The following is a 57,671-nucleotide window of genomic DNA, read 5'->3' on the forward strand; positions in this document are numbered from 1 at the left end:
CTCCTCTTCCGGGCGTGGATCTCCCGTCCGTGCGTCACGGCTGAAGCATGGGAGAAAGGGGTCAAGGATCATCTGACCGCCGTGACGGAGATCCTGAAGGTCGGCGTACTGGTCAAGAAGGAGTACGTCCGAGGCATCAGCCACTTAGACGCCGTGCGGGTCGCGAAGATGCACCAGGAGCACCTTGGCCTGGCCTAGTGCCCGGGGAGCGAGCGATCCGGCGATTGTGTCAGCGATGGTCAGGAGAGACAGACGACGGCGAGATGAACGGGCCGGCCGCAGGGGAGGCTCCCATGCCCGTCCAGGCCGCTGTCCGTGCGCCGTGTCCGGACCTGTTCCAGTCCTGCGCCGGCGGCAGCTGCGACTCTCTCCAGATCGTCGCCGCGCGCGGCTGTCGCCAGAAGCCGGACCGTGAAGTCCCGGCCGTCGTCCTCCACCCACAACTCGGCCCCGCGCAGCAGATCCTGGTCCAGTACGGCGGTCCACGGGGCCAGCGTCCGCAGCAGCTCGGCCGCCGCCGACGTCGATGTCCAACGGGCCCCCGGCACGGCGCTGCGCACCGGTGCGTCCACGGCGGCCACCAGGACCAGCTCCTCCCCCAGGTCCACAGTGAGCACACCGTCGTCACGGCCGTCAGACTGTCCGGCCGCCTCGCTGCCCGTCGTCGCTGCCAGCCGCGCCATGCTCACCGAGGCGGCCGGCCCGCTGGCGCACACCTCCGCCTGCACGTCCCGGCCACTCATGCACAGCCGGACCGGCTCCAGCGGGCCGCAGCCGTCCAGCAGGCGGGCAACCGCTTCGACACAGCGGGCCAGGGAGAGCGACATGGCCGCCATTCTCGCCTCCACGACCCGGACGAGGTGGGCCGTCCGGCCAAAAGGGTGCTCCATCCGCATGGCCGCCCGGTGTCGGACAAGCGCCGGAGACGCGGGCGGCCCCGTGTGGCTAGCAAGGGCGGGCCAGGAGAACCGGTCCTGGCGGGATCCCCCCGCCTCGCACCGGGCGAGCACCCGGCTGCCGCCCTCAGCTGCCCGCAGCGGCAACCGGCCAGCTGCCCACGACCGGTCTGAGCCACGACACCCGTCGCACGCGTCGCTCTCGAACACAGGGACCAAGTACGAGGAGCCGTCCAAGGCGCTTCCGCCGGAACCCACCGGCCGCCGCCAGCACCCCGCGAGGGTGAGGGCCGCTCACGGCGCGCCGGGGGCGGCGGATAGCGTGCGGGCATGGCGAACACGGGGAAGCCAAGGGTCCTGTACCGGCAGGGCAGCGGGTTCTGGCGGATGACGGCGAAGTGGGTCCTGGTCTTCGGACCCCTGTACCTGCTGGACGGCGGGCTGATCCGGTCGTGGGGTGACGCCGTGGCATGGCCCCTGATCGGGATCGTGCTGTACGTGCCGTTCGGGATCGGCGTCGCCTGGTACCCGAACAAGGACCGGCGCGTGAAGCTGACGCCGGTGGAACTGCGCGTGGGGCGTAAGCGGCTGCCGATGGAGAGCGTGAACCTGCTGCACGTGGCGCGGCTGTGGCTGGAGGGACGGTCCACTGCGGACGACCAGCCGGTGCTCCAATGGCCACGGGCCGTCCGGGTGGTGTGGGTGCCGCTGTGGGACGGCCTGGCGTTCGGCGCGGAGTTCCGCGACCCGGCCGCTTTCGCCAGGGTCTTCGGCGACTTCGCCGTCCAGGCGTACGGCGGGCCCGACGCCGTCCGCGCACGGGCCGCGACGGAGACCTACCCGCAACCGCGCCCCATGCGGGCGCGCTCCGCCGGCGACGCGGGCTCCCGGACGGATCTCCTGGACCTCTTCGACTGACGGAGCCCCCCGTCGACCGCGTGGGACCACTGGCCGAGCGCGCCGGCGGAACCTGGCCGGCCGATTCGCCGAGCGACCCCTTCAGGGCAGGTCCGCGGTCCCGCTGCCCGCACCACCGCGCTCGACGGTGGCGGCCGCCGTCAGGAGCCCTCCGCATTGAGCCGGTCGGGCGTCGCCGGGTGCCAGCGGGCGGCGGGCGGGCCTGCCGTTCGATGCGCGCCAGACAGGTCCGCCACCCGGCGCCGTACCGGACGCTCGCCGTGGTGGTGGATGACGGGCAGGTCGGCCAGGGCGCCCCGGCCGGCCGACTGTCAGTGCCGTGACGCACGATGAAGGGCATGATCCATACTCTTCCCCTGGCCCTGCCGAGCCCGTTGGTGGACCACCACGCTCTCGACCTGACCGCGCTGTACTCAACGGGCTGGGGTCTGACGCTCTTCGACCTCGCCGGAGCCGCGAATGGCGAGGTGTACGCCCTTTACGGCGTTGGCCGTTACACCCACGGCGTCGCCGACGAGGAGCAGGACCCGCGGGTTGCGAACTTCGGGTACCGGATCATCACCCGGTACTCCGCTGAGGGCGAGGTCCTGGCGAGCGCGCAGTTCCGTACTGGCGGCGCGCGCGAGGGGGGCTCGGACGTCGCTGACGGAGGCGACATCAGCCTGTGCGTACTGCCCGACGGGGTCCTCGCCGTCACCGCGACGCCGGACATGACCACGCTCGTCGCGCCGGACCTCAGACGCGTTCTGGCCGTCTACGACTCCAAGGACGGCCGGCCCTTCCGGGACTTCACGCCGCAGGAGGGCGACCCTTTCGCCGGGTCCATCAGCGTCACCCCCTCGGGCCGACTGCTGTGCACCCTCGCTGAGTACGGGGTCTGGAGGTTCGGAAGCGTCATCACCAACCTCGTGGGCATCGCCGAGGGAGCTCTGACCGCCGAGTCCAAGCCGGCCATCCGCGCGCTCGCCTCGCTCGACCCCGAGCCGGCACACCAGAGCGCCGTCGACCTGCGCCCGCACGCCACCTATAAGGGAGCTCCCATAGGGATGGCGAACCGCCCACGCCCGGCCCTGACTGAGCTCGTCGCCGCCGAGGACCGCCTCTCCAAATGGGAGCAGTCCCGCCTCGGCCGACCGGTGCCGCTCTCCGACGACCTCTTCGTCGTCCCCTTCTACGCCAGGACGTTCCGAGGTGGCAGCCGCGGCCAGCCCTTCGTCTTCGCCCTCGTCAACGACCAGGGGGAGATGACCGGACGGCTCCACGGCCTGCATGAGTGGCGCGATTCGCCCTTCACCGGCTTCTGCTTCAACCTCGCGGCCGACCCGCACCGGGGCCACGCCTTCCACCTCAACCGCTACGGCCTCTACGCCTGGGACCGGGCAGGAGCGCTCCGCGCCAAGCTGGACACCGGCACCAAGACCTTCAAGCCGCTGACCCACTTCACCCTCGGAGCCTGTGCCCCAAACGGCGACCTGCTGCTGGCCCACACCAAGCAGCACCTGATCCTGCGCGTCCCTGCCCCCGACGACCTCACCGACCTCGCGGCAACCGTTGAGGCGGCACTGCGGGCGTACGGCCGACAGCGCACGGCCCTGAAGAAGCAGTGGGGCCCGGTCAACTGGCACTGGCAGCACTCCGCGCCGCTCCACCGCATCTGATCACCCGGCCGCCACCGAGCCGCCGTTGCGGCCGGGGTACGAGCCTGTCCGCCTTGGCACGGAGGGGTGAGTGCCCGTCGTGGCGGGATCGGACCTGGCGCTGGGCGAACTGACCGAACAGGCGCCCGGGCGGCGTGAGCTCATCGAGACGAACGCCCGTGTCGTCGCGAAGCCGCCGGCCCCTCGCGGGGCAGCAGGGGCCGGCGGGCGGCCTGCCGGGATGCGACCGGCTGGCCCCCATGGCGCGCTACCGCCGGGCGGAACGTGCGCGGACCAGCTGCCTTACGGGTTCCAGGTCGGCCACGGAAACGTCGCACCGCGACTGTCCGCACCCGCGCGGCGCGGGGGCGGGTCAGGAGACATGCCAGTCCCAGAGCTGGCGGGCGCTGTCGAGGGTGGGGCACCAGGTGACCTTGCGGCCGTCGCGGCAGATCTCGCCGGCACCCGGCGCGCAGCGGCACACCACGCGGAACTGACCGGCGCGCGCGGACACAACCGCCTGCACGATCCGTCCCACGTGTACTCCGTGGGCGAGATCGAGCCGGACGGCCGCGGCGATCTGCTCCGCGGTGACCACCTCCAGCCGGTCGACGGAGTCCAGCGTGCGGCAGATGCTGCCGTCGGCCTGAGCGGATGACTTCACTGCCACCCACCGTCCAAGCCGGACCACGGCACCGACCACTGCGGCACGCTCCTGCTCGGGGTATCGCTGCATCACCAGGTCACCCCGCCGGACGTGGGGAGCATCGGCCAACCGCCGGAGCGCGCTCACCACGACCTGTGCGCTCACGCGGTCCTCGAGCCGCGCGGACTCCACGGTCCACACACCCGGACCGGGGCCGGGCTTCATCAGCTCCCACTCGCCCGCCCGGCCCTCCACCCGCACGATGTCACCGGCCCTGTACGCCTCGTCCGCCGGCCGAGTTTCGGGGGCGGCCCGGGCCCCGGACTGGGTAATCGTCACCACCTATCCAGCTCCCTTCCAGCAGTGATTCCGCACTGCGGCCCCCGGTTCAGTCCTGGGTCTTCGCTGCCTCGGCGATGACCTCGTGATGCACGCGCAGTGCCGCGGTCGCGTACTCCATGGGCGAGGGGTTGGTGCCCTGTACGTTCGTCATCGCCGCCAGGAAGCGGGCGTAGAGGGCCTGGTCGGCGTCGTCGACGACGTCCTCGATCAGCTTGAATGCGCTCGTCGCGAAGCGCTTGAGGGCCATCGGCCGCGTCTTGCGGCCGGCCGTGCCCTGCTTGTCGCGCTCGACCACGCACTCGGCGTGGGTCTCGTTCACGTCGGTCACGCGCAGAATCCGCTCGCGGGCGACCATGTCGGGGGCCATGTCCTGCCACAGCTGTCCGGCCCGGACCGGGCCGACGGTGGAAGGGACGGGGGAGGGGCTGGTGCTCACGGGAACTCCTGAACGGGGACGAAGGGTTGGGTTGGTGCCAGGCGACGGGCGCGCCCGGCGACGAGCGTAAGAGGGGGCGCGTCAGGCCGTGGTCCCGGGGGCGGGAGCCTTGAGGATGCGGAGGTTCTCCGCCTGGACCTCGGCGCAGAACCGGGCGGTGAGCACCCACAGCGGCATGGACAGCCCGTCGAGCTGGTCATGGAGCAGCCGGGCGGCTTCGTGGATGCCGTGCTGTGCGCGGACGACGTCCATCAGGTCCACACCGCGCGTCTTGCGCTCAAGGGACCGGCCGGCGCCGAGGATATGGTCGTGGGCCTCGCGGCTGACCGTCTCCAGTCGCAGCGGATGCGCCGGAGTGAACCGGGACGGCGGGGGCGGGGCCGGGTCGAACGCGGTCGGGCGGGCCGCGCTGTATCGCGTCGCCCACAACTCCACCATGTAGACCGTGGCGGCCTGCCAGGCGGCCTCGTCGTGCTCGCCGGTGCGCGCCTGGAACGTCGCGATCGCCAGGTCGAGGAGGACCTCACCACGATCCAGCCGCGCAGTGCCGTGGCCGAGGCGGAAGTCCTCCAGAGCCTTGGCGGCGTCGATCACGTGCACCTGGGCGGCGGGGGCGTGGTCGGTGAGACTGCGGCGCATCAGGATGTCGCCGGACTCCACGACGATCCGCGATCCCGGCGCGGCGGGCTCTCCCGGCTCGGGGGACTGGAAGGGCATGGCTGTCGTACTCCTCAGCTGTCGTGTCGGACGGGGGCGAGCTGCCGACGGGGCAAGGGGGCTGACTCGTCCGGGGGGACACCGCGAACGCGGCCGCGCCGACCGCCTGGCCAACCAGCCATCACACTACATATTGAAACTAGATTTCACAACAACTACAGTACACACTGAAACGCAAACACGACGCTTGCGCCGTCGCACCGAGTGCGTTAGATTCGCGTTAGATTTTGGACTTTGAGGGTGGAGGTGGAGATGGGGGGCAGCGACCCTGTGGCAGCGGTGCTCGAGCGAATTCGGTTCGACGGCCCGGTGCCACAACTGCCGGATCCGGCGGAGCGTGCCACGCTTCGCGAAGCATTCGGCTGGACCGTGACGCAGATGGGCCAAGCCGCCGGCGTGCGCCGCGAGACCGTGTGGACCTGGGAATCGGATCCTCCTCGCACGCCGCGCGGCGAGAAAGGGCAGCGCTACGCCAGGATTCTCGCCTACTTCGCAGCCGAACTGTCTCGCGCTGATGCGGAGGGCAGCTCCGCCACCCCCGAACCCGAACCCGAGACTGAACCGGTGCCCGTTGCGGTCGCTGCGGAGGAGGCCCCTCTCGAGCTCGACTTCGACATCGAGGACCCGCCCGAACTCGACTGGCAGAACGCCGAGTCCAGCCCGGCTCACATGGAGACGGCGGAACCCGAGTTCGACACTCCCGGCTCCTGGGTCGACCTGCCCGAGGGAGTCACCCGGCTATGCGTCCGCTGCGGGCACCCGACGTCGAGTGTCGTCGGTGGCCGGCCCCGCCACGTGTACCTCCAGGCCATGGCCGCCATGGGGATGCCCCGCTGCGGCGCCCGGCCCACCGCCGGGTCCGCGCCTGCCTCCGTCCCGCAGACCGATGCGGCCTCGGCGGCGGTCACACCGGCCTCCGCAGCCCCGGCTGCCGCTTCGGCCACTGCGCTTGCCGCTGCCGCACCCTCCGCCCGGCCGTCGGCCGCGCCGCACCGCCCGGGCGCCGCGCCGGCTTCTCGCCGTGTGAACCGCACGGCGAAGAAGCGGGGCGCGAAGCCGGTGCCGCCGCAGTACGCCGACGGGCCGCTGGCCGTCCTCGACGTCACCGACGGCGCCCTGACCGCGCACCTCGTCGACGGCCGCACCGTGCCGTGCCCGGCCAAGACCCTCCAGGCCCTGGCTACGTGGGCGCTGGACAAGCGGAAGATCCGCCTGGGCGCGGCCAAGGTCCACGACAACGGCTTCGACCAGGACCCGCTCCTCGTCCTCACCGAGGGCGCTGTCGCACATTTCGGCCTGCCCGCCGACCTCGCGGACCAGGAAGAACTCCGCCTGCCGGCCGACCACAAGGCCGTCAAGGGCCTCATCAAGGCCGGGTGGGAGCTCACCAAGTCGGGGTTCGGGCCCTGGCCGAGGGTCTTCAAGCGCGTCGACGGCAAGCGCCACTGCGTTCAGCTCTTCCTCACGCCCTGGGGGGCGTTGGAGGACCGCGTCTGGGGGCAGGCAGGCGACCTGCCTGCGGGCGACCTCGCCCGGATGCTCGGCACCTACGCCCGCCTGGTCATCACCCCCCGCGGCACCGTCGCCGTCACCGGCGAGGAGCTCATGACCTCGCTGCGCCCGCCCACCAAGGCCGAGTGGAGCGAGAAGGAGAACAAGTACGTCTCGGTGAAGGTGCCCCACACCCTTCACACCGTCGTCGACCCCGCTCCGTGCGAGGCCCCCGACGAGCACCCCGTCGTCGCCGCTGACTACCCGGAGGAAGGCTCCCGGCCCGCCAGCGAGGCCCTCGACGAGGAGGCGTGCATCTGGGTCCGCCCCGCCGACCTGATCACCGACGCCGAGCGGGCGTGCACCCACGTCGTCGCGCTGGACGTGCAGGTGGCGTTCCTGGCGGCGTGCCGGCGCCTCCACGTCGGCACGGGCCAGGCCATCCACTACCCCCGCAACCCCGCCTTCGACCCCGAGCTTCCCGGCTCCTGGTACGTGGACCTGTCCCACGTCGAGACCGACCCGCGCATGCCCAGCCCCTTCACCTCCAGCGGCGTACGCCCCGAAGGTCCCGGCTGGTACGCCACCCCCACCGTCGCCTACGCCGTCGAGCTCGGCGCCGACGTCCGCCCGATGGAGGCCTGGGTCCGTAAGATCCACAGCCCCTACCTCCAGCCCTGGTACGAGACGCTGCGCGACGCCTACCTGACCGTGATGGCCGACCTCGGCGTCACCAAGGACCTCGACGACGAAGCCTTCCTCGCGGCGATGGCCAGCTACAAGGACGGCGATCCGCTGCTGGTCACCCTGGCGAACGCCATCAAGGCCACCGCCAAGTCCGGAATCGGCAAGCTGCGCCAGCGCCCGAACATGGGAATCGGCCACGCCTTCGGCGACCCGTGGCCGGCCCTGAAGCGGGTCACGTGGCGGCCCGACATCCGCGCCATGATCCTGTCGAAGGCGCGGACCAACATGCACCGCAAGATGCACAACCTCGCCACCACGGCGGGCCGTTACCCGCTCGCCGTCAACACCGACTGCGTCGTCTACGCCACCGACAGCCTGTCGCCGCTGCCCCTCCTCCTCGGTCCCGACAAGCAGCCGGTCCGCGGAGGTTTCCGCCTCGGCGTCAACCCCGGCTCCGTCAAGCACCAGGGCTCCCAGACCATCGACTGGGCGCTGGACCTGCTCGCCGACGGAGTGAACATCGCCAACGAGATCAAGGACGACTCGCTCGTCCGCGTGGCCTGAGCCCCAAGGAAGCTGACTGAACGTGGGACTGATCGAAGACCGACTGGAAGAGGCCGCCGAGACCGCCTATTCCCAGCCGATCCCCAAGACCCTGGGCGCCCGGATCCGTTTCCTGCTCAAGCAGGAGAAGGGCGTCAGCCGCGCCGAGGCCGCCCGCGCGGTCGCCGAGAAGATCGGCAAGTCCCAGCGCACCGTCGAGCGCTACCGCGACGACAAGATCAAGACTGCGAAGCCCGAGACCGCCGCTCTCATCGAGGCCGAGGTCAAGAAGCTCTGGCAGCCGATCGTCAAGGCGAAGAAGTTTCAGGCCGCCGTCACCACCGGCGGCATCAAGGTCGACGTCCGCGGCAGGTTCGGATTCACCTCCCCCAAGGGAAGCACCAATGACCCGCGCTACCGGCGTCTCACCCGCCGCCTGGACGCCGCCACCGCGGCCGCCCTCTTCGAGGCCAAGGCGGCCGGCGCCTCCGAAGAAGACCTCGCCCAGCTGATCGCCGACGGACTGCGCGACGACTACTTCACCGACGGCGGCACCCGCGCCGGCTCGCTTCAGAAGGTCGAGCTAACCGCCATCGACCACATCCGCTTCAGCATCACCTGACCGCCGACTGTCCCCGGCTGAGAGGACCGGCCACCACCGTGACCGCGACCATCACCACCCCGCCGCCCAGGATCAGGCTGCGCCCGCACCAGTCCCAGGCCGTCCACGCAGCGCACACCGCGCTGCGCCACACCGCCCGGACCTCCATCGTGATGGCCTGCGGCACCGGCAAGACGTACGTCGCCGCGCGCACCGCCGCCCGCGTCGCTCCCCAGGGCACCCGCCTGGTGCTCCTGCCCACGTTGGAACTCCTCGCCCAGACCATCGACGACTGGCGCACGGCCGGCATGACCGGCCCCATCCTCGCCCTGTGCTCCAAGCGCCCCAACACCACAGGCGAAGCCGTCGCGTTCACCACCGACCCGGCGGCCCTGACCGCCACCGTCCACCAGAACCCCGGCCTGACGGTCTTCGCCACCTACCACTCCCTGCACCGCGTCCAGGACGCCCACCACCGCTTCGCCCTCCCGCCCTGGTCGCTGATCGCCATCGACGAAGCCCACCGAACCAGCGGTCACCTGGGCAAGCGCTGGGCAGCCGTCCACGACGACGAACTGATCCCCGCCCACAAGCGCCTCTACCTCACCGCCACCCCCCGCATCTGGTCGGCCGGTGAGCCCGGAGACGACGAAGACGACTCGCTCGTCGCGTCCATGGACAACCCCAACCTGTACGGCGACACCTGCTTCCGCCTCCCGCTCGCCGAGGCCATCGACATGGACCTCCTGGCCGACTACCGCGTCGTCGTCATGGAAGTGCACGAGGCGACCATCCGCACCCGGCTCGGGATCTCCGACAAGGCCACCGAAGCCGAACTGCGCCAAGCCGCCCTCCAGATCGCCGTCCTGCGTGCCATGGCCGAGCTCGACCTGCGCCGCGTCGTGAGCTTCCACCACCGGGTCGCCGATGCCCACGCCTTCGCCGGCACCCTCCGCGAGACCGCCACGCGCCTCTACGCCCTCGACGAGACCGGCACCAGCTGTCCCGACCCGGGCGAGCTGTGGGCGACCGGCCTCGACGGCAACCAGGACCCCGCCTACCGCCGCGAGCTCCTCGACCGGTTCGACGGCCGCCCCGGCGAGTTCCTCGAGCCCGCCCACCGCACCCTGATCGCCAACGCCCGCCTTCTCGGCGAGGGCGTCAACATCCCCTCGATCGACACCGTCGTCTTCGCCGACCCCAAGGAGTCGATCGTCGACACGGTCCAGGCCGTCGGCAGGGCGCTGCGCCAGAAGCCCGGCCAGGGCAAGAAAGCCACCCTCATCGTCCCCGTCTACGTCGCCCCCGGCGAAGACGCCGACGACCTCATGGGCTCCAACCTGTACCGGCCGCTCTGGCGGGTCCTCCAAGCCCTGCGCGCCCACGACGACCGCATCGCCGACCGGCTCGCCGTCCCCCAGCAGCCCGCCCACCCGGTCCCGGACGACGAGGACGAGGAGACGGGCGTGCCCGTGGACGTCGCCTTCGACCGCCCCTTCCCTGCCGACACCATCGCGCAGGCGTTCCGGCTGCGGGTCCTTCACCCCCGCGAGGCGTCCTTCCGCCGCGGCCTGGAAGCCGCCACCACCTACCACCAGACCTACGGGCATCTCGACGTCCCCCGGCTCTACGACGATGAGACCGGATTCGCGCTCGGCCGCTGGATCAACCGCGCGCGCAAGGCGTACGCGGCCGGCACCCTCAAGCCCGCTCAGATCAAGGCCCTCGAACACCTGGGCATCATCTGGAACCTCCAGACCCAGGCCGCCGAACGCGGACTGCTCCACGCCCGCAACTGGGCCGCCCGCCACGGACACCTCGCGGCCCCCACCGGCGAGATGGCCGGCGACTTCGCCCTCGGCCGTTGGCTCACCAACCGACGGGCCGCCGCCCGCGCCCGTGCGGACAACGGACTCGAACCCGACCCCACCGACCTCGCACTCGCCGAGATCGATCCGTACTGGAACCCCGCCTGGTCGATCACCTGGCAGCGCCTCTACTACACCGCCCGCGCCTACGCCGACGCCAGCATCACCCTCGACGACCTCCCTGCCGACTTCGTAACCGACGATGACGAGCCCCTCGGCGAATGGGTCCGCGCCCAGAGCACCGACTACAGCACGCTCCACCCCGAGCAGCTCCGGCTCGTGCGCGAACTGGGCATCACCCTGATCGAGCCCGCCGACAACGAACCGCCGCAGCCAACCGGGCGCGCCGCCCGCCAGCAGCGGCAGCTCGAGCAGGGCCTGGCGGCCGTCGCCGCCTTCCGCGACCGCGAAGGCCACCTGAACATCCGCCAACGCGACACGGTCACCCTCAACGGTGAGGAGTACATGGTCGGCCAGTGGCTCAAGAACCTTCGCAAACGCTGGGACAAACTGCCCCCCGACCACCTCCAGGCCGTCACCGCCGCCGGCATCACCCGCCACCCCCAGCCGCCCACCACGATCACCCCCACCCCCGGCACCTGAACCGAAACGCCGGCGAACTCCCGGACACGAAAGGTACGCACCCACACCGTGCTCAGCACACCGGAGAACTACCGCAGCGCGGCGAACGACGCCTCCCCGACCGCGACCGTCATCGCTGCCGAGGGCGGCCTCATCCGCTACCTCCGCCAGCACGCCGAGCTCATCGTGAAGGGTGCCTACGACATCCCCGCAGATTGGAGGTACCGCAGCCAGTACCACCTCCTGCTGGCCCTGGGCCGCCGCTTCGCTCCCACACCCCGCCCTGAGGGCCTGATCGGCATGCCCGACCGGCTCTGCTACAGCAACTCCGCCCAGTATGCGAAGGAACACCAGGAAGAAAGCCTGGTATACGCCGAAGGGTTCGCCCTCACCCACGCCGGACTCGACTTCTACCTGCCCCACGCCTGGACCGTCCGTCCGGACGGCACCGTGCTGGACCCGACCTGGGACGACGAACCTGGCCGGGCATACGTCGGCATCGCGGTCACCGATCCCCGGCTCTGGCCCTTCGACGGCGGAGGGATTCTCCAGGACTTCGACCGCATGCTGCCCGTGCTCCGTGACGGCTTCCCGCGCAATGCGCTCGCCGACCTCGGACGCCCACTCGTCGACGGGCTGGCGCAGGGGCAGGCCCCAACGCCCAAGAGGTGACCGCCGCGATCCCCCGATCCCCATGCGGTGCGCCGACGAGCACAGGACATCGCACCGATGAAACCCGCCAACGTCTGACGCGGCAGAAGGAGCTGTGGATGTTGATCATCAGTGAGCGCGTGCGGTCCGCGGACCCCCGCGAGGACGAGCGCGTCGTGCACCGGGCCGTCGGCCGCGCCGAGAACGATTTCCAGCGTCTGTCCTGCAGCGAGGGGCCGGAGGACGGTATCCACGTCCCGGGGCAGAGGCTCAGGGTGCGCGGTGACCACACTCTCGGAGACGGACAGCGGTGGTGCACCAAGTGTTTCCCCGAGAAGGTGCAAGGGATCTGATCCCACCAGCCCGGCGATGCCGTCTCTGCCAGAGCACTCACCATGCGGGCGCGGACGTATGTCGGTGCTCCCCAAGGACCCGGCCGCCGGCGCGACCACGCCTCGGCGCGACCCGCCGCCGGCACCGGGGCACAGCGCTGTCCGACCCCGGTGACAGGATGGCGCCAGAAGCGTCGCGTCCGCCCAGCGGCCGCGGCACCCCGAGCACCACGGAGCACCGTTTTCATGAACCGCAGTGAGCTGACCGCCGCCCTCGCAGAGCGCGCCGAGGTGACCCGCAAGGACGCCGACGCCGTGCTGACCGCCCTCGCCGAGATCATCGGTGAGGTCGTCGCCAAGGGCGACGAGAAGGTCACCATCCCTGGCTTCCTGACCTTCGAGCGCACCCACCGTGCCGCTCGCACCGCCCGCAACCCGCAGACCGGCGACCCCATCGAGATTCCGGCCGGCTACAGCGTGAAGGTCTCCGCGGGCTCGAAGCTCAAGGAAGCCGCGAAGGGCAAGTAGCCCCGTCCTCCGCCCCGCCGGGTGGCACAACGGCACGCCTCACCCGCGCCGAAGCCGGATAGGCATCCCGCCCACGGGGTAGTACGGACGGCGAGTGCCCTCCGACGACGGAGAGCACCACCCACAGACCAACCGGGCGAACACCCGGCAACTTTCGAAGGACACACGCATGGCCAGCGGCACCGTGAAGTGGTTCAACGCCGAGAAGGGCTTCGGCTTCATCTCCCAGGACGGCGGCGGACCGGACGTCTTCGCGCACTACTCCAACATCTCCGGCAACGGCTACCGCGAACTGGTCGAAGGCGAGCAGGTCACCTTCGACGTGACCCAGGGCCAGAAGGGCCCCCAGGCCGAGAACATCGTGCGCCGCGGCTGACCCCGGAAAATGAGCGCCGCCCCGCGACGGCCACTGTAGAGTGGTCTCACCGACGCGGGGTGGAGCAGCTCGGTAGCTCGCTGGGCTCATAACCCAGAGGTCGCAGGTTCAAATCCTGTCCCCGCTACTGACCGAAGGGCCCGGATATCTGTCCGGGCCCTTCGCCGTATCCGAACCCCGCACCATCTCGGCCCAGCCGGACCTGCCTCACTCCAGCGAGACGACGTTGTCCGGGGAGACACAGACGCGGCCCGATCCGATGGCGGCAGCCGTTGCCAGAGCACGGCTGACCAGCCCGGCATGACCACCGATGGCGATCCGCACGTCGTCCAGCGTGCTCATCCTCGCCTCGATCACGCCGCGGCGGCCGGCCACCTCTACCTCGAACAGGCCCGCACCGCGCTCGCACACCCGGTACGTGTTCGGCCCGAGCGTGCATTCCCACCGACCCGGAGCGGTCTCGGCCAGGTCAACGAGGGTACGGATCTGCTCCAGCGGACTGGGCCCGGCCGGATGGTTCTCGTCCGCGTGCTCCTCGAACGCTCTACGGGCGAGCAGCGCGAAGGCGTGCCGGCTCACTTCACCGCACTCCGGGCACGTCAAGGCGAACCGGTCGGGCCCGGCATCACCTGTATCGGTGATCGTCGGCCGCAGCCCGTTGACCATCGGCTCCAGCACCTTGCGCTCACGACGCCCCACCTGCCGGCCCTCCCTCCTCGTACGCCGCTCATCTCCGGCGCATTCTCCGCCACGGGCAAAGCCCGGCTCACGGCGACGGACACCGTGTCGGCATGAGCACCCCCACATCGGGCCTACGGTGCATCGGTATGACGCAGCACATCAGGATCGCGAGCCGTGCCTCGGCCATGGCGACAGCACAGGTCAACTGGCTGATGGCAGAGATCACCCGCACGAGCCCCGGCACCGTGCCGGAGTTCGTCCCCATCACGACAGCTGGCGACAGCTGGGCCGGGCCCCTGGCCGAAGTCGGCGGCAAGGGCGCCTTCACCAGCGCGGTCGCCCGGGCCGTTCTCGACGGCCGCGCGGACCTCGCGCTGCACTGCGCGAAGGACATGCCCGGCGACGAGTCAGAACCCGACGGCACCGTGTGCTTGTACCCGCGACGCGACGACGTCCACGATGTCCTGGTCCACCCTGCCGGAACCAAGCTCGACGACCTGCCCGTCGGCACCCGCATCGGCACCTCCGCGCCCCGGCGGATCGCCCAGCTCGCCGCCTCCCACCCGCACCTCACCGTCGTCGCCGTACGCGGCAACGCCGACACCCGCCTCGGCCTGACCCGCTCCGGCGACGTCGACGCGGTGATCCTCGCCCTCGCCGGACTACGCCGCCTGGGCCGGGAGGCCGAAGCCACCGAGATCATCGACACCGACCGGATGATGCCCGCCCTCGGCGCCGGCCAGCTCGCCCTGCAGATCCGCGCCGACGACCAAGACCTCCTCGACGTCCTCACCCCGCTCACCGATCCCGCCGCCACCCGAGCCGCCCTCGCGGAGCGGACGCTGCTGCGCGCCCTCGCCGGGCACTGCCACGCCCCGATCGCCGGTCACGCCACTGCCCCTGCGGCGGGAGAGCTTCACCTGGCCGCCCGGGTCTACACCCCGGACGGCTCGGCCATGCTGGCCGCCGCACGGACCGGACCCGACCCGCAGACCCTGGGTCGAGCAGTCGCCCAGGACCTCATCGCCCAGGGCGCCAACGACCTCCTCGCCTCCTCCCGGCGCCGCTGACCGGGTTCTTCCCGGCCTCGGCGGGAGGCCACAGGCCGGGCGGGCCGTACCGGGTGCGGGCCGCATTCGTCCTCGGCCCGTGCGGGCGCCCGGTCGGCTCCCAGGGCGGTGTCTACCTCGCGATCCGCGATCACCGCGCACCTCACCGGCTCGTCGGGCGACCGAAGCCCGCGGCCTTCGTGCTGCGCAGCCCGTGTCAGCCCGCTCCCTCCCGCCCGCGTCGGCTACCAGAGCCCCATGGCCCCGCACCGTCGGCCACGAGAACGTCAGCCGTTCGTCCCTCCGCAGAAAGACGTCCGGGTAGCATCGTGCGGACGCATATCACCGTGAGGCGTGCCTTGCCCGGACCCACCTCCGGGCTCTGGTGAATCCAGCTGCCGCTGGGAGGTGACGCAGTGGTGATGCATGGCGTTTCTCTCGTCTTTGACCGCCTTTGCGCACTCGGCGTTTGTCGTGGTGGGGCGGCATGACGCGGAGCGTGCAGGAGCTGTCTTGTCATCGAACGTCACCAACCGCCAGCAGATCGCCCGGGCGCTCAACAAGGCGACCGGCTGCGGATACCAGCGGGCTCTGGAACGCGTCGTCGACGCCGCCGAGCGCAAGCTGCTGCCCCCGGTACTGGACGCGGCCGGCCGTGCGGAGGCCGTCCGGATTCTCACTGACCCGGCTGTGGCCGCCCGAGTCCCCAGCCGCATGCTCGCGCGGGACTACCTGCTGGCCCTGGTTGCGGAGCTCCGTCTCCTGGGATGGGGAGCCGGCGACCATGAGCCCGAGGTGGACTGCTTCGGCCTCACGGTCTACGCGGGGCCTGTCGCGGGTCTGAGCTTGTCCGTGGGACGTGCAGATGACGATGCCGACGGCGATGAACACGATCCGGATGACCCGGGCCATTCGGACCTGACCAAGCCGCTGTACCTGACGTCGATGTGCCCGTCGGGCAACGCGACCGTCGAGGACTTCGAGGACGGCCTCGCGGACTGCTCCACCGAAGCCGTCCGCGTCACCGCGCGCCGCATGGACTCCAAGCTCGGAAAGACCCGGCTCCACCGGGTCCGGGGCACAGAAGAGCACTCCACCGCGTCGTGTCCGATCTGCGCAGACCGGTACCCCGAGCACCATCTGCTGAAGAACTCGCCCAGCGCCACCCCCGTGTGCCCCGCCTGCATCTTCGACGGCGACCAGGCCTACCGCACCGATCTGCCGTACCTCGCGGTCCAACTCGACCGGCTTCTCCACGACGACCTGGCCGCTCCGGCGGGATGGGACGCGGTCGCGGCCGTCCTCGCCCTGACCTGCGGCCCCAACCTGGGCACGCGGCTCGACCGCGAACTGAAGGAGCGCGGCGGCTGGCCGATCGTCATGGAACGCTGGGGTGAGCCGCTGGAGCGCTCCTGGATCTGGCTCCCGCCGCCCGCTCACCGGCACGTGGCGTTCAAGCACCTGGGCGCCGGCGCGACCCTGGCCGCGCTCGTCGACGCCGTCGACCGCCACGACCCCACCGCCCGCGCTGCGGCGAAGGCCCTGTGCCGGGAATCCGGAGTGCGCTGGCGCGACGCCCTGTGGCCCGCCGCCATCGCCTACGCCGTGGCTTTCACGACCCAGAGCCTCGAGCGCGACCGCCACCGCACCCCCTTCCACGTCGTCCACTCCCTCAGCGACGGACTCGGGCAGACCATGAAGCCCTTCGCCGTCACCGGGGACGCCTCGAACGTCGAGTACGGGCTCGAAGCGCTGCTCAAGTACCAGCTGTTCCCGATGCTCCTCGGGTACAGCCTGGATGAAGAACCCGACGACCCCCGCCGCCGGTACGGAGCGCAGCCTGACGACGACCGCCCCGCCCGGAGCCGAGCCGACGCCCGCCTCACCCACGGGATCGACCGGGCGAACCAGGTCGCTGTCGTCCTGGGCAAGATCCCCTTCACGCCGGCTGGCGTCCCGGTCTGGGACGGCGCAGCAGTGGCCGGAGCCGATGCCCAGGGCCTGGGAAGCACCGCGCCCGCGAACGACCTGTGCCGTGCGATCCGGGACGAGGCCCGCCAGCAGGCGGCTGAAGCCCTCTACGACCTCGACGGGTGCGACGCGGTCGACGCCGACCAGGCGTGGGCCCGCAGCGGCTGGTGGATTCCCTCGGACCACGCCCCCCACGCGGTGCGCCAGGCGCAGCAGTTCCTCCCCGTGAAGACCAGGGTCCACGCACTGTGGTTCGGGCCCGCTGCGCAGCTGCCCGAACCCGTGCAGATCTGCGTCGACATCGTCAGCGTGAACGCGCACAGCACCGGCCCCCGCGACGTGCCGTGGCTGCAGGTGTCGGACGGCCGCTCCGTGTTCGGGCTGACGCTGTCGGACGTCGCGCTGATCCGCCGGGCTGAACCCGGGGAGGAACTCACCGAGGTCTGGCCCTCCGACCATCCATCGAACCGCGGGGATGACGCCCCGGCGACCGAGACGAGCCCCGCCACGTCGGACGAGTCGCTGCCCACGCTCGATGAACTGTCCCTGCTGACCAACCAGTTCCTGCATCTGGCCGGACACCGGCTCGGCGAGGGCTGGAAGAGCGTCGACGAGAAGGCCTACGCCGCCCACCAGCGCCTGGAGAAGGCTCTCGAAGCCGAATACACGGGCTTCGCGGCCACGAGGGTCAAGGTGTGGATCAACCTGTTCGACACCGCGCACCCCTGCCCGAGCGGACAGGCCCAGGCCCTGCCGGCATACGCGCTGACCGGCAAGCCCTACGAGGTGGAATTCGACGTCCACGCCCATGACCCGTCCTGCGGCTGCGGCCAGGAGTACGGCTTCGGCGACTTCTCCGACCGCGTCTGCCAGCTCCTCATCGTCCTGTGCCTGTACGGCGGACTGATCGAGGCCCACCCCATGATCGAGACCGCCACCGCGACAGACGATCCGGACGAGCACGAAGCCGTCCTACGCGACATCACCTGGGAGGTCGACGGACCCGACAGCTACGACTTCCGGGAGATCCAGCGCCGGGTGATCCGGGACATCACCGACCCGGAATCGAGCCTGAACACCGACACCAACCCGACCTACATCCCGCCGTACATGGCCGCGGACGGCTGGTACCTGCCCGAAGGCGGGACCTCGATGATGTTCCACGGCCGCCGACACGAAGACGACACGGACTGACCACTACGGGCCGCCGCGCACTGACGCCTCACGATCGGGATGGCCGGTCGTGGGGCGTCGGCGGGCAACCGCAGTCCGCCGCGCTGCTCTTCCCCCGTCTTCGGCCCACCGGTCTCGGCAGTGGGAACATCTGAACGGCCCTGGAGTGCAGAGGTCTGCCCTTTCTTGCCGGTCCTGGCGCGGCCAACGGTGAACTCCCTCCGAAGAGCAGACCCGGCATGCCCGAGCCTGCTACATGTGGACGGCGGTCGGGCCGCTGGGGACCGGACACCGCATCGAGTGAAGAGGCCTTGGTTCTGCATGCTGTCCGACAGCAATCCGTCCGCCGTTGACCAACTCTGCGATCATCTGCGCACGCTCGGGCCTCACGGGCTCGAGCAGCTTCTGGCCGAACGCCGGGATGCGCTCACCGAGCCGCGCCCGCGGACGCTGAGCGAGATCGCCGAGCGGCTGCTGCGGCCCGGCAGCGTCCAACGGGCCGCCACGCAGCTGCTCTCCTTGCCGTGCGTGGAGGTTGCCGAGGCGCTTGCCGCCCTTCCCGCGCCCTGCCCCCGGCCCCTGCTCGCGTCCATGCTCGGGCTGCCACAGGAGCCCGGCAAGCCGAATGACGACGGTGAGGCCGCCCTTGAGCGGGCCCTCGGCCGGCTGTCCGCCCTGGGACTCGTGTGGGCTCGTGATGCGGTTCCCGGCGAGCCGAGCAACCTGATCATGGCTGAAGCGCTCCGCGAGCTGTGGAAGGAGCCCTTGGGCCTGCGCAACCGGCTTGTCGGCTTCGAGACCGTCGTGGAGAACTTGCACGGCGAAGGCCTGGCCACGGCCCTCGACACGCTGGCTCTCACCGACGCAGGTTCCGAAAGCGAGCAGCGCACCATGCTCCTCGCCCACCATCGTGACGGTCAGCGGATGCGTGACCTCCTCACCCATGCTCCCGCGCCCGCCCAGGAGCTTCTGAAGCATCTGCGCCAGTACAACTCCACCACATACAGCTCGATCTCCATGTCTTCCGCCGGCCAGGAAGGCCAGAACTGGGCAGCCGAGCGAGCCCTGCTCTCGTCGAAGGACCGGCCCGTTTCCCCCGGTGCCTCCGGCTTCTTCATGGAGCGGGAGACCCAGCTGCCAGCCGAGGTGCTGATCGCGCTGCGCGGACCGGAGCCCGCCGCGCCCTTCCACCCCCGGCCGCCGCAGACCCTGCTCACGGCCGTCACCAGCCAGCAGATCACCGAGGCTGCCTCGGCCGCCGCCGTCACCTTCCTTGCCCAAGCCGCAACGGTCCTGCACGCGTGCGTCCAACAGCCGCCGGCCTTGCTGAAGGACGGCGGCATCGGCACCCGCGAACTGACCCGGATCACCAAGGCCTCCGGCTGTACGCCGGCCGCGGTCCGCCTCGTCCTCGAATGCGCCCACGCGGCCGGTCTCCTCGCGCACGACGGTCAGCAGCGGATCCTGGCGACGACCGCGTACGACGCCTGGACAGCGCGCGACCCGGCCGGGCAGTACGCGACACTCGCCCTGGCCTGGCGCATGATGCGCTTCACCCCGACCCGGACCACACCGATCGCGACCCGCTACGGCACCGACGACGACGCGCCGGGCGGCCCGACGCCCGCTCTGGCCTCCCGGGTCGAATGCGAGGGATGCCGGGCGACACGTACCGCCCTCCTGGACAGCGCGGCCGCGCTCGGGCCGCAGCAAGCCCTCGACACCGCGGACGATCTCCTCGGCGCCTTCGCCGACCTGCTCGCCTGGTACCGGCCCCGCGCCCGGTTCTGCGCCTGCACGGAGAAGTACTCGTACTCGGGGAAGCGCGATCGAGACCACGAGAAGGCCGCCCTCGCGCCGCTGGTGCGCGAAGCCGAACTCCTCGGCGTCCTGGCACAGGGTGCACTCAGCCCACTGGGCGCGGCACTGCGCCACCACGACACGGACCCAGCCCTGAACGAGACCGAGCTCGCCGCATGCGCCCAGCAGGTGCTGCCACCGCCGGCCGAGACAGCGCGTTTCCACACCGACCCGGACGTGACCGCCACCGTCGACGGCGTGTGCTCGCCCCGACTGGCCGCCCGCCTGGACCAGCTGGCCGACCGCGCCGCACGCCACCCCGCATCCCTCTGGCACATCACCCCAGCCTCGCTGCGCCGCGCCCTCGACACCGGGCACACCGCCGACGACCTCCTCCACGCGCTGCGCAGCATCGCCGACACCACAGTCCTTCCCGAGCGACTGACGGACCTTGTCCGGGAAGCCGCCGACGCGCACGGCCGGGTCCGCCTCACCACCCCGGCCAGCCTCCTGCACAGCACGGAAACCGCCCTGATCGCCGAAATCGCCGCCAGCGACCGGCTGACCCCGCTGAGCCTGCGGGTGCTAGCCCCGACCGTGCTGACGAGCCCGCTCCCCGGCGTCACGGTGCTCGCCGCCCTCCGTGACGCCGGGTACGCCCCCATCGACGAAGAGCATGACGGTGCAATCCGGCTCGAGCGCCCCACCCCCAACCGTCACCCGCTCCTGCCCGCACCACGGACCGCCGGACCGGCGCCGGAAGCACCCGACCTCGCCGACCTGGCCGAAGTTCTCCTCTCGGCCACCGGTGACATGCCGGTGCCCCGGCTCTCTCCGACCGAACAGGTCCTCGCCCGCGACGCCCAGCATCTGGATCCGCCCGCCCTGCGCCGCCTCGCCCACGCCCTCGACAACGCCCTCGAAACCGCCATCACCTACGCACCCGGCGCAGGCCGACCCACCACCCACACCATCCACTCTCTGGAACTCGATCCGCCGTACCTGTACGCCTGGACCGGAACCGACGACGAGGTAAGCACCTTCCATCTGAGCCACATCCAGGACGTAGATGCGGAAGCCCCGGCCTGACACGCGGCCCTCGGCGTCAGTATCGCTCCACCCCGCCCCGGCAAGGCGTTTTCGTATGCTCCGCCGCACCGGGGCACGCCCTTGCCCACGGCGCCTGGAGCCGGCCGGCCCCAGAGCTCGGACATGCAGGGCTGGAGGACTTGATGAGCGACACGACGGTCGCCGGCCGGTACCGGCTGAAGGAGCCGATCGGCAGCGGAGGCATGGGCACTGTGTGGCGCGCTGAGGACCTCCACGAGACCCACGACGTCGCCCTCAAGATCATCCTGGTAGGGGAGGGGGACCCGGTACAGGAAGCGGCCTTCCGCCGCGAGGCACAGGTCGCCGCGCGCCTGTCCCACCCGAACGTCGTCGCCGTCCGGGACCACGGCGCCGCCCACCTCGACGGCCGCCGAATCCTTTTCCTGGCCATGGACCTCGTGGTCGGACGGCCGCTGAACACGCTCACCGGGCGCCCGCTCCCCATCGCCCAGGCCCTGACCTGGGCGATCCACATCAGTCAGGCCCTGGAGGACGCCCACCACCGCGGCATCGTCCACCGCGACATCAAGCCGTCCAACATCCTCCTTGACCAGGCATCCGGCAACACCGCGAAGCTGTGCGACTTCGGCATCGCGCGCCTGGTCGAGGCCACCCACCACACCCTGACCGTGACCGGCGTCGCCATCGGCACCCCCGCCTACATGTCGCCCGAGCAGGCCCGCGGCGACACCAGCCTGGGCGCACCCAGCGACCTCTACTCGCTCGGTTGCCTCCTCCACGAGCTGCTGACCGGCCACGTCCCCTTCACCGGCACGGGCTGGCAGGTCCTCAACCAGCACCTCAACGACGCACCGGCCCCGCTGTCCGCCCTGCGCCCCGGTGTTCCCCGCGAGCTCGAGCAGTTGGTCCTGGAGCTCCTCGACAAGGACCCCGACCGCCGGCCGACCGCGGCCGACACTCGGAGGCGGCTCACCCAGCTTCACGCCGAGCTGGCCGCCTTCGCCGAGGCACCCACCGCGACAGCGCCCCGGCACCAACCCACGCTGGTCGCCACCGCGACCTCCGCCAGCGCGGCCACCCAATACCGCGAGCCGGGCGCCCGCGGCACCACCGTGCGCGCGGCCGGACTGACCGCGGCCGCCATCACCAGCGCCCTCTCGCTCACCACCACCCTGCCGATGCTCTGGACGACCGGCCTCGGCGCTCTCGCCGGCCTGCTGCTCGCCGTCCTCTACCTTCTCGACCCGCCCCAGCCACCGCACCCGGGGCAGTTGAGGATCACCACGGCTGCCCTCATGACCCTCCTGCTCCTCATCGGCGGCGCGGCACTCGCCGTCCTCGTCACCGACTTCTCCCGGTGGGCGGCCGCCCTGACCATCAGCGTCTTCGGCGGGCCCGCCATGGTCGCCTGCGCCAGTGGTGTGCGGCGCCTGGTCGAGCACGCGCTCCACCGCACGGCCTGGTACGGCGACATCGCGACGACCGCCGGCGCTCTGCAGACCGCCACCGTGCTGCTCGCCGCCCATCACGCCGGCATTTCGCCCCTCACCTACCTCACCGCCGGCGCGGTGCTGTGGCCAGCCACAGCACTTCTCACTGCAGTTCTCACACCTCGCCGCACCCGCCACGACTCTCTTCCTCCAGCACGGACCGGAAGCACCGAGCTCCGGCGTGACACCCGGCCCCGGCCTGCCGTAATCCACACATAGACGCCGCCACCACCTTCAACGGCGAGGCGATTCCCGGCGCCGTTACGACCAGATCCTGGCCACCGCGGACTGCGACACCGGCTCGAGCGCCCTCACGAACCGCACCTCGCGAGAAGGCGAGGTCCCCTCGCCCCGCACCACTTCGGTGCCCGGTTGCCTTGGCCTGACTAGCGAACAGCGGAGGCAGCTCGACGCCGTCGCCCTCGAAGCCTCGGGCTGGGCCGTAACCCCCGGCACCTCACCAGCCGATGTATGTCTAGCAACTAGACATGTCTCTTTTCTAGACACATGATTGTTGTGTGAGTACGGAACGAGAAGACGCGCTTGCCGCACTGCGCGAGTGGTCCGTCCCCGGCCGCCGTGCGGACCTGGTCGCCGCGGCCTGGAAGGCGGGCGCCACCGTGGTCGCGATCGCCAAGGCAGCCCGCGTCGGAAGCCGTCAGACCATCTACGACGACCTCAGGGCTCGGGGTATCGACCCCCGCAGCCGCCCCAAGGAGAAGAACATGCCTGCTCCGATCACCGTCGAGGGCCTCAACGGCATCACCGACCTGGAGGACAACGACAGCCCTGTCGCCAGGGCGGTCCTCCAAGCCCGCGGCGACCTGGCCTCCCCCGGGCTCAACGCCGAGGCCAGGCGGCTCATGACGCTGAGCCTCGCGGTGGGGCAGTACAACGACCTGCGCGCCGCGCTCGTTGACGAAGAAGAGGCCCGTGCCGAGCGCGACCGGGCCCGGCACTTGGTCGACGTCCGGTGGGAGGCGTTGGCCGACCCGAACAGCAAGGGCAGCTGGCTGCACGGCCATCACGCCTACGTCGTCGCCGTGGACAATGCGCACCGTGCCATCGACGCGTGGAAGGCCGCCGCCGACCTCCTGCAGAGGAAGGGGTCCTTCCAGCGCGGCGAAGGAGACAACCTGCTGGCCGACGCCTACGAGCAGTCCATCCTCCCCGCCGGCCACCCCCCGGTGAGCAAGCCCGACATCGACGCCGAGGCGGAGGCCGCCCGGCTGCACGAGGAACTGGACGCCGAGCACTCGCGCCGCAAGGCACTCGCCGCCGACACTCTCGGTCTGGCCACCCAGAACTGACAGGAGAGCAGCATGCTCGCCCGATTCGCCATCGACGACGGCCGGCACGTGCCGGAGTTCGTCATCGACGAGGACGCGTCCACCGCCGCCGGGGCCGCCCGGTTCCGGCCCACGTGCTCCTGCGGCCGGATGCCCCGACAGATGGCGGGAACCCGTGAACAGGCCCTGGCCACGCACATCGCCCACGTCAACACCAAGATCGGCCCGTCCAAGGGCCCGGAGTGGCTCCCCGTAGGCGCCCGCGTCGTCATTCTGGCGGCAGCCATGATGATCATCTGGGGCGTCTGCTACGCCACCGGCCAGATCCTCACCCACGACCATGACCTCACCGGCGCCAGCGCCAAGACCGTCCTCGGCGGCTCCCACCTGGCCGGTCTCGCCCTGGCCCTCGGCCTCATGGTCGCTGTGCGGCGCTACATCGCACCCACCCGCGCCTGACACCTCAGCCCGACGAGGCGCCCGCAGCCATCCGAACTGGCTGCGGGCGCCGTTCGACTGTACTGCGCGATGCCAACCTCACGGACAGCAGAGCTAGGCCGCTTCCCGTACCGGAAGGACCGGCACGGCGGCCTGCTTGGCGGACTCCAGCGCTTTGGTGAACGTCGAGGCGACGACGACGGCCTCGTCGGCCAGCCTGTCGATCTCGGCGACCGCCAGGTCCTCGGCCGTCGTGCGGGCCAGCAGGTCAAGGAGCTCGTCGCTGCCCGCAGCCAGCCTCTCGATCTCCCGTACCTCGGCGTAGCGGGCGTCGGCCTCCGCGACCTGCTCCGCGTAGGCCTCCAGCGCCGCCACCCGCCGCTCGATGCCGTGCAGGCTCGTCGCGAGCACAGCTCGGCGAGAGGCGAGCAGCTCGGCCACCGTGGCGTTGCCCGTCGCCTGCGGCATCCTTTGAGCCTTGCGTGCCACTCGGCTGTAGTCCCGCAGATCTCGGGCGATCGTCCACTCCTGACGGGGGAAGGCCGCCTCGTTGCGCTGGGCATCGAGCCACTTCTCACGGTGCACCTTGGAGTCGAGCACGGCCGTCATCGCCCGTTGGGCCCGGGCCAGGAGTTCCCGTGCGTCGGGGGTCAGGTCCTTTGGATGCACCAGGTGCTTCTGGACGGCGGCGAGCCGACGCAGCTGTCTGTTGTAGAGCGCCCGGTCGGCGATCAGGCCGGCGCCGAGCACGGCCACAAGGCCGGCGGCCAGCGGCCAAACGGACAGCAGCGCGTGCCCCAGGTCGACGGCCTTCTGCAGCTTCTGCTCCAGCGCGCCGACGAGGGTCGAGGGGTCCGTAGAGGGGTCCGCGATCTCGACGCCGCCGGTCCACCGCCACACCATGGCGGCAGCCGCCAACTCCCGCGCCGCCGCGCGCCAGAAGGGGCACAGCCGCCCACAGCGGGTTGACCAGGGGGCCCGTGTAGCGGCGAGGGTCCTCCAGGGACTGCCGCAAAGCCTTCCGAGTAGCGTCCGAGAGCTCCGCATCCGGGTCAAGGACCGGACGGGTCACGCTGCCCGTGGCCTTCCTGGACTCCTTCACCGCTTCCTCCCGTGTACGACCACGGTCCCCTAGGCGATGCTCCGCCGGTCCCTGTCCTGATCCCGGTGGCGACCGCGTGGGCGCGGGCCGCTGCATCGGTCCGACCACGGTACGTGAACACGTTCAGACGCCGAGACGAGTGGACCTCGAGTGCTTCACCTGACCGAGCTCACCAGCTCGTGGGGGGACGGGCAGCCCGCCGTGACGGGGAGAAGTGAGCCATGGCCAACCCCTCTCGTGATCAGCGGCACGGCCGCCAAGCCGTTGGTTGGCTGTGGTCCGGCATCCAACATCCGCAGATGTCAGCGCCGTTCCTCCGATTGGCATGGAACAGTACGGACTTCCTGCCGCGCGCCTTGGTCACCTTCGCCGTGAAGCGAGGTCTCCCGCCCGGCGACCTTCGGGAGTAAGCCGTATCCCGTCTTGCTGGCCCTGGTGGTGCGGACGGCCCGGGTGGCGGGAGAAGGCCTGGCCGGACGACCCCGACGCCGGTCATGATCAGCGTATGGGTGCAAGCGCGTGGGACACCGAGACGAGGCGGCCGATCCATGTCGCTCAGGGGATAGAAGGCCTTCCGATCGGCCTGGCAGGCGGCCGGTACCTGTGCAGGGCCTGCGCGGATCCGCTGATCCTCAGGGGAGCCCGGCCCGAAGCGAAGGTCACGCCGCACTTCGCCCACCAGGGGGGAGGCCCATGCCGAATGGCCGACCGGGAGGCGCAGATCGACGCGGAGGACCAGGTCGTCATCCAGTTGAGCCACCAGATCCGCGCCCTGCCCGGTGTCACCGGCTGCACCCTCGCCTCTCCCGGAGACGACCCCCGCCAGCCGATCGGGCTGCCACCGGTCGTCGTCGCGCAGTGCGGCGACACCACCGTGGTCATCGAACGACCCGGCACCCTCCCCGGCATGCAGGCCGTACGCCGACGCATCCACGCGGTCCGCGAGCATCATGCCGGCGCCGCTCACGTCTGGTTCCTGCGCCGAGACCTCGGCCAGTTCGGCCAACTCCCCAGCCACACGGTGCGCCTGAGCGGCCGTGACGTCGAGCACCAGCGCGTCGCCCCCACCGAACAGCAGCTCGCCATTCTCGACGCCGGCGGACACGTGTACTGGCTCGACGGCAAGCTCGTGCTGGTGCCCTACGGCTACCACTCCTTCCGGCACCCCGCTCGCCCCGAGCAGGACTGGACAGCCTGGCCGAAGTGGCCGCCCCACAAAGACCCCCGGGACGACTGGCGGATCAGCAAACCCCGGCCGGCTCCGACCGCAGACTGCTGGGGCCTGGTCCCGATCACCCTGTCTTCCCTCACCCGCACCCGTGTGGCCTTCCACCCCGCCGACGCACACAAGATCATGGACGAGCTGTACGCCGCCCAGGAGGGCCGCCACCGCTGGCGCGACCGACGAGCCCGCGAGGTCTACGCCGAGCGGCACGCCCCGCCCCCTCCGCAGCCCGCCCCGACCCCCGCGACCGAAGCCTCCGCCACCGAAGCTCAGACAGAACCGGCTCCCGCGCCCGAGCATCCGCAGCCGACAGGACAACGGGATGCCGAGACACCCCCACAAGGGACCGTGATCCCGTCCCCCACATCGTCCGCGAACCTCGCGCAGGCCTTCCCGCCACCGCCTGCGTCCCCACCCACGATCCCTCCGCCCCCGCAGCACTTGCCCTCCGTGCCCCCGCCGCGCCGGCAACGCCGGTGGACAGACGCCTTCCGCATGCTGCGCCGACGGCGTGAGCGGTGACGAACGAGACCGTGGTCGAGACTGCGCCGACGCGACACAGCTACGCCCTGGTGGTGGTGAAAGCGAGGCCGTCACCAGCACGGCGCAGCTCGCCGATCTCCTCCAAGCGCAGGACGCACACCGCCAACCGCATGGCCTCGCGAACGGTGGTGATCAGGAGCAGCTCGCCGATCTCCTGCAGACGCGCGGACGCGCCGGGAAGTGCATGGAGCATCCGGCGGACATCATCGCGGTAGCGGTGAGAGGCGTCGATGTCCTGCTCGGTCAGCATGTCGCGCCATTCGAAGTGGTCGTCGGCCGGGGTGTAGCTGCCCAGCTCCACCCAGTCCTGCTCGGTGGGCGGGGTGTCGAGATGGAACACGTCGAGGCCCAAGAGGGTCTTCCTTCCGCAGCGGATTGAGGCATCACGGGACGCCGGTGCGAGAGCACCGGACTGCGAGTGTTGCGATCCTCGACCCGGCGAAGGGCCGCCACGGCTGGAGTAGCCGACCCGATCGTAGCGGGCTGGCTCCACCGTGGGGGTGGCATAGCGCCACAGGATTCTCCTGCCGTGTGTCCTCTGACACTGGACTTGGACCGTCTGACAGCGAAGTTGGACCGGCACTCAGCCGCAGTCACGGAGGTGTTTCGACCGTGACGGGACTCCGGGGACGCGTGCCCCCGGTGACCACACGGCGGTCGGGACGCTAGGACGCCTGTCCCTGGTTGATGTGCATCCCTTGGAGTTGGCCGTAGGTGGTCTTCTCGCCGTTCGGCTCCACCGTGCCCAGGGAGATGGGGGCCTGTAGCTGGAAGAGGGCGCCGCCGGTGGGCGCGCCGTCGGGATCTGAGCTCCCGGGCGGCGGGTAGGAGGAGAGGCGCGCCTCCCATCGTCCCGGCTCGAGGGTGTCGTAGGTGAACGGCCCCTCCATGTCGCCCTGCCTGTCCGTGGTGAACGTGAACGACTGGAACCACGTCTCCACGAGCCCGTCCTCGTCGGCCTTGAGGGTGCTGAGGGGTGTGGCATCGGTATCCGGCAGGCGGAGGGTTACCGCCCCGAAGAGCGGGTGATTGGCCCGTACGACGAAGTCGAGCGTCTGCAGGTGTACGAAGTCCGTCCCCCCGTCCAGAACCTTCTGGGTCATAGCCCCGACGAAGTCCAGCTTGGGGTGCGGTGGCGGCAGGGTGTCGGTGGCCAGAGTGGCGCCAAAGCCTCTCAGGTTGACGGTCACGGTCTGTCCGACGGAAGGCAGGAGCGATCCCGCAGTGACGGCGTAGGCAGGGTCGGGGCGGCCCATCAGGAATGCGCCGCCGACGGTCGCCAACGCCTGCCCGAGCAGGCGGCGACGACTCAGCGAAGAAGTCATAGCGAGAACTGTGGATCACCGCGTCGGGTCTTATGTGGAACTGCCAGCCATGTCCTCCCTGGGAGTGACGGCCGTGTCGCTGTCCAACATCACTGACAAGCGATCCAGGTTCAGTGGCAGAAGACACCGTGCATGCCGTTGTCCAGGCTGCTTGAAACTCGTGCGCCGCAACTGTCACACCGCGTGCCTTCCACACACCTGTAGCAGGTGACAGAGGACCTCACCCCGGGAGATGCACGTGACCCGCACCTACACCCTCACCTCGAACACACCCCGGCAGCAGCAGGGCTTTCGCCCGACCGGCACGGCCATCTCCCCGGTGGCCTTGCGCCAGACGGCCACGGGAGAATCCGAAGAGACGGCGCGAGCCGAGCTCACGGAGTTCGAGCACCTCATCCCAACGGCCACGCCTGAACAGGTTCGGGGCGAGGCACGGATCTTCCACGCGCTCATCGCCGCCTACGGCCGCCACCGCCCCTCCCTCACCGGCGGCCCGTTCGGCATCCGCAGCCTCACCCCCCGACCCGACGAACTGGTGGTTCGGATCGCACCCTCTCAGCTGGACCGGTGGATCGACGCCTTTGCCTACCGGGAAGGCGGGACCGGCGTCGCAGGCCTGCGTTGGGCTGGCCATCGCCAGGGGACCCTCCTGACGCTGCCCGGGACGAAGGTGCTCCTCGCGGACATCAGCGAGACCGACTGGCGTGCTGCGCTTGGTCGCCGATCCGCGGACCAGAGCAGCCTGATGCCGCACTGGATCCCCCAGTTCCGCCGCGAGCCCGAGTACACCGCCGCACAGGAAGCCGAACTTGAGGGCATCGCCGGCCACCTCAGCGCCACACTGCGGCGGGTCCGGCTCCTCGACCCCCTCACTCGTATCAGCGGTCACGTCCACCTGTTCACCACCCGCCACCGCGGCGAGGTTCACCTGATCGAGGCCTGCGAGGCGACCCCCACCGTCCTGCCGGTGTGGACCTCCCGGTCCGTCCCTTCGGCCCTCTGGCCCAGCGGTCCGATCCCCGCCCCGGGCCCTGCCGACCCGTACACAGCCGTGCTCGACCTCCTCACCGAACTCGAACCCGCCCGCGCGCCTTCCGGCACCGACGACCACCCCGCCGCACGCGCCCTCTGCCACATCGCCGGCCTACGCACGGACCCTGTCGTGGTTCAGGCCGCCGAGCACGTTCTCGACGTTGCCACGCGCGTCCTCGCCGACCCGGCCCACTCCAGCGTGTACGCCGCCGGCGGCTGGGCGGGAAGCTGCCGCACGTACCCCGAAGGCACGGTTCACGGAAGCGACCCCTGCCTCCCGCCCGGCGCCGAGACCGTCGCCGATCTTCCCGACGAAGCCCTCCAGCGCATCGGTCGGCACTTCTGCAGCCGTCCCTCGGACACCTCCCGTACCGACCTCGCCAGCGCTGGCAAGCAAGAGCTCGTCCACCTGCTCGACTGGGCCCTCGCCGCCGCGACCCGCCCCACCAACTGCCCGGCCTGGACCCGCGACAGGACCGACGGCACCCTTCAGCACACCCAGCCCCTGCCCGGCCGTGAAGGCGTCCTGACCCTGACCGCCACCACCACCGGGGTGTATCGCGTCAGCCTCGACGCACTGGGGTCGAGCGACCTCGCCGACGAGGACGACAGCGTGGAATGGGAGTGAGAGGCCGCGCCCTCACAGAGCGCCGCCGTCCTGCTTGCCGAGCACGCCGCGATCGAGGCCGCGGTCTGCCTGCCCTTCCAGCGTGAACACCGCAAGCAGCGCCTCGTACTCCCCGCGGTGGTGCCGGCCGAGCCCACCATCCGGTCCGTCATCGCCGAAGCCGACTACGTCGTGGGGTTCTTCACCCTCGCCAGCGTTCTCGGCCGCCTCCACGACCGCGCGGGCTCCATCCAGGGAGCAGCCGACGGCCACTGGCGAGCTAATCCCCACTCCGACAGCCCGCCCGACCGCCCGGCCACCCTCACCGCTCTCATCAGCGACTGGTGCGCGCTCCCCTCTCCCCACCACGGCGAAGCCGCCAACACCGCTTCGGTCGACAGCCCCGCTTACCTCCGCCACCTCGCCGCCCACCGTGCGGCGTTCGACCCGTTCGCCGCCCGCTACCTCGCCGCCGCCGACAGCCTCCCGGGCGCGCACACCTTCGAGGAACGCCACCTCGCCGGCTTCGCCGCCCTGCGCACCACTGATCTGTCCGCCTTGACCCGTACGGAGGTGCGGCCCGTCCGTGAAGGCCTTCTCCGCCTGGTCAGGTCCCTCCCGCAGAATCCCGCCCAGCTGACCGCCTGGTACGAACAGCACCTCGGCCAGCCCTGAAACTCACCGAGCTCGGAAGAAGGAGCAACCGCACGATGAGCGATCAACCGCCAGCCCTGGAAGCGTTCGTAGGCCCCATCAGACGAGGTAAGGCACCACTGCCCGCCGGCGCCGACGCCGACCAGTGCGCGGCCTTGCTGAGGCGTGCCCTGCACACCGTCGAGTGCCGTGAGCTCGGTCCGGAGGCCGCCAGGAAGCAGTTCGGACCGTTCGCGGACACCGCGGACGGCCGCGTGACCGTGTTCATGGACGAGGAACTGCTCCGGGCCCGCCACCCCGGCCAGGTCGAGCTCCACCGCCTGGCGCGCGCGGTCCGTGAGCGAGGACCGGCTGTGGACGTCGTCCTGGTGGCGCCCAAGCCGACCATGGTGCTCATGGACGAGATGGCCCACGTCGTCAGCAAGGTCGCCGAGCCCGTCTCCAGCCTGGCGCTGGCCGGGCGGAACCGATGGGTGTACGAGCTGAGTCGGCCGCTACGAGGCCCGGTGGTTCCCGAGAGTCGATCGTGAGGCGGCGGGCGAGCGACGAGGCTTGGACTCCAGAGAGCTGGTCGACGCGTCCGCGGCGGAGGTGCCTACACGCGACCATGCCAGGAGTGGCGAGTTGCCGTTACGGAGAGAAGGAGGCATGACCTGGTGAAACGACCGCCGGAGAGATCTTCTCGGGCAACAGTTCGGACAATGGGTACGCTTTCGCAGTCGGCCTGGGTGCCGGCCTTCAGTCGGGCACGGCCCGTGACGAACCAGGGGGACCAGATGACCACCAAGACTTCACGCACAGCAGGACCCGGGCCCGTCGGTACGCCCGGCAAGCCCGTCGTTTACTTCAGCGACGAGGCCTCCGCCGTGATGAAGCCTCTGCCCGGCCCGCCTCGGCGCCTGCAGTCGCCTCTGGAGACCCTGACTTGGCAGGAGCCCCCCGCCGTGGAATGCGGAGACGACGAATCGCAGTGACCGAACGGGTGGGGAGCAGCCGCCGGTCTTCACCAGGGGCTTTGGCGGGTGCCCCTGTGGTTCAGTGCCGTTGCCAGGCATTGGAACCAGGGGCACCCGGCGGGTGCCGCATGGGCACCGGAGCGCGGCTGGTGGGATGTCAGTTGGACAGCGCGCCGGTGATGGTAGGCATTCCCTGGACCGTGGTGATGGAGGCGGTAGGGGAGAGGACCTTGAATGCGTGCTTCCACCCCCGGTCCGCAATGCTGAGCAGTTCTCCCGTGGGCAACTTCAGTGACAGGCGGTTGTGGCTGATGTAGCCGAGCCGCCCGTAGAACTTCGTAAGGCTTCGGTCGTGGCGCAGAGTCAGGACCGTGTATCCGGCGTCCCGGAACGTTTCCTCGGCGTGCTGGAGGAGCGTGCGGGCGATTCCCCGGTTTCGATAGGCGGGGACCACGGCGAGGCCGTGGACGGTGGAGATGCGCTCGACGATCCTGCGCCGCAGGATCTTAGGCGAGCGGTTCGGGTCGGACATCCACTTGGCGAAGCCGCACGTGATGGCTCCGACGGGGACGCCCTCGCTGTTCTCGGCGATCAGGAAGTGGTTCCTGCGGTGTGAGAGCGGTCCGTCGTCGCTGTGGGTGAGGGCGTGCCGCATGGGGGCCAGGGCGCCGGGCACCTCCTCGGCCCGCAACTGGAGGTCGACGAGCGAGATCAGATCGACGAGGGTGTCGCCGTCTTCCGGAGTTGCGGTACGGACGCGGATGTCGGTGTCGGTGAGGGTGGGGACAGGCATGGTCGAGTCCTTGGCGGTGACAGCCGGACCGTTGTGGCACGGCTGGAGGTAGGGGGTTGGGTGCGAGGTGGTCAGCCGAGCGGGGTGCTCCAGCCGAAGAAGAGCCAGCTCGGCTCCGGCCCGGCGGTGTCGAGCAGAAGCGCTCCCGCGCCGCCGGAGCGGACGCACGGGGCGTCGTCCTCGATCAGGCGGTCGGCCAGCCAGTCGGCGTCGTCCTCGCAGAGGGGAGCGCCGTACGGGACAGATGACGGAACGGAGATGGCGTTGAAGTAGCCCGCCAGGACCGGGCCGAGCGCGGAACGGTCGTGCACGACGGTGACGCGGCCGACCTTCGTCAGGTCAGCGCGCCGCGAGAACGGGTCGACCGGAAGTTCCCGGTCCTTGGCGGCGTGCTTCGCGAAGGCGCTCTCGGCGCTGGGGCCGCTGGCAGTGAAGCGGAAGACCATGGGTTCCAGGTGCATGACAATCCTCGCAAGCGCGGGCGCCGTGTAGCCGGCGCACAGATGGGAATCCCGGCGTGATGCCGGTGAAGTGAGGAGGGGCCGGGTTCCGGCGACATGACTAAACTACATATTGAAATGAAGATACGCAACATCGTGCGGGCTGGGTGCCCGTGTGTACGGCACGGACCTGACGCGTACGCAGGTCACAATGGGGGTGGTCTCGACGGCGTCCGGCTACTGGGGGAGTGTCTTTGTCCATCGACCGCCTGCAGCCCATCAGCCCCGCAGCGCTGGCAGCCCGAACCTCCCGACCTCACATTCCAACCTCGCGCTCCGAAGGCTCGACCGAGGACGCGTCCTTGGCCCTGATGGACGCGGAGGCCTTTCGCAGCACGCTCCAACGCACTGTCGCCCAAGGCACTCTCAACGCCGCGGTCGCAGTCGAAGCCGCCCGGCGGATCGCCCGCGGCAGCCTCGATGTGGCCGCCCTGCGGACCGTGCTCTTCGAGACAGCCGCTGCAGAAGTCTGGGCGCCCGTACGGCAAGCCGCCATCGCCGCCGTAGCCGCCAACCCTGCCCTGGCGCCGAGCATCGTCTCCATGCACGCCCAACTGCTGCGCACGCCGTCCGCGACCGTACGGGAGGGACAGGGAGATGACGGGCAGCCGTTCTTCGTCGCCGCAGCCACCTTCGCCTCCGTCAGCGGCAGCGTCCAGCAGGCTCGCACCCGCAAGGGCGCCCGGCAGCAGGCCATGACCAGCCTCATCGCCGCCCTCGCCGACCTACCAGACCCCCTTGCCGATCGCGCGGTACCCGACTGGAACTGGGACACACCCGCCCCCCAGCACCGAGCACCCGCCACAGCAGGGACGGGCACCAACCCCGTGTCGGCCTTGAACGAGTTCCACCAGGCCGGCCACATCAGCCGACCCGACTACCGGCCCCCGACACCGACGCCCACCGGTTTCGCGGCCACGGTCACCGCCGTCCTCCGCGGACAGAAACTGACCGGCGAAGGGACCGGCCCCAGCAAGCGCCAAGCGCGGGCCGAAGCAGCCGACCGCCTCCTGAAGGCCGTGCAGACCGCCCTCGACGCCGACGACGACGCACCGGCCGCGGACGAACCGGCGGCTGCCGCGCCGGCTCCGCCTGCTCTACCCATGCCGCCCGCGCCGGCAGACAGCCAGGAGCCGCCGCGCGCCCTCCCCGCCAGCCCGACCGACCTGTTCGCCGCCCACCGCGTTCTCGAGCAGGCACTCGCCGACGGCGCCGCCCTGACCCTGCTGCCCTCACGCCACCCCGCCTGGGCCGCATGGATGTTGTTCCAGCCCGACGGCACACCCCTGCCCGCTCCCGTCCACCTGCCGCCACCACTGCAGCCGGTCACCCGCGAACTCGTTCTCGCCGGCGCCGGCGGCATCATGCCGCGCCGCGCCACCGTGACGGGAATCGCCGTCCCCGTTGACCTCGCCCTGCCCGCCCTCCTCACCCCCCGAGAAGGCGAGCACCCCTCCGTCACCGGATGGCGCCCCGCTCTCCGCCTGGCCGTGACGTGCGTGGCCCAGCAGCGCGTCTACCCCGCCCTGACCGCCGACGGCCACGGCTGCTGGCGCATCGGCCCGATCACCGACCCGCTGCGCACCGCCGTCACCGAGGCCGCCGCCCGAATGGCCCCCGAGGGTCACTGTCTCCTCGCCGGCCACACGCCCCTGCGCGTCGTCGCACCCGAGAACGCCCTCTGGCCCCTCCTCGACGCCGTCGCGGACGCGATGGTCCGCACCCCCGGCGCAGCCCCGCTCCTGGGCCCGGGCCCGTTCACCAGCCCCCCACCCCCCGAGTCCGAGCCCACGCACGAACTGTGGGCCTGGGCCGACGCGATCGAGGACGCCGCCGACCCCTGTCCCGCTCCCCGCCTCACGCTGCGCATCAAGGAACCCGAGACCAGCGAGCAGACCCCGACCGCCCAAGCCGTCCTGCACCTGGCCGCCGACGACCAGGACGAACCCGTGCCAGCGAGCAGCATCTGGGACGGCCACCACACCGACCCCGCTCTGTCCCCTGCCGTGCTCCCCGGCGTACGCCGGGCGCTGCGCCGCGGAGCCCGCCACTTCCCGCCGCTCGGCGACCTCGCCGCCCAGGAACGCCCGCGCCGCCTCACCCTGTCCGCCGAGGACCTCGCCCGCCTCCACGACCACGCAGCCGCCCCGCTCGCCGCGGCTGGCATCACCGTCCAGTGGCCGCCCGCTCTCCTCGGCGCGCTCACCGCCACCGCCGTCATCGGCAGCCACAACACCGCCGACGAGTTCACCCCCGGCAGCGGCTTCCTGGCCCTGGACCGCCTGGTGGACTGCCGCTGGCACATCAGTCTCGACGGCGACCCGCTGACCGAGGAGGAGATGACCGCCCTCGCCGACGCCGCCTGGCCGCTTATCCGCCTGCGCGGCCGCTGGCTGCTCATCGACCCCACCACCGCCCGCCGCGCCCGACACCGCGCTCTCGCGCTGCTGCCTTCCCTCGACGCGCTCGCCGCCGCGCTGTCCGGCACCCTCACCCTCGACGGCGAAACCCTCGACGTACGGCCCGCCGGCACACTGGCCCCCCTCGTCGACGCCCTGCGCCAAGCCCCCGACGCCCCCCGGCCCGTGCCACCGCCGACCGGCCTGAAAGCGAGCCTGCGCCACTACCAGCAGCGGGCCCTGACCTGGCTCACGCACACCCTCGGCCTAGGCTTCGGCGCGCTCCTCGCCGACGACATGGGCCTGGGCAAGACCCTGACGACCATCGCCTTGCACCTCCACCGCGCCGAAACGGCCGGCGAAGCAGCCGGCCCGACCCTCGTGGTCTGCCCGGCCTCCCTCATCACGAACTGGAAGCGCGAGATCGCCCGCTTCGCCCCCGACACCACCGTCGTCCGCTACCACGGCACCACCCGAGCCCTCGACGCCGATGCGCTCGACCACACCACGGTCGTCATCACCACCTACGGCACCCTGCGCCGCGACCCCGCCCTCGCCGCCACCCAGTGGGGCCTGGTCGTCGCCGACGAGGCCCAGCACATCAAGAACCCCGCCTCCGCCACCGCCAAGGCCCTGCGCGACGTTCCCGCCCGGGCCCGGCTCGCCGTCACCGGCACCCCGGTCGAGAACACCCTCACCGAACTGTGGGCCATCCTCGACTGGACCAACCCCGGCCTCTTCGGCACCCGCGCCGCCTTCCGCGCCCGCTACGGCACCGTCGAGAAGGATCCGGGCGCGCCCGCCGCCGCAGGCCTCGCCCGGCTCATCGCCCCGTTCATGCTGCGCCGGCGCAAGACCGACCCCGGCATCGCCCCCGAACTGCCCGGCAAGGTCCACCACCACCGCATCGTCGCCCTCACCGACGAGCAGACGGGGCTGTACGAAGCGATCGTCCGCGACACCATGCACAAGATCACCACCAGCAGCGGAATCGAACGCCGCGGCCTGGTCCTCCAGCTGCTCCAGGCCCTGCGCCAGATCTGCAACACCCCCACCCTCTACCTCAAAGAACCCCTGGACGACGCCGAGCCGGCCGACCTCACCCGCCGCTCGGGAAAGCTCGCCGCCCTCGACGACCTCACGGCGACCCTCGCCGACCGGGGCGAAGCCGCCCTCGTCTTCACCGGCTACGTCCAGATGGGCCGCATCCTCGAACACCACCTGCGCGCCCGCGGCCGCTCCGTCCGCTTCCTCCACGGCGGCACCCCGCCGGCCCGCCGCCAGGAGCTCGTCGACGCCTTCCAACACGACCCCGACCCCGCCCCGGTGTTCATCCTGTCCGTCAAGGCGGCCGGCACCGGACTGACCCTCACCCGAGCCGAGCACGTCATCCACTACGACAGACCCTGGAACCCCGCCGTCGAGGACCAGGCCACCGACCGCGCCCACCGCATCGGCCAGCACCGCACCGTCCAGGTCCACCACCTGATCACCGAAGGCACCGTCGAGGACCACATCAACGACCTCCTCGCCCGCAAACGCGCCCTGACTGAGGCCGTCCTCACCTCCGGCGAAGGCGCCCTCACCGAACTCGACGACACCGAACTCGCCGCCCTCGTCACCCTGGGAACCCGATGACCGGCACCACCCGATCCCTCGCGCCCCTGGCCGGCGCGTGGAAACAGGCCTTCCACCTCGCCACCGACGGCTCCGGCTCCTACGGCAAGGGCCTCAACCTCGCCCGCAACGGCGCGGTCGCCCAGATCCACACCCAGCCAGGCAGGATCAACGCCCCCGTCGCCGCGAAGAAGGCCACCCACCAGGCCGCGATCCATCTGCCCGAGCTGACCGCCGCCCAATGGGACACCCTGGCCGCCCGGCTTGCCGGCGACCCCCAGGCCGTCGCCGACCTCGTCGCCAACCGGATCCCAGCCACGATCGCCGACTCCGGCCACGCCGGAGGCATCTCAATCGTCCCGCCGGCCGACAGCATCACCTTCTCCTGCTCCTGCCCCACCGGCCGGTCCCACCGCGTGTGCGACCACAGCGCAGCCCTCGGCCACGCCGTCGCCGAACGCCTCACCACCACCCCCTCCACACTGCTCGGCGCCCGAGGCATGACCGCCCGCGCCCTCGCCGCCCACGTACGCGACCTCGTCGACGGCGCCGACCCCGGCCCCCTGCCGGCAGACACCAACGGCACCGTGCGCGCCGCCCAGCTCTACTCCTTGGCCGCCCACCGCCCCCCACAAGCCCCGCCAGACCTCGACCTCGACACCGTCAGCCCCCTCACCTACAGCGACCCACCCCTCCCCGGGCCCCGAGCCCAGGACATGACCCGCATGACCGCCGACGCCGCCGCCCGCGCCCAGACTCTCCTGGCCGACACCGCCACCGCGCCCCACGACGAGCTGGCCGACATCCTCCGAATCCTGGCCAGCCCCGACGGCGCAGACCGTCTCCCGGCCGCCCAGCACGCCACCGGCATCCCCGAGGCCACCCTGCGGGCGATGATGATCGGCTACCGCCACGGCGGCCCGGCCGGTGCCCACGCCACCCTCGCCGCAACCGCGGCAACCACGGACGACCTGGAACGGGCACGACAGACCATCCACACCTCCCGTGCTGTCGGCCTCGGAACCGTCGACATCGACGGCGGTTCGCTCACCGACACGACCGCCGGAGTCCAGATCCGCCCCGGCCCCGACGGCCGCTGGTATCCCTTCACCCTCTGGCGCGCCGACGAATGGCGCCCCGCACCCGGAGCCTGCGACGATCCCGCCGAAGCATTCCGCGCCGCACGGCGCGCCCGCGCCGCACGACCGCTCAGGCGATAGCCCAGCCGACGACCCGACCACGACGTCCCGAGCCCGAAAGACCTCACCGCATGCTCTTGGATCAGCAGACCGGCGTACGCGTCTACCAGTTCATCGTCGACCGGCTCGAGGAACGGCGCCGCGAGCAATACCCCAACGGCCGCGAGGAATACGAAGCCGACTGGACCGCCGCCCATAATCTGGAGAAGGACTTCGCCACCGCCGTGCACGCCGCCGACCTCGTCACAGCCGAACAGCTCCTCCAAGAGCTCAACCGCATGGCCGCTCTCTGGCGCGATCACCCTCACTACCCGGCCGGCCACGCCCTCGACGGGCACCAGGCCGACGCCACGGTCCCGGACAGCCGGTCGTGAAGCGGCAGTTCGCCCTTCCGGTCGGCGCGGTCGCCGCGATGGTGGTGCTCACGCCGACCGTGATCCGCACCCGCAGTGCGCCATGGGCCGTGGGATGGACCGTCATCCTCCTCGGAGCCGTCTGCCTGCTGATGCTGCTCGCCTTGGTAGAGCACCTGACCTCACCAGTGGACCGGCCCGAGGCCGACATCCGCGAAGCCTGAACCGCAGCACCCTGCCCTGCCGCGACCGGGGTGACGTCGAGGGGGACGCTCATAGCCACCGCTGTCTTGGAGGCAGCAGTAGGTGCCGATGCCACCCTCTACAGTCCATACGTGCGTGACATGACAGCTGTGAGTGCAGAGGCCGGTTGGCTGCTACTGGTCGGTCTGGCGGTGGTCGGCGTGATGGTGGTGCTCGCCGACGGCCACCTGCGTTGGTACCCGACCGATCTTCTGCAGTGGTGCATGGTCATCGGGCTTGCGCCGGGGCCATACGGGATTCTCCTTGGCAGCGGGTTGATCCCGCAGGCCGAGACCCCGGCCGTCCGCATTGTGATGCTGGTGGGGTGGAGCGTTGGAGTCTGGTTCGCGGTCTGGAGGGGCAGACAAGCCGTGGTCGGCATATGGGCGGATCGCCAGCTCGTCCGAATTCTGAGCGACCTCAACGCCCTTCCCCGCGTCACCGCTCTGCACCGCCGCGCCGAGGGGGCGGATGGCAGGGAGCCCCTTCTGCAGGAGGCCCGGACCGCGTTGGGCCGTCACCGCGGCCGCGCGGCGTTGCTGTCCTTCCAGAAGCTGCTCGAACAGATGGAGACGGATCACCACACCAGTGAAGAATGGACCGACCTCCGCTCCCGGATCCGCGCGCTGGTCACCAACTTCGTCGGCGGCTCGAAGACCAGCGAGGCGCCCCCTGTCGCGTAACCGTTTCTACGCAGTGCGCCGGCCGCGAGGACTGCGATCTTGACCAATGGGGGTGGCGGCCGACGTGTGTCGTCAGGTCGGCTGCGCGTTCGCGGCACAGCCGGGTGAGCAACTCCTGGGGGACCTGGTCGGAGACCCCGTCGGACATCAGCAGCACCAACAGGACCTCTGTGGGGACCTGCACCTGCCGGCTCGCCGACCCGGCCTGGGCCAGCCTGTGCCGGGACCAGTTGCCGTGGAGCTCTGCCGCCAGCTCCACCGCCGCGCCCCCCGTTGATCCGCAGCCACTCGCCGATCGTCTGGTCGATCGACCACTGCCTGGGTGAGACCCCGTCCCACCCGTACGCCCGGCAGTCCCCGGTTCAGTGGACGCTGGCCGGCTGTCCCGGCTGCGCGCAGGCGAAGAAGCACGTCGGCTCCGTCCGCGCATGGCGGCTCCGTCCTGCTGAGCCAGCCCCACCACGATCTCGTCCATGATCATCGCGCGGGCGTTCTGCTCATCCATCGTCCATGCCTCCGATCAGGGCGGGGCCGGTGAGGCCCTGATGCCCTACAGGCCGCGCGGGACAGAGGAGTGGGCTATGTGACGAGGACGAGGCGGGTGTGACGCCTGTGGCGATGAGTTCACCGGGGGCAGAGTCGTACGGGCCCCGTCCCGTGGTTGCTGGCGTCAGGAAACTCGCCGCGTCTTGCACGGGGTTGGGAAGCAACTCGGGTGTTGCGTATTCCAGTTTCATTGTGTATTGTGATGCTCGCGAGGTCGGGAACCGAAGAACCGGCTGGGAAGCCCCCGACCAGCAGGCCGCCGGCTCGTCGAGGAAGACAACTCGACCGAGGTCACCGGCTGGATATGCCCCGCAAACCCCGAACCGCAAGACGGCCTTCCCCTCAAGGAGCCGTCCGCGCCTGCCCGCACCACTCCGACGACCGTGAGAGCCCACGTTGTTCTATCTGCTGAGATGCCCCTGTTGCGGCCGCCTGGCGATGTTTCACGAACTGGAACGACACACCGCCCCGAGCATCCTGATCGATCCCGAGACCGGCTTGCCGCCCGGCGTCTCCCCCGACGGCCGGCCTGTGGCCCCGACGCCAGAGGCCACAGCCAGAGCCCGTAGGCGGCCCCTGTGCCAGTCATGCATCGATGACGTACAGGCAAGCGGCGCGGTGGCCTTCTCTGTACGCCTGAGAGGCGAGCAGACCGCGGTGGCCCTCACGGCCGAACTGCCCCTTCTCGATGACGAGGGCCGGGTGATGGCCGTCCGCTGTCCGGCCGCCGGGTGCGGTGCGGTTGTCGATCTGATCAACGGTCGACTGGATCGCCACGACATGCGCGGCCAGGAGTGCCGGATGTCGGGCGTTGCGGTTGTGGTCGGTGAGGGCTGAAGCGAGAGCTGAGCAGCCTCACGTCTGCCTTCGACCGCCGACCACGCCACGAGCCCAGCAGGCCGAAGGCCCTTCGCTTCACGCTGCCGCTGCCAACCCGCGGCGCTTACCTCATCTTCGTGCGCGCCAGCAGTGGCGCCCGATCCTAGGAAGAATCGTGTCTGCTGATCTTCAGCTCCGGATTCATTCGGCCCCCGCTGGCGAGCTCGTCGCCCTTCTCGACCTCATGCGGGAACACGGACTCCGCGGCGAGTACGAGCGCGGCCCCGCCGAGGCCCTCACGCTGGGACAGGTCTACCGCGCCCAGGACGCCGTGCTGGGGCTCTGCGAGGAAGTCGCCGCGCGGATGGAGGAGGACGCTCCCAACACCGTGTTCGAACTTTGGCAGGACCCTCACTGGAGCACCGACGGGCACTACCACGCCTACGTCCCCGAGTTCGGGCACTTCGAGGCTGGCTGTGATGCCGAGGGTGTACCGCATGTCAGCGTGCACGAACTCATCCAGCGGCTGAGCAGCAGCCCGGGAGCGTCACTCGGCGACTGGATGGCAGGTGAGGGGGCCGGCCTTCTCGGCGTCGCGGTGCTCGCCGTAGTCGGCGAGTACCGCGCACGGCAGTCGTCCGGCTCCTGATCCGGGCGCATCCACTCCTCCCATTCCCCCTGTCGGAGCCGGATGGCCTGCTGCGCACGAAGGCGCAGGGCCGCCGCTCCGCGATCGCCTGAGCGCAGAGGCGCGCCCTCGGCCAGGCCCTCGCCGCCCTCATCCCACGATTCACTGGAGAACTGATCACGATGGACATCCGCATGCGCTTCCTGGGGCACCGCTGGAAGCGGACCACCGTCCCTACCGATGCCACCGGGGGACGTGAAGAGCTGTTCATCGCCCTCTTCCTCAGGGCGATGGAGACCGTCCCTGAACTGCGCGCCTTGCCCGATGCCCTGGAGGAGTACACCGTGCGCTGGGACGGTGAAGAGATGTCGGTCCACCACCCGAATGTGGACCAGGCCATCTTCCGCGCCGCGCAGGAACCCGAGCGCTCCGCACAGGGGGGCGCTCGGGTCAGCACGTGGCCGCCCGAGCTACGGCGTGATGAGCGCGACCACGACTTCTACCCGGCTCCGGAGGTACTGGCCGAGATCCCGGGCCTGTGGGCCACCGTCCTGGAGCCGCATGAGCACAAGGTAGTCCGCCTCCGGTACTCCTCCGCCCAGGGCGAGTGGTACGTCGTGGAGGTCGACGGCGCGACAGGCGAGGCTTACGGGTGGTCCTACTCCAACGGGGACCCGTCGCAGGGCCGGTGGGGGCTTATCGATCTTCCCGCTCTGGAATCGTGCCGCGCCGACAGCGATCCGCCCGAGCTGATCGCCCGCGACCTGGATTTCACGCCCGACGTCGCGGCGAATGTCCTGCCCGAGGGCCGTACCCCCAATTCTTGCCAGGATGCGAATTGCCCCGTATGTCCTCCGGATTTCATGACCGAGTACGTTACCCGACTTCGGAGCGTAATCGCGGAGCACGGGTTTGCCGTTCAGGCAGTCCTTGCAGATGAGGGTTCTGCCGCCTATTGCTACACCGTTGGCCTGCACGAATCCCAGGGGCATGAGTTCGTGATGACCGGCCTGGACGTCAGGACGATGCAGCGCGTACTCCACTCCGTCGTCGAACGGTTCGCCGGAACATCCGGCCCGGTTGCCGGCGAAGTCCTGGACGGGCTCCTCGCGAACGGGTATCAGCTGCTCCTGCGCCCCGTGCAGTCCTTGGAGCCCTTCACGATGCTGCGGGCGGTGTACGGCAGGGAGGCCTCCGCGCCGTATTGGCAGGCGTTGTGGCCCGATGCTGAAGGCATCTTCCCGACGGACATCTCCTGCTCGCTTTCTCCTGGGACCCAGCCGCTTCTGTAGCCCTGTTGCCGGTCTCAATTCTCAGCATTCGAGGAGATGTTTCCATGCGCCAGCCTGATCCATTGAACGCCGTTGATGAGCTGCAACTCTTTCTGGATTTCGCTGTTCCGCTGTGCGCCGCCGATATCGCGTACAAGCTCAGAAAATGGGGGCATTCTCATGAGCAGGCCAAGAACTGGCTGCGAGGTGAAGCCGAGCGCGCCGGCGGCAGCCTGGGCGAGAACGGCGACGTGCTCCAGTTCAGCGATGGCCGTCCTCGGTCAGGACGCGCTCAGAACCGCGTCGTCCGGACCGCGAGTGAACTCGCACGCGGGGTGGCAGCGGCGGCGCTGCTCGCCCAGATGGAGGGGAAACGAGGCGTGGAGGCTTTCGGCGGCTTCTACGGTTCCACCGCCGAGCCCGCACAGAGCGACCAAGCCCCCAGCCGAGACGGTGGTGACGGCGCGGACGATGCCGTCGCACCGGACACCTCTGTGCGGAAGCGAGCAGCGTGAACGATGCGCGGCAGTCTCGGCGGGAGTTGTCAGTGGAGTGCTCACCTCCTGACGGAGGAAGCCGGCCCATGGCCCGCAGGCCATCAGAAGTCGCACCGGGCGCCCCGGCACGAGACCCCGAGGTGCCGTCCTCGCCTTCAAGGCGACGTCCCGGACGCTCGGCCGCCCAGCCTGCCCGGGCCATCATGTCTGCTGCCCGATCACCCAACATCACACGGAAGTTGTTCGATGACCGAGACCACCGCGCGATCCCACCCCCGTGGCGTAGCCCTCGCCCTGCTCAGGATGACCGCTCAGGACGAAGCCACACATCACGCCGCAGGCGGCGAGGGTCCCCCTCCTGCCAACATGACGATGTACGGCACCCTGACGAGCGCGCTGAGAACGTGGCAGGACTCCGGCACCCTCCGCCCGAACGCTCTGCTCCTGATCGAGTGGCTGGCCACCGAGTGGGCGGGGTACCGACGCCAGCTCCTCGGACAGGACCAGGAGCGGTTCGACTCCTGGCTCGGCAAGTTCGGTGACGAGGTCAGCCTGGGCCAGCGCCACGCACACCCTGCGGGCCCCACGTGCATGGAGCTCCTGACCGTCGTCGCATTGGACCGATCCGGCGACCGACCGCAGGAGCGCGCGGCACGGCTCGCAATCCCCTTCCTCAGCTACCTCCGTGCGGGCTCCGAGCTCGAAGACGCCCGCGAGATCGCACTGAGCTTCACCTTGTGGGCGGGCGCGGACCTGTCCGCACTGATGCAGAACGACGCCGACCGGATCGCCGGCTACACGGCGGCGCGCACCCGCTGACAGGTGCGTGCCCGGTCGCGCGCGAAGGACGTTGGTGAAGGTGTGCGACCCGGCCACCCAGGCCGGCGGCCCGGTGGATACTGCCGGGGTGCTGAACGATCTGAAGAGCGCCCTGGCCGCGCTGGAGGCCCATCGGCCCCGCTCCTTGCTCGGCCTGCGCGAGACGCAGTGGCTCGACGCGAAGAGCGGCCCGTACCAGTTGGCGGACCCCAAGGCAGTCGAGGAGCTCACTAAGGACGTCGCGGCGTTCGCCAACGGGGGCGGCGGGGTCATCGTCATCGGCATCACCACCCGACTCGAGCACGACGAAGAAGTCCTGGACGACGTCGTCGGCCTCGACCCGACCGCCGTGAACGTGGACCAGATCCGCAAGCTGATCCGTCAGAGGATCACCCCGGCTCCCCGCGGCGTGCGCGTCGGCTGGTCCGGTGCGGACGGCGAGCAGGTGCTGTTCATCGACATCCCCGCGCAGGCCGCCGACACGCTCTTCGTCCTGCCGGCCCCGGTGGGCAAGCCGGGGGCAACGCGCCCTGACACCGTCGCGGTGCCGATGAGGCACGGGGACAGCACGTACTGGCTGCCCAGGGGCGAGATGCAGCAACTGCTCTCCGCCGGCATCCGCGCCTCCGGCATGCCCACCGCCCAAGCCCTCACCGAGCTCGTACGGCAGGCCATGTCGGACGCTGGGCCCGGCAGCGGGCTGCGCGTCGGCCAAGGCCTGCCCGATCGTGAGCGGGAGATGCGGGAGGCCTACGAGCAGCTCGCCGGTGCCGGGCTGGGGCAGCCGGCCGGCGAGGCCTGGGCGCAGGGCGGGGCCGTGCTCCAGGATCTGCACCACGCGGCGGACGGCGAACCAGGATGGGTGCTGTGCCTGGCAGCCGGGCGTCCTCCAGTCGCCATCGCCACGCCTGTCTGGCGGGCGATCGTCGAAGCCGGCCGACGGGCACCAGGCGGTCAGGACCCGCTCGCGGCCATCGGCCTCCCCCGGCCCCTCACGGACGTGGACAGCCCGTGGGTCATCCCGGCCGACACCCGCAGCGTGGACCTTGACGGCGGGTCGTGGGGCGCAGGCCGGCTGACGTGTTCGGGGCGCGGCGTGTGGCGGTGGCAGCCGGTCCCCCACTTCAGTCTCGAGCAGGGCCGCTCGGCCGGGATCGGGACCTCCGGCCAGACACCGGCGCTGCGACTGCGCGCCCTGGTCAACCTGCCTTGGGCCGACCCGGGCACGCTGGAGGTGACCAAACCGCGGCGTACGCTGCTCGAGCAGCAGCTTCCGCACAGCGCGGTGGCCGGTGCAGTGACGATGCTGTCCCGGCGCCGCGGCGCGGATCTCCCCGCTGCTCGCTGGGAGCGAGGCCCTTTCGGTAACTCGGCCCGCTCCGTCGGCTACACGTGCACGATCGACGGGCCGGAAGGCGACCCGGCCGTGAAGGCCTCCGTCGTGATCGCCCTGCCCACCGCGATGGAGTCCACCGTGGTCGCCTGCACGGACGTCCTGATCGAGAACCCGGACGCCTGGGCCGCGGCCCTCGGGCCCGGCGGGTACACGCCGCTGGGCTTCGACGAGGTCCAGGCCGTCCTGCTCGCCGCCTGGGAGACCGCCGCCGAGATGCTGCCCGACGTCCTGGGCGACCCGGCCGACCGGTCATGGGCCGCCCCGCCCACCACGGAACTGCGGATAACGTGCGAACAGCCCGCCGACAACGGCGTCCTCCCGGTCCTTGACACGCTCGTCGACATGTCGCCGCTAGGCGGCAACGACACCGGTCCCAGGCCGCAGATGGCTGTCACCGTCACGGCCGCACCCGCCATGGACCGGCGAGAGCGTCTGCGCCTGCTGCGGCAGGCGCTGGTGCACATGGCCAACGCGTTCGGGTACGTCGACGCCGAGGTGGATCTGCTGTAGGACCGAACCTCATGCACCGGCGATTCACCGAAGGAGGAAACGTTGGTCTGGCGGAGGGCTTCGTGGTGGGGCCGTCCGTCGTTGCGTCAGCCGGCCGGGCCGGCCAGCCACAACACGGGAGCGCGGCCGGTGTCCTGGGCCTTGGCAGGCGGCCAGTCGGCCGTGGGCTCGGTCCCGGCCAAGACGGCTGCGTCGAACGTCGTGGGGCGATCGGAGGCCAGCCAGTCGGCTGCCGCCACCCAGAAGGCGTTCTTCTTGGCGATCATCCTGGCTGCATCGTCGACGGCGCTGCCCGGCGAGATATCGGGGAGCGTCTCCGTGCCGAGGACGGTGTCGACGCCGGCCTGGAATGACAGCACGGTTCGGCGGGCGGCCTCGGTCACGGTGCCGCCTTCAAGGTGCAAGGGTTGAACAGGCATACGGTCGAGGGAGGCAGTGGGGGCGGTATCCGGGGCGATGCGCAGTTCGGCGCGCTGCTCCAGTTCGTTCCACTCGAGGTGGAGGAAGGCGCCCAAGGCTCCGTTGGGTGCCTCAGAGACGACATAGAGGCCATGCAGGGGCCAGCGCTGAGGGATGTCCGAGGGCATCCGGTCGCCCGCCTCCCTCAGCTCGAGAACTGTGCGGTCGTGGATATTGACCATGTGTCGTCCGGCAGATCGCCATGCTCCGATCGCCTGCAGCCTGGCTGCGTCGCCGGCCGCCATGACGGCGAGTCCTTGGCGTGTCGCGCCGGAAGCTCGGGTGGTGCGGTGGGCGTAGTGGTCGGCAAGGACCTGCTGGACCCGGGCCACTGGCAGCCAGCACCAAGTCGGGATGGTGTCGCCGGCGGCGTCGCGCTCCTGCTCCAGGCGGTCGAAGACCCCGGGGAACTGTCGTTCAGCCTGCCGCTCCAGCTTCTCCAGCCGTGACGCTGCGGCCCGGTACATTCTGGGCACCCACCGGAACATCTCGGCCCACTCGCCGTCTCGGCGCTTGGTGAAGCTCTTGGCGTAGGTGTCGCGATCCATCACTGCCCTCGTGCTCGGTGTGGGACGGAGTTAGAACGGCTCCGCCCCGCCACTGTGCCGTACGCCACTGACACCGGTGGTGTCTTCCCGCCAGTTCGCGCCGTCAGTCGGAGGTCGGGTACTCAGCTCGCAGGTCGGCGATCAGCTGTGCGCGCTGCTCGGTCAGCGGCATCCGCCGGGCGATGAAGCTGCCGAAGTTGTTCGCGGACCACGTGTCGCCGTCGGCCCCGTTGTAGCGGAGGAACCAGGCGATGCCGGTTACCTCGTCGACGTGGAGCTCGTCGTCGGGCCAGTGCTGGTGCAGGGAGCGCCGGGCACCGAAGTCGATCTGGACGGTGTCGGTCAGGTCGACCGTGTGGGGATGTCGCCGTCATCGGGGTGCTCGAACAGCTGGCGGCGGCGCTCGGCCAGGGCGGCTCGGCGGCGCGCGGTGTCCTCCTCGGCCAGGATGTCCGCGGCCTCCTCGGCGGTGGCCGGACGAACGAACATCCGGAAGAACCAGCCGTCCTCTCCGATGAGGCAGCTGGGGTTGTTCCCGTCCTCGTCGCGGCAGTACTCCGGAGCCCGCTCTCGCACGGTCGCGACGATCGCGCTGACCTCTCCCGCACACAGGCGCCGGAAGCCCGGCGCGTCAGTGGGGAACGGCCGGTCGTGGTCGTAGACGGTGCTGCGCAGCACGGTGCCGGGCGCGGCCCAGCGCTCGGGGCGGGGGTGGAAGCGGCCGGGCTCGCCGCGGGTGATCTCCCACAGCTTCTCCTTGGGCGGGCAGGTCCCCTCCGGATGCCGGACCTGCCAGGCGGAGCCGTAGCGTTCCAGGAGGCCGGCGCCCGCGGCTACCAGGTTCCCGCAGAGCCGGCAGTCCTGTTCGCGCGCGTTCGCGCGGGGAGCCGGCGGCGGCGGGGTGACGCGTTCCTCGGGAGGAGGACAGTCCTGTGCATGGCGTGCCTTGAGCAGGGGCTTGCCGTACACGCCGACGGCAGGCACGGCCGTGTACAGCACGCCCTGACCGGCTTCGAGCCAGCCGCCGCACAGACCGCAGGCCTGGGCGTAGTCGTTGGGGCGCGGGGGCGGTGGCGGACACTGACCAGGACGGTGGCGCGGGTCCATGTAGCCGCGGTGGTTGCGTTCGAGGATGCCCGCGCGGGCGGGGAGCGGCTGGCGGCACTGTGAGCAGGTGCCGTCGCGGTCGTTGACGCGCGGCGCAGCTGCGGTGATCTGGCGCACCGCTCCCTTCTGCGGCGGGTGCTGGCTGATCAGGCGCCGCAGCGTGCCCCGCACCGAGGTTCCGAAGGCGTTCGACGAGCCGAGCGTGGAGTCCCGCTCCTCCTTGATCGTGCCGTCCTTCTTGACCCGCCAGATCCGGACCCTCTTCCTGGCGCCCCCGGGCAGCGGGTCGCACAGGACAACCAGCGTCCCCACCGGCAGCTGGTACGTGGCACCGGCCTCCAGCCAGTCCCCTTCGCAACTCATCGCACCCGGCTGGGACTCGTCCAGGCCCGTCAGCCGCTTGCGCCAGGGTTTGACCGTTCCCTCGTCCGGCGCGGGGATCTCGACGGCGCACTCCGGCGCGTTGCTCATGGCCTTGCTCCTGACCGTGACAGAGCCGTTGAAGTCTCATCGCCAGCATCGCGCACAGCACTGACAACGCGGCCGCCCCGGCGGTGACCCTCCTCTCGGGGCGGCCGCGGACGGTCATCCGGTGGCGTCCCAAGCCTGGTCTTCGTCGGCGCCGGTGAGCCGCTGGTGTTCCGATCGGGCGGCTTCGAGCAGGCGGCGCCATGACGTGACCAACGGGCGCCGCCGTAGCAGAGCCCGCCGTTCCCGCTCGGTCATCCCGCCCCAGATGCCGTGCTCGATGCGGTGATCGAGCGCATGAGCCAGGCACTCGGTGCGCACCGGACAGCCCGTGCACACGGCCTTGGCCTTGTTCTGTGCCGCGCCCTCGACGAACAGCTCGTCTGGGTCAGCGGTGCGGCAGGCCGCTCTCTGACCCCAGATCTCCTGGTCATCCCCGACCACCCCGATGCCGTCCTCTCCCCGGTCCGGCAGTCTGCCCTCCCCCGGGCAGATGCAGTCCCGAAACGGTACGGCACGAACACGGGCAGTCGGAGATCGCCGAGTGACGGCAATCCGTTCGGGTGATGGGGACTTGACGGCGGCCTCGGTGGGGTGTGGCGTCTTAGCCGGTGGCCGAGCAGCCGGGCATCGCCGGGAGCGGGGCCTCGCCCGTCACGGCGCTGATCCGCCGCCGGATCGCGGCGAACATCTCGGCCCGCTCGGGCTTGACCGGGTAGTCGAAGCGGTCGTAGCGCAGCTGGAGGGTGGCGGTGTTGTCCGGGGACTTGAGGAGGATCAGGCCGAGGCTCGCCCCAGGGGTCAGGTCCCTGTGCCCGCGCAGTTCCAGCGGCAGACCGTGCTCGGGGTCGGCGAGGGCCTGGACCAGCTCGGCCCGGCGCAGGCTGGTGTGGGCGTCGTGGTCCAGCTCGAGGATCCACCATTCCCCCAGCCGGGCCTCGTGGCCGGTGACGACCTGGGGGACGGCGACGGTGTGCAGGAGACCGAGGCGGCGCAGCAGCCCGCTGGGGAGCCAGGCCGCCTCACGCCAGGTGGATTCGTAGGGCAGCGGCTGGTGCTCGTCTTCCCACCGGCGTTCGTGGTCGGTCCAGGTGTCGCCGGCGAGCCAACTGGCCTCGCCTCCGTGGTCGCGGATGCGTTCGCCGAGGGCGGCTTCGGCCTTCTGGAAGGCGCGGCGGGAAGGGCCGGTGAGCCGGATGCTGGTCGGCTGGCCGAGGCGGCGGATCTCGATGCCGCGCTCGCTTCGTGCCGTGATCCGGCACCCGTTGAGTCCGTGGATCTCGTCGCCGGTGCCCACGCTCACCCGCCCGGGCAGCAGGCCGGCCAGCAGGCTGTCGAGGCTCGCGTTGCTCTCCAGATGGATCCTGATGCCGTCCGCGGTGGGCTGCACGTACCGGATACCGAAGGGGAACTCGAAGAAGTTCCGCTGGGAGCTGAGGACCCAGTAGAACACCTCGGATTCGAGGAGGAGTTGCTCCTGGTGCGCGGGGGCCGGGATGAGAGGGGCGTGCGGGGGGAGACTGGCGACGACCTCGCAAGCGAGCTGGCGGGGAGCACCGGTGTACAGCGCGTACGTCCGGGCCCGGCTGCTGGTCTGGGTGACCGACATGGCTTCAAGCACCTTTCGCTCCGCTCCGTCGGCCCGCGGAGCGTGAGGAACAGGCACTGGCGTGCTGCGTGGAGGTCGGTGGGGCTGCGCTGATCGAAGCCGTGCTTCTTCACCTCCGCCTTGAACCCGTGGGGGCCGAGGTTCGCGTGAGGAACAGCAGACCGGTGCCGTGGCGACACTGTAGCGGCGAAGCGCCGTCTGGGCGGCGCGCCGCTCCGTTCTGAGTACTTCGCGCCCTGGGCGGAAGCAGAGGCCGGCCGGAGGTGTGTCGGCGGCTGGCCCTACCCTGCGGATTGAAGGTCGAATATCTGTCCCCATTTCCGGAATCCCGGGTTACGGTTCGAACCTGACGAGCACGGAGGGGGACACCATGGAGGCCATTGCTACATCGCGGTACGTCGGGCGTCCGCCGGGCATCGTGACCCGGGAGGATGGGCTGACCGACCGGCAGCACCGGATCGTCGACGCGATCCGGGCCAGCATCCAAGAGCGCGGCTACCCGCCGTCGATGCGGGAACTCGGGCAGGCCGCCGGACTCTCCAGCACCTCGTCCGTCGCGCATCAGATCAGCGCCTTGGTGAAGAAGGGCGTCCTGCGGCAGGACCCGAAGCGTCCGCGCGCCTACGTCCCCACCACGGCCACCGGCCCCGAGGCCGACACCGTGCACCCGGACACGGGACACTCCGCCAGCGATTCCTCGGTGGTTCACACCCCACTTGTCGGGCGCATCGCCGCTGGCGCTCCCATTGCCGCCGACGAACACATCGAGGACATGCTCGCGCTGCCGAGACAACTCCTGGGCAGCGGGAAGGTGTTCGCGCTTACGGTCAGCGGCGATTCGATGATCAAGGCGCACATCATGAACGGCGACACGGTCGCCGTCAGGGTGCAGCCGGACGCCGAGAACGGCGAGATCGTGGCGGCCATGATCGACGGCGAGGCGACGGTGAAGCGACTCAAGCGGGACGGTTCGACCGTGTGGCTCATGCCGGAGAACGAGGCCTACGAGCCGATCCGTGGCGATACGGCCTCCATCCTCGGCAAAGTCGTTGCGGTCATGCGCAGCTTGTGAGCACGCCGCCTGGGCTTCAGCACGTCACGAGGGTTCGGCTGCTGTGGTTGACTCCTTGCTCTCACTGAAATGGGGAACACATGAGCGACGAGGCCACGTCGGACGGGACGTGGGAAGAGATCGCGGACAGCTGGCGGTTGGACGAGCTGATCGAGGGCCGTCTGCAGCCCACCACGCGCGACGACGTCCTGACGCTGATGACGATCGGGGCGCTGCGCCCTCGACAGCCGCTGGATGAGGCCGCGCAGCGAAGGGCCTTCGACGCCATGTTGGCGGCGGCTGGAGGCGGCGCAGAGGCCGAGGAGGGCCAGACACCGCGGGATCCTGCCAGGATCGAGCAGACTCTCCAGGCCACGCTACGGGCCTTCGAGAAAGCCCAGCAGCAACGCACTGAGTGACCAGGCGCCCGCGGCCCGCTCCTGAGCCGCCACAGGGCACGGACGAGGGCGCCTACGCATCAGGCGCCGTCGCCGTCGTTGACGTTGATATGAGCGTTCGCAACCTCCTCGAGACGGCCTTCCCGCAGCCGGCAGCCCCGGGTCCACGTGGAGGGTTCACCTTCGACGCCGACGCCGACGCAGGCCGGAGCGTCCTGGAGCGCGGTGCGCGAACTCAACGTGGACGCGCACCGCAGCCCCACCGAGTCGCGGGCTGCTGACGCGGACGGGTCAGTGGCGGAATGCTGCTGCCTTGGACCCGGGCTTGATCACCAAGGCGTTCAGCGGTCGTGTCCGCGTGGGCTGTACTACCTCCAGCCAGCCGTCAGCGCGGGTGACGCAGTACGGGATGCTCCGGTAGCCCTGCCACTTCCAGTTGATCCACCAGCGGGGTTCACTCCGGTGTCCCGCGAGGCGCCGCGGTGTGGGCAGCCGCTGACCGGCCAGCTCGACATCGTCGAGCTCGACCGCGAGTTCCTTCATGAAGGCCAGACCCGCCAGGGCCGCGCGGCGCAGCGGGCTGTCGTCGTTCCACCGGCGGAAGGCCCAGCGCATGTCTGGGGTCGCCAGCAGATCGGTGTCGTCCGGCGCGTCGGGGAGCTTGAGGCGGGAGATGGTGATGGCCTCTTGCTGCTGCCACCCGATCAGTTCTGCCCGGATCGGGCGGGGGATGTGCCGGTCGAGGCCTTCGAAAGCGTCGATCATGTCGTGGCGCTCGGCCCGGCCGGCTTCTGGGTCCTCGGCGATCGCGTGGAGAACGCCGAGAGCTTCGGCGAGCGTGTCACCTCGTTCCCACAGCGGGAGCATAAAGGTGCCTTCGGCCTGCAGCTGCTCGCGGGCCGCGTCCTCGAACTGGAACTGCAGGCCACGGGACGCCCCGGCGAGCGCGCGGCGCAGCGGCGCGTAGGGGTTGCCGCCGGAGAGGATGGCCTGGACGACGGCCTGGTTCATCCGTTCGTCGCGCTCACACCGGACAGCGATGTCGACGTCGTGGGGCTCGGTGGCGCCGCGTGCGAAGCTGCCAAACAGCCACACCTGCCGGACCAGGGGGAGAGGCCATTCCTGGGGGCCGTCGAGCCGGTGAAGCATCGCCTCGACCAGTTCGACAGCTCGCGTGCGCTTCATGTATCTCCCTCGATCCCGCTGGCCACCAGGGTAGTGGCCGGACCACGAGGGCGTGTCTCATCCCCGAAGGCCATCCCGCGAAGGGTGGGGAGTGACCCTGGAGATGCGCGCGGTCGAAGGCCGTGTGTGCCGAGGGACGGGCAGCGGTCAGGGCAGATCTGGCGGCGTATGCCCCCGGACGCAACGCACGGGGGGACGCGGCGTCCGGGGGGACTGCTGCTCAACGTACAGCGTCACCTGGCCTCCTATCGCACATATAGGGGAATCGGAGCACGCGTCGGGGGATCAGATCACCTGGCCGGGCGCCGTGTGCAGTGGGTGCGGTTCCTGGCCGAGTTCGCCGGGCAGGGGGACGTGTCCGGCCCACAGGATCCGTAGGCACGTGGGTGGATGCGTGCGCAGACCTCGGGCCGTCACCCAGATCCGGGGCAGGAGGGAGCGTGCGCGTTCTCGCTCGAGGTCCTCGCGCCACATTTCGACCACCGCGGTCCGGCCGCAGGCGCGGGCGGCCGCGAAGTCGCAGGCGAGTTCGCCCCACCAGAAGAACAGGGTGTTCAGCACCCAGGCGGCCGCTGCGGTCAGGATGAAGGCGGGCAGGGAAAGGAGCCCGGCGGCCAGGCCGGTCGTCGCCACGGCGACGGACTCGACGACGATGCGCTTGCCGGTGTCGCGGCGCTGGAGGTGGGCGAGCTCGTGCTCCAACACGGCAGGCAGGTGCGCCGTGTGACGGGGGTGGAGCCACCGCATGCCGAGCCACACGTGCCCCCGGCGCCCGTGGCCAGTGGAACGGGCATCGGCCCAGCTGCCGGTCTCGTCGGAGGTGGCCAGGGTCACCTTCTCCAGTCCGCGCTCGGCGATAGTGCGACGTACGTGCTCAGTGGTCTGCCGCATCCTGGCCGCGAGGTGGCGGTACGTGGCGCTGTCGGACGGTCGAGGCATACGGCTCGCGTGGGGCTGCCAGGTCAGCGCCTGGGCTGCCGCCCCCATGGAGACCGCTGACTTCTGCCGGGCGCGGCCCTGCGCCACCCACAGTCCGCCGGCGGCCGCCGCGACGCCGACGGCGATCGCGGCCGCCGGTCCCCGTAGCTGTGTCATGACGGCCTCGGTGATGATCGCCGTTGCCACCGCGGCCTGCCCGGCGTGGCGTTGCAGCATGTCCCCCAGACTCATGGTGATCAACGTAGTTGACGGACGTGGCCGTCCCGGCGGGTGGCCGGTCGCGCTCTCTTCGCAGGGCAGCGCATCTGCGCGTCTCCCGGCGCCGTCTCCCGGGCGACTTGTCTTCGGTCGGCTACGGCCTCATTCGGGCGAGTTCTTGGACGAACTGCACCGTCGCCGGCTTCAGGTCCTCGGCCTCCGCTTCGCGGAGGACTTGCCGGGCAGCCGTCGCCGCTGCTTGCCGGGGCAGGAGACGGGTGCTGAAGGGGCTGTAGGCCGACAGGAGGGCGGTGCCGAAGTCGTGCGCTGCGCGGGAGAGCTGTGCTTCGTTGCGAGCCACCACAGAAGGAGCGGCGTCAGGGCGAGAGCGAGCACGGGCCAGGCGAGCGCCGACCACCACACTGCGACGGTCAGGCGGCGGCGCACGACACCCGACGTCAGGGGCAGCACCTGGGGATCTTGGTCCGTCATGGGGTTCATCATGCCTCGCGCGTCTGACACAGCCTGCCGGAGTGTCGAAGGCTCATGCTGGGCCTCATCGCCGGTTGGGAAGAGCCCCTCCCAACCGCAACCGACAGTGCGCGGGGTGGTAGCGAGCCGGGCACTGTCGGCGACGGGCGCACCCGCCAGCTCGACGTGCCGGCAGGGGGTGCATCGACAGGCCCATGCGAAGGTTCGGTCATCCGCCCCAGGGGACTCTTGCGAGAACGAGTCCCCGGACTTCGACGGCACCGGTCGCCCGGAGCCGACGGGCGACGTGCTGGAGCTGCGATCCGCTGGTGAAGACGTCGTCGACGAGGAGAATGGTGGCCCCCTTGATGTCGCCGGTGTCTCCGGTCCAGGTCAGCGCGGCGGCATGCGCGGCCGCAGCCGCACGCTTCTCGTCCAGAGTCCGGTTGGCTGACCGGGCCGTCTCGGCATGCTTCACCAGCCGGTGGCCGCCTGGCGGGCTGAGGGGGAAGGCTCGGGTGACATCCTCCGTGTAAGCGGCGTCCATGATCGCCTCGATGTGCTGGAGAGGCTGGCGGCCCGTGTGGGTGGGGTTTCCGACGACGTAGTCGACACCGTGCATCGCCTCGGGGTGGCTTTCCATCCAACCGACGAGGAGCCGGCCGAAGATCATCGCCCAGCCCGGTATCCCTTCGTACTTCAGCTTGTGGATCTTGTCTCGCAGGGCTCCGGAGTACATGGCCACCGCGTCGACGCGGGAGAACCCCCGCTCGGCTTCCGGGAGCGCGCACAACCGGTTGCCGCACTGCCTGCCGGGCGCCACAGCCTGGGAGCAGACCGGGCAGTGGGTCTCGGCGACGGGGTGGAGGGTGCGGCCGGCGCAGTCGGAGCACAGGCGAGCGGTTCCGGTGATGCGGTACGCGCACACCGGGCAGTCAGGGAAGCCTGCCGGATCCGGGAGACCTGCCGTCACAGGCCGGCCAGGGCGAGCTGCTGGCGCTGCTGGCCGGCGGCTTGGATGTCCGCGGCCTGCCCGAGGCGGTTGGTGATGTCGCTGGAGGCGGTGACCAGGATTGCCCGGTCCTCGTCCAGCATCTTCTTGGCCCAGGGCTGGGTGTCGGCGAGGGAGCGGATGAGGAAGACGAGTTTGCCGTGCTCGGCGGCCAGACGGGCCTGCATCTTGGCGCCTGAGGTGCTGGACGCCTCGATGACGACGCTCCCCAGGGTGGTGCCGGAGGTGACGACGTTGCGGCGGGGGAAGGTGTACTTCGCCGGGGGGCTCGTCGGCCAGAACTGGCTCAGCAGCGCTCCGCCTGCGTCGAGGATCGCCTTCGCGAGCGGACGGTTCTCGGCCGGGTAGACCGGGACGGCGATGCCGGTGCCCATGACGGCGAAGGTCCGGCCGCCCGCGGTGAGCGTGGCCTGGTGGGCGGCCGCGTCGATGCCCTTGGCAAGACCGCTGGCGATCACGACGTCGTGGTCGACGAGCTCGCGGGCCATCCGGGCGGCCCGGCGCAGCCCGGCCTCGGATGCCTGGCGGGTGCCGACGATCGCGATGGAGCGGGCGTCGCGCTGATCGAGTTCGCCGCGGTAGAAGAGGAACGGCGGCAGGTTGCCGATCACACGGAGGTTCGCCGGATAGTCCTTGTCCAGGACCGTGACGAGGCGCGCGCCGGCCTCGGCGGCCGCGGCGAGCTCCTCGTCGACGCGAGCACGCGCGTCGTCCAGACCCGCGGCCAGGGCCTGCTGCAGCAGGGGGCGGTTCTTCGTCGCGGCACGCGAGTCTTCGGAAAGCCGTCCGTCCATGAGCGCTGCCAGGCCCTCTGGGCTCTGGGCGCTGCGGGCGAGCAAGCTCCAATCGAGGCTGGCGTCGCCGACGCGCAACGCGCACAGAGTCAGCAGATCGTGCTGTTCAGCGGTGATATCGAGGTCCATCGGGCGTCCTTCTACTCGTGGCCCCGGGATGTTCGAAGGATGAAGCGAGGTTTCTCGGGCCACTTCCATCATGGCGTACGCGGTCTGCGTACGGGAGGGAAGGGTGCGGTCGGGTCGATCGTTCGGCTCAGGTTCTCCCGAGCCTCGTCGGCTCGTCCGAAGGCCGGATGACGGGCACGATCACTCGGCGTTCTGCGCAGCGGCGATGAAGTGGGACATCGTGGCCTTCAGGGCATCGTCGGGGCCTGGCCCTGTGGCTCCGGTGACGGGCGTTGTCACGAAGCTTGTGGCTGCCAGGTGGTAACTGACCTGGTAAGGATCGATCGTCGTGCCGGGACGCAGCTGGTAGGCGGTGTGGCGGGAGGCGCCGTACTTGCCGATGGTCAGGGCAATGACCTGGTCCGCGTTAGCGCTGGTCAGAAGGATGCGGGCCCACTCGATGGACTTGCCCTCGGTGGTGAAGTCGTCGAAGACGATCACCGTCTTGCCCTTGAGCTTGCCCCGGTACTTCGGGTTGATACGGACAGTGCGGGCCTGGGCGCCGATCGAGATGTCCGCCGTGCTTGCCTCGCCCCGGCTCCTCTTCCACCGCTCCAGGCTGGTGTCCGGGGCCTGACCGGTGCGCTCGAGGAGGTCCTCACGGTAGTAGGAGCCGACCATCACTTTAGCCTTGGTGAGGAAGCCAGCGAGCTGCTGGCTCACCTGGCCCGGGGAACTGCTGGGGTAGACGCAGAAGAGGCTGCGGTGCGGCAGGGTGCCGTCGAGGTAGGCGGAGGACAGCAGGCGCAGCATCAGGATGTCCCGGGCGTCCTGGGCGCCGACGTTGATCGTGCGGCCGCGGGTGAAGACGTCCTGTAGCTCGAAGGTCCGGCCGGGGGCCTGGGGGAACCGCACGTTGGGAGGCAGCAGCGAGCGGATCTTGAAGGAGCGGGCGGGGTCGTCGTGACTGAAGGCCCAGCGGGGCTCATCCAGCAGGAAGTGCTCCAGGAGGTCCCCGACGTCGGCCGGCTCGTCGGCGGACAGGGTGATCATGCCCTTCGCGTTCCGCACGTGGTTGGCCCAGCGCGCGAGGACGTGGACAACGCCAGCGTTGATGCCAGTGCGCCAGTCCAGCTCCGAGGTACCGACGAGCACGATCTGGTTGAGGCGCACTTTGAGGCGCTCGGCGACCGCCAGCAGCCAGGCACCGCTGCCGCGGGCCGGCGTGCCGGGGATGTCATCGCGGCACAGGTGGAGGGCGGGCGCGGGCAGGCCAGCGGCCCTCAGGGCGGCTTCGGCATCGAGGGAGTCGGTCGTGAGCAGCACGAAGGAGATGTCGTGCTCGTCGAGCCACAGCAGGAAGTCAGCGACCCCGCTGTGGGCGCGCCCGGGCG

The 57,671-nt window shown here is 70.6% G+C and carries 53 protein-coding genes and 1 tRNA gene (2 of these 54 cut by a window edge); 34 read left to right on the forward strand and 20 right to left on the reverse strand.

Features of this window, described 5'->3' with window-relative positions; all coding sequences use genetic code 11:
• Positions 1 to 198, forward strand: the 3' portion of a protein-coding gene (locus AB0C59_RS06765) for a hypothetical protein (RefSeq protein ID WP_355273049.1). 414 nt of this gene lie to the left of the window's left edge; only the last 198 of its 612 coding nucleotides appear in the window; its start codon lies off the left edge, out of view; its stop codon occupies positions 196 to 198.
• Positions 199 to 239: 41 nt separating this feature from the next.
• Here AB0C59_RS06765 and AB0C59_RS06770 read toward each other — a convergent pair whose 3' ends face one another.
• Positions 240 to 827 (reverse strand): hypothetical protein, encoded by a 588-nt coding sequence (locus AB0C59_RS06770; protein ID WP_355273046.1) that lies wholly within the window; start codon positions 825 to 827, stop codon positions 240 to 242.
• A 399-nt stretch (positions 828 to 1,226) separates the two neighbouring features.
• On the opposite strand from AB0C59_RS06770, the gene AB0C59_RS06775 reads away from it, so the two are divergent.
• The gene (locus AB0C59_RS06775; protein ID WP_355273043.1) at positions 1,227 to 1,814 is read left to right on the forward strand and encodes a hypothetical protein; all 588 of its coding nucleotides are present in this window, start codon (positions 1,227 to 1,229) and stop codon (positions 1,812 to 1,814) included.
• A 338-nt stretch (positions 1,815 to 2,152) separates the two neighbouring features.
• Entirely contained in the window at positions 2,153 to 3,472 is a 1,320-nt protein-coding gene (locus tag AB0C59_RS06780; RefSeq protein ID WP_355273040.1) for a hypothetical protein, read from the forward strand.
• Between the two features lie 352 nt (positions 3,473 to 3,824).
• Here the strand turns inward: AB0C59_RS06780 and AB0C59_RS06785 are convergent, their stop codons facing one another.
• The 3 genes from AB0C59_RS06785 to AB0C59_RS06795 form a co-directional block, all read right to left on the reverse strand.
• The gene (locus AB0C59_RS06785) at positions 3,825 to 4,436 is read right to left on the reverse strand and encodes a hypothetical protein (RefSeq protein WP_363001418.1); all 612 of its coding nucleotides are present in this window, start codon (positions 4,434 to 4,436) and stop codon (positions 3,825 to 3,827) included.
• Positions 4,437 to 4,485: 49 nt separating this feature from the next.
• On the reverse strand, positions 4,486 to 4,875 hold the full coding sequence (locus tag AB0C59_RS06790; RefSeq protein WP_031048995.1) for a DUF6354 family protein: 390 nt from the start codon (positions 4,873 to 4,875) through the stop codon (positions 4,486 to 4,488).
• A gap of 81 nt (positions 4,876 to 4,956) precedes the next feature.
• Positions 4,957 to 5,592, reverse strand: a complete 636-nt coding sequence (locus AB0C59_RS06795; RefSeq protein WP_363001420.1) for a hypothetical protein — start codon at positions 5,590 to 5,592, stop codon at positions 4,957 to 4,959.
• Positions 5,593 to 6,156: 564 nt separating this feature from the next.
• Between AB0C59_RS06795 and AB0C59_RS06800 the strand changes: the two genes are divergently transcribed.
• The 8 genes from AB0C59_RS06800 (at position 6,157) to AB0C59_RS06835 (ending at position 13,378) form a co-directional block, all read left to right on the forward strand.
• A complete protein-coding gene (locus tag AB0C59_RS06800) occupies positions 6,157 to 8,334 on the forward strand; it encodes a transcriptional regulator (RefSeq protein WP_355273031.1) in 2,178 nt (725 codons plus the stop codon).
• Positions 8,335 to 8,356: 22 nt separating this feature from the next.
• Entirely contained in the window at positions 8,357 to 8,935 is a 579-nt protein-coding gene (locus tag AB0C59_RS06805) for a hypothetical protein (protein ID WP_024126846.1), read from the forward strand.
• Between the two features lie 38 nt (positions 8,936 to 8,973).
• Positions 8,974 to 11,385, forward strand: coding sequence for a Helicase associated domain protein (locus tag AB0C59_RS06810; RefSeq protein ID WP_355273028.1), 2,412 nt, complete (start codon positions 8,974 to 8,976; stop codon positions 11,383 to 11,385).
• Positions 11,386 to 11,433: 48 nt separating this feature from the next.
• Entirely contained in the window at positions 11,434 to 12,036 is a 603-nt protein-coding gene (locus AB0C59_RS06815) for a hypothetical protein (RefSeq protein ID WP_355273025.1), read from the forward strand.
• Positions 12,037 to 12,134: 98 nt separating this feature from the next.
• Positions 12,135 to 12,368, forward strand: a complete 234-nt coding sequence (locus AB0C59_RS06820; protein ID WP_024126849.1) for a hypothetical protein — start codon at positions 12,135 to 12,137, stop codon at positions 12,366 to 12,368.
• Between the two features lie 225 nt (positions 12,369 to 12,593).
• Positions 12,594 to 12,875, forward strand: coding sequence for an HU family DNA-binding protein (locus AB0C59_RS06825; protein WP_355273023.1), 282 nt, complete (start codon positions 12,594 to 12,596; stop codon positions 12,873 to 12,875).
• Between the two features lie 169 nt (positions 12,876 to 13,044).
• On the forward strand, positions 13,045 to 13,251 hold the full coding sequence (locus AB0C59_RS06830; RefSeq protein ID WP_030381880.1) for a cold-shock protein: 207 nt from the start codon (positions 13,045 to 13,047) through the stop codon (positions 13,249 to 13,251).
• A gap of 53 nt (positions 13,252 to 13,304) precedes the next feature.
• Positions 13,305 to 13,378, forward strand: a tRNA-Met gene (locus AB0C59_RS06835).
• An 80-nt stretch (positions 13,379 to 13,458) separates the two neighbouring features.
• On the opposite strand, the gene AB0C59_RS06840 is transcribed toward AB0C59_RS06835, so the two are convergent.
• Entirely contained in the window at positions 13,459 to 13,950 is a 492-nt protein-coding gene (locus tag AB0C59_RS06840) for a hypothetical protein (protein WP_355273020.1), read from the reverse strand.
• A gap of 122 nt (positions 13,951 to 14,072) precedes the next feature.
• On the opposite strand from AB0C59_RS06840, the gene hemC reads away from it, so the two are divergent.
• From hemC to AB0C59_RS06870, 6 genes are all read left to right on the forward strand, one after another.
• The gene (hemC, locus tag AB0C59_RS06845; RefSeq protein ID WP_355273136.1) at positions 14,073 to 15,002 is read left to right on the forward strand and encodes a hydroxymethylbilane synthase; all 930 of its coding nucleotides are present in this window, start codon (positions 14,073 to 14,075) and stop codon (positions 15,000 to 15,002) included.
• A 492-nt stretch (positions 15,003 to 15,494) separates the two neighbouring features.
• On the forward strand, positions 15,495 to 18,146 hold the full coding sequence (locus tag AB0C59_RS06850; protein WP_355273017.1) for a hypothetical protein: 2,652 nt from the start codon (positions 15,495 to 15,497) through the stop codon (positions 18,144 to 18,146).
• Between the two features lie 300 nt (positions 18,147 to 18,446).
• Complete coding sequence (locus AB0C59_RS06855) at positions 18,447 to 21,014, forward strand: helicase-associated domain-containing protein (RefSeq protein WP_355273014.1); 2,568 nt, start codon at positions 18,447 to 18,449, stop codon at positions 21,012 to 21,014.
• A 143-nt stretch (positions 21,015 to 21,157) separates the two neighbouring features.
• On the forward strand, positions 21,158 to 22,705 hold the full coding sequence (locus AB0C59_RS06860; protein WP_355273011.1) for a serine/threonine-protein kinase: 1,548 nt from the start codon (positions 21,158 to 21,160) through the stop codon (positions 22,703 to 22,705).
• A gap of 299 nt (positions 22,706 to 23,004) precedes the next feature.
• Entirely contained in the window at positions 23,005 to 23,796 is a 792-nt protein-coding gene (locus AB0C59_RS06865) for a hypothetical protein (protein ID WP_355273008.1), read from the forward strand.
• A 12-nt stretch (positions 23,797 to 23,808) separates the two neighbouring features.
• Positions 23,809 to 24,234, forward strand: coding sequence for a hypothetical protein (locus AB0C59_RS06870; RefSeq protein ID WP_355273005.1), 426 nt, complete (start codon positions 23,809 to 23,811; stop codon positions 24,232 to 24,234).
• A gap of 93 nt (positions 24,235 to 24,327) precedes the next feature.
• On the opposite strand, the gene AB0C59_RS06875 is transcribed toward AB0C59_RS06870, so the two are convergent.
• Complete coding sequence (locus AB0C59_RS06875; RefSeq protein ID WP_355273002.1) at positions 24,328 to 25,116, reverse strand: hypothetical protein; 789 nt, start codon at positions 25,114 to 25,116, stop codon at positions 24,328 to 24,330.
• Between the two features lie 899 nt (positions 25,117 to 26,015).
• Here AB0C59_RS06875 and AB0C59_RS06880 point away from each other — a divergent pair.
• Positions 26,016 to 27,062, forward strand: a complete 1,047-nt coding sequence (locus AB0C59_RS06880; RefSeq protein ID WP_355272999.1) for a hypothetical protein — start codon at positions 26,016 to 26,018, stop codon at positions 27,060 to 27,062.
• Between the two features lie 40 nt (positions 27,063 to 27,102).
• On the opposite strand, the gene AB0C59_RS06885 is transcribed toward AB0C59_RS06880, so the two are convergent.
• Together AB0C59_RS06885 and AB0C59_RS06890 are read right to left on the reverse strand one after the other, a co-directional pair.
• Entirely contained in the window at positions 27,103 to 27,435 is a 333-nt protein-coding gene (locus AB0C59_RS06885) for a hypothetical protein (RefSeq protein WP_355272996.1), read from the reverse strand.
• 313 nt (positions 27,436 to 27,748) lie between these two features.
• Entirely contained in the window at positions 27,749 to 28,408 is a 660-nt protein-coding gene (locus AB0C59_RS06890; protein WP_355272993.1) for a hypothetical protein, read from the reverse strand.
• A 238-nt stretch (positions 28,409 to 28,646) separates the two neighbouring features.
• On the opposite strand from AB0C59_RS06890, the gene AB0C59_RS06895 reads away from it, so the two are divergent.
• The 3 genes from AB0C59_RS06895 to AB0C59_RS06905 all read left to right on the forward strand — a co-directional run bounded on the left by AB0C59_RS06895 (position 28,647) and on the right by AB0C59_RS06905 (position 31,231).
• Positions 28,647 to 30,068: a hypothetical protein gene (locus AB0C59_RS06895; protein ID WP_363001427.1), complete on the forward strand. Its 1,422-nt coding sequence runs from the start codon at positions 28,647 to 28,649 to the stop codon at positions 30,066 to 30,068.
• Positions 30,069 to 30,188: 120 nt separating this feature from the next.
• Positions 30,189 to 30,722 (forward strand): hypothetical protein, encoded by a 534-nt coding sequence (locus tag AB0C59_RS06900; protein ID WP_363001429.1) that lies wholly within the window; start codon positions 30,189 to 30,191, stop codon positions 30,720 to 30,722.
• Between the two features lie 35 nt (positions 30,723 to 30,757).
• Entirely contained in the window at positions 30,758 to 31,231 is a 474-nt protein-coding gene (locus AB0C59_RS06905) for a hypothetical protein (RefSeq protein WP_355272987.1), read from the forward strand.
• Positions 31,232 to 31,814: 583 nt separating this feature from the next.
• Here the strand turns inward: AB0C59_RS06905 and AB0C59_RS06910 are convergent.
• A complete protein-coding gene (locus tag AB0C59_RS06910; RefSeq protein WP_355272984.1) occupies positions 31,815 to 32,450 on the reverse strand; it encodes a GNAT family N-acetyltransferase in 636 nt (211 codons plus the stop codon).
• Positions 32,451 to 32,521: 71 nt separating this feature from the next.
• Positions 32,522 to 32,911: a hypothetical protein gene (locus AB0C59_RS06915; RefSeq protein WP_030382682.1), complete on the reverse strand. Its 390-nt coding sequence runs from the start codon at positions 32,909 to 32,911 to the stop codon at positions 32,522 to 32,524.
• A gap of 350 nt (positions 32,912 to 33,261) precedes the next feature.
• On the opposite strand from AB0C59_RS06915, the gene AB0C59_RS06920 reads away from it, so the two are divergent.
• The 11 genes from AB0C59_RS06920 (at position 33,262) to AB0C59_RS06970 (ending at position 45,930) form a co-directional block, all read left to right on the forward strand.
• A complete protein-coding gene (locus AB0C59_RS06920) occupies positions 33,262 to 36,987 on the forward strand; it encodes an SNF2-related protein (RefSeq protein ID WP_355273133.1) in 3,726 nt (1,241 codons plus the stop codon).
• Entirely contained in the window at positions 36,984 to 38,186 is a 1,203-nt protein-coding gene (locus AB0C59_RS06925; RefSeq protein ID WP_363001431.1) for a hypothetical protein, read from the forward strand. Before AB0C59_RS06920 ends, AB0C59_RS06925 begins: the two co-directional genes overlap by 4 nt.
• Before the next feature lie 50 nt (positions 38,187 to 38,236).
• Positions 38,237 to 38,539: a hypothetical protein gene (locus AB0C59_RS06930; RefSeq protein WP_024126873.1), complete on the forward strand. Its 303-nt coding sequence runs from the start codon at positions 38,237 to 38,239 to the stop codon at positions 38,537 to 38,539.
• Complete coding sequence (locus AB0C59_RS06935; RefSeq protein WP_355272980.1) at positions 38,536 to 38,742, forward strand: hypothetical protein; 207 nt, start codon at positions 38,536 to 38,538, stop codon at positions 38,740 to 38,742. Before AB0C59_RS06930 ends, AB0C59_RS06935 begins: the two co-directional genes overlap by 4 nt.
• Positions 38,743 to 38,853: 111 nt before the next feature.
• Complete coding sequence (locus tag AB0C59_RS06940; protein ID WP_355272977.1) at positions 38,854 to 39,444, forward strand: hypothetical protein; 591 nt, start codon at positions 38,854 to 38,856, stop codon at positions 39,442 to 39,444.
• Between the two features lie 984 nt (positions 39,445 to 40,428).
• Positions 40,429 to 40,827, forward strand: coding sequence for a hypothetical protein (locus AB0C59_RS06945; protein ID WP_355272974.1), 399 nt, complete (start codon positions 40,429 to 40,431; stop codon positions 40,825 to 40,827).
• 157 nt (positions 40,828 to 40,984) lie between these two features.
• Positions 40,985 to 41,458: a hypothetical protein gene (locus AB0C59_RS06950; protein ID WP_024126876.1), complete on the forward strand. Its 474-nt coding sequence runs from the start codon at positions 40,985 to 40,987 to the stop codon at positions 41,456 to 41,458.
• A 161-nt stretch (positions 41,459 to 41,619) separates the two neighbouring features.
• Positions 41,620 to 42,729, forward strand: a complete 1,110-nt coding sequence (locus tag AB0C59_RS06955; RefSeq protein WP_355272970.1) for a DUF4262 domain-containing protein — start codon at positions 41,620 to 41,622, stop codon at positions 42,727 to 42,729.
• A 44-nt stretch (positions 42,730 to 42,773) separates the two neighbouring features.
• A complete protein-coding gene (locus AB0C59_RS06960; RefSeq protein WP_355272967.1) occupies positions 42,774 to 43,223 on the forward strand; it encodes a hypothetical protein in 450 nt (149 codons plus the stop codon).
• A 228-nt stretch (positions 43,224 to 43,451) separates the two neighbouring features.
• Positions 43,452 to 44,024: a hypothetical protein gene (locus AB0C59_RS06965; protein WP_355272965.1), complete on the forward strand. Its 573-nt coding sequence runs from the start codon at positions 43,452 to 43,454 to the stop codon at positions 44,022 to 44,024.
• An 88-nt stretch (positions 44,025 to 44,112) separates the two neighbouring features.
• Positions 44,113 to 45,930: an RNA-binding domain-containing protein gene (locus tag AB0C59_RS06970; protein ID WP_355272962.1), complete on the forward strand. Its 1,818-nt coding sequence runs from the start codon at positions 44,113 to 44,115 to the stop codon at positions 45,928 to 45,930.
• An 86-nt stretch (positions 45,931 to 46,016) separates the two neighbouring features.
• Here the strand turns inward: AB0C59_RS06970 and AB0C59_RS06975 are convergent, their stop codons facing one another.
• From AB0C59_RS06975 to AB0C59_RS06990, 4 genes are all read right to left on the reverse strand, one after another.
• Positions 46,017 to 46,937: a hypothetical protein gene (locus AB0C59_RS06975; RefSeq protein ID WP_355272959.1), complete on the reverse strand. Its 921-nt coding sequence runs from the start codon at positions 46,935 to 46,937 to the stop codon at positions 46,017 to 46,019.
• 342 nt (positions 46,938 to 47,279) lie between these two features.
• The gene (locus AB0C59_RS06980; protein ID WP_355272956.1) at positions 47,280 to 48,515 is read right to left on the reverse strand and encodes a hypothetical protein; all 1,236 of its coding nucleotides are present in this window, start codon (positions 48,513 to 48,515) and stop codon (positions 47,280 to 47,282) included.
• A gap of 114 nt (positions 48,516 to 48,629) precedes the next feature.
• A complete protein-coding gene (locus AB0C59_RS06985) occupies positions 48,630 to 48,956 on the reverse strand; it encodes a WhiB family transcriptional regulator (RefSeq protein WP_024126885.1) in 327 nt (108 codons plus the stop codon).
• A gap of 160 nt (positions 48,957 to 49,116) precedes the next feature.
• The gene (locus tag AB0C59_RS06990) at positions 49,117 to 50,121 is read right to left on the reverse strand and encodes a hypothetical protein (protein WP_355272952.1); all 1,005 of its coding nucleotides are present in this window, start codon (positions 50,119 to 50,121) and stop codon (positions 49,117 to 49,119) included.
• Positions 50,122 to 50,491: 370 nt separating this feature from the next.
• Here AB0C59_RS06990 and lexA point away from each other — a divergent pair, with 370 nt between their 5' ends.
• Together lexA and AB0C59_RS07000 are read left to right on the forward strand one after the other, a co-directional pair.
• Positions 50,492 to 51,193, forward strand: a complete 702-nt coding sequence (gene lexA, locus AB0C59_RS06995) for a transcriptional repressor LexA (protein ID WP_355272949.1) — start codon at positions 50,492 to 50,494, stop codon at positions 51,191 to 51,193.
• 80 nt (positions 51,194 to 51,273) lie between these two features.
• Positions 51,274 to 51,591: a hypothetical protein gene (locus tag AB0C59_RS07000; RefSeq protein WP_024126888.1), complete on the forward strand. Its 318-nt coding sequence runs from the start codon at positions 51,274 to 51,276 to the stop codon at positions 51,589 to 51,591.
• Between the two features lie 270 nt (positions 51,592 to 51,861).
• Here AB0C59_RS07000 and AB0C59_RS07005 read toward each other — a convergent pair whose 3' ends face one another.
• The 6 genes from AB0C59_RS07005 to AB0C59_RS07030 form a co-directional block, all read right to left on the reverse strand.
• On the reverse strand, positions 51,862 to 52,755 hold the full coding sequence (locus AB0C59_RS07005; protein WP_355272944.1) for a nucleotidyltransferase domain-containing protein: 894 nt from the start codon (positions 52,753 to 52,755) through the stop codon (positions 51,862 to 51,864).
• A gap of 285 nt (positions 52,756 to 53,040) precedes the next feature.
• Complete coding sequence (locus AB0C59_RS07010; RefSeq protein ID WP_355272941.1) at positions 53,041 to 53,925, reverse strand: M48 family metalloprotease; 885 nt, start codon at positions 53,923 to 53,925, stop codon at positions 53,041 to 53,043.
• A gap of 171 nt (positions 53,926 to 54,096) precedes the next feature.
• Complete coding sequence (locus AB0C59_RS07015; RefSeq protein ID WP_363001437.1) at positions 54,097 to 54,384, reverse strand: hypothetical protein; 288 nt, start codon at positions 54,382 to 54,384, stop codon at positions 54,097 to 54,099.
• Between the two features lie 208 nt (positions 54,385 to 54,592).
• On the reverse strand, positions 54,593 to 55,336 hold the full coding sequence (locus tag AB0C59_RS07020) for a phosphoribosyltransferase family protein (protein WP_363001439.1): 744 nt from the start codon (positions 55,334 to 55,336) through the stop codon (positions 54,593 to 54,595).
• Positions 55,333 to 56,298, reverse strand: a complete 966-nt coding sequence (locus AB0C59_RS07025; RefSeq protein WP_355272935.1) for a DNA-processing protein DprA — start codon at positions 56,296 to 56,298, stop codon at positions 55,333 to 55,335. The genes AB0C59_RS07020 and AB0C59_RS07025 overlap by 4 nt, the downstream gene beginning before the upstream one ends.
• 180 nt (positions 56,299 to 56,478) lie before the next feature.
• On the reverse strand, positions 56,479 to 57,671 hold the 3' portion of the coding sequence (locus AB0C59_RS07030) for a hypothetical protein (RefSeq protein ID WP_355272932.1). 58 nt of this gene lie beyond the right edge of the window; the window shows 1,193 of its 1,251 coding nt (coding positions 59-1,251); its start codon lies beyond the right edge, outside the window; the stop codon is at positions 56,479 to 56,481.

Origin of the sequence: Streptomyces sp. NPDC048664 (assembly GCF_040650555.1) — a bacterium.
Lineage (GTDB): Bacteria > Actinomycetota > Actinomycetes > Streptomycetales > Streptomycetaceae > Streptomyces.

Bases quoted from the DNA above. Each gene is read 5' to 3' on its own strand.
- AB0C59_RS06770 (WP_355273046.1), bottom strand. From the start codon at position 827: ATGTCGCTCTCCCTGGCCCGCTGTGTCGAAGCGGTTGCCCGCCTGCTG.
- AB0C59_RS06775 (WP_355273043.1), top strand. From the start codon at position 1,227: ATGGCGAACACGGGGAAGCCAAGGGTCCTGTACCGGCAGGGCAGCGGG.
- AB0C59_RS06780 (WP_355273040.1), top strand. From the start codon at position 2,153: ATGATCCATACTCTTCCCCTGGCCCTGCCGAGCCCGTTGGTGGACCAC.
- AB0C59_RS06795 (WP_363001420.1), bottom strand. From the start codon at position 5,592: ATGCCCTTCCAGTCCCCCGAGCCGGGAGAGCCCGCCGCGCCGGGATCG.
- AB0C59_RS06820 (WP_024126849.1), top strand. From the start codon at position 12,135: ATGTTGATCATCAGTGAGCGCGTGCGGTCCGCGGACCCCCGCGAGGAC.
- AB0C59_RS06825 (WP_355273023.1), top strand. From the start codon at position 12,594: ATGAACCGCAGTGAGCTGACCGCCGCCCTCGCAGAGCGCGCCGAGGTG.
- AB0C59_RS06830 (WP_030381880.1), top strand. From the start codon at position 13,045: ATGGCCAGCGGCACCGTGAAGTGGTTCAACGCCGAGAAGGGCTTCGGC.
- AB0C59_RS06855 (WP_355273014.1), top strand. From the start codon at position 18,447: ATGCTGTCCGACAGCAATCCGTCCGCCGTTGACCAACTCTGCGATCAT.
- AB0C59_RS06860 (WP_355273011.1), top strand. From the start codon at position 21,158: ATGAGCGACACGACGGTCGCCGGCCGGTACCGGCTGAAGGAGCCGATC.
- AB0C59_RS06870 (WP_355273005.1), top strand. From the start codon at position 23,809: ATGCTCGCCCGATTCGCCATCGACGACGGCCGGCACGTGCCGGAGTTC.
- AB0C59_RS06875 (WP_355273002.1), bottom strand. From the start codon at position 25,116: ATGGTGTGGCGGTGGACCGGCGGCGTCGAGATCGCGGACCCCTCTACG.
- AB0C59_RS06880 (WP_355272999.1), top strand. From the start codon at position 26,016: ATGGCCGACCGGGAGGCGCAGATCGACGCGGAGGACCAGGTCGTCATC.
- AB0C59_RS06890 (WP_355272993.1), bottom strand. From the start codon at position 28,408: ATGACTTCTTCGCTGAGTCGTCGCCGCCTGCTCGGGCAGGCGTTGGCG.
- AB0C59_RS06905 (WP_355272987.1), top strand. From the start codon at position 30,758: ATGAGCGATCAACCGCCAGCCCTGGAAGCGTTCGTAGGCCCCATCAGA.
- AB0C59_RS06910 (WP_355272984.1), bottom strand. From the start codon at position 32,450: ATGCCTGTCCCCACCCTCACCGACACCGACATCCGCGTCCGTACCGCA.
- AB0C59_RS06915 (WP_030382682.1), bottom strand. From the start codon at position 32,911: ATGCACCTGGAACCCATGGTCTTCCGCTTCACTGCCAGCGGCCCCAGC.
- AB0C59_RS06920 (WP_355273133.1), top strand. From the start codon at position 33,262: ATGGACGCGGAGGCCTTTCGCAGCACGCTCCAACGCACTGTCGCCCAA.
- AB0C59_RS06925 (WP_363001431.1), top strand. From the start codon at position 36,984: ATGACCGGCACCACCCGATCCCTCGCGCCCCTGGCCGGCGCGTGGAAA.
- AB0C59_RS06930 (WP_024126873.1), top strand. From the start codon at position 38,237: ATGCTCTTGGATCAGCAGACCGGCGTACGCGTCTACCAGTTCATCGTC.
- AB0C59_RS06945 (WP_355272974.1), top strand. From the start codon at position 40,429: ATGTTTCACGAACTGGAACGACACACCGCCCCGAGCATCCTGATCGAT.
- AB0C59_RS06955 (WP_355272970.1), top strand. From the start codon at position 41,620: ATGGACATCCGCATGCGCTTCCTGGGGCACCGCTGGAAGCGGACCACC.
- AB0C59_RS06960 (WP_355272967.1), top strand. From the start codon at position 42,774: ATGCGCCAGCCTGATCCATTGAACGCCGTTGATGAGCTGCAACTCTTT.
- AB0C59_RS06965 (WP_355272965.1), top strand. From the start codon at position 43,452: ATGACCGAGACCACCGCGCGATCCCACCCCCGTGGCGTAGCCCTCGCC.
- AB0C59_RS06975 (WP_355272959.1), bottom strand. From the start codon at position 46,937: ATGGATCGCGACACCTACGCCAAGAGCTTCACCAAGCGCCGAGACGGC.
- AB0C59_RS06980 (WP_355272956.1), bottom strand. From the start codon at position 48,515: ATGAGCAACGCGCCGGAGTGCGCCGTCGAGATCCCCGCGCCGGACGAG.
- AB0C59_RS06990 (WP_355272952.1), bottom strand. From the start codon at position 50,121: ATGTCGGTCACCCAGACCAGCAGCCGGGCCCGGACGTACGCGCTGTAC.
- lexA (WP_355272949.1), top strand. From the start codon at position 50,492: ATGGAGGCCATTGCTACATCGCGGTACGTCGGGCGTCCGCCGGGCATC.
- AB0C59_RS07000 (WP_024126888.1), top strand. From the start codon at position 51,274: ATGAGCGACGAGGCCACGTCGGACGGGACGTGGGAAGAGATCGCGGAC.
- AB0C59_RS07005 (WP_355272944.1), bottom strand. From the start codon at position 52,755: ATGAAGCGCACGCGAGCTGTCGAACTGGTCGAGGCGATGCTTCACCGG.
- AB0C59_RS07010 (WP_355272941.1), bottom strand. From the start codon at position 53,925: ATGAGTCTGGGGGACATGCTGCAACGCCACGCCGGGCAGGCCGCGGTG.
- AB0C59_RS07015 (WP_363001437.1), bottom strand. From the start codon at position 54,384: ATGACGGACCAAGATCCCCAGGTGCTGCCCCTGACGTCGGGTGTCGTG.
- AB0C59_RS07025 (WP_355272935.1), bottom strand. From the start codon at position 56,298: ATGGACCTCGATATCACCGCTGAACAGCACGATCTGCTGACTCTGTGC.